This is a genomic window from Reichenbachiella sp. (assembly GCF_039969095.1).
Classification (GTDB): domain Bacteria; phylum Bacteroidota; class Bacteroidia; order Cytophagales; family Cyclobacteriaceae; genus Reichenbachiella.
On sequence record NZ_JBDVOL010000015.1, the window covers coordinates 1 to 57,671 of the forward strand.

Sequence of the window (57,671 nt, forward strand, 5' to 3'; positions counted from 1 at the left end):
ACGAAGCTGATAAGGTTAATTCATCCCCATCGACATCCTCAAAAACATTTTCAGCCAATTCGAAAGTAAAAGGATCATCAACAGTACCTGTTTGATCATCGATGGCGTTGGCCAATGTCGGAGCGTCGTTTACAGGGTTGACTTCGATATCATATTGATGAGTTTCAGAGGTAGATTCCAGATCTGACAATGTAAATTCAAAACCATCGGTTGCACTTTCACTTCCGTCGTTTTGATAGGATATGGTACCAGACCCAACTTCTGATTGGGTAAAGGTATCACCAACGCCAAGTGCATTGGTTTGTTCGTCTCTGTACAGATCGCCAAATTCAGGCACACTAATGAGTGTATAGCTTATTTCACTACTGCTGTTGTCAGGATCAGTTACAGAGAGCGATTCATAAAGACTTTGTGAATCGCCTTCGTCTAACTCCATCCCGTGATTGGCAGTCAGGTCTGGAATGTCGTTTATTGGAGTCACACTGATGTAAAAGGTATTCTCGCTCGTTTCAAAATCTTCGTTAGCTACAGTGAAAGTAAACAAGTCATACGTACCTTCATCTCCGCTATGTTCATAGCTGAGGAAGAACATGTCATCTTCATTGAGCTCTTGATTCAATGTAACCGCATTGCCGTCTAGCTTCAGCGTTCCCTCTGACGGTAACAACGTCACCGTGAGCAGAGGAGATTCATCTCCTCCAGATGGATTATTGATCAGTAGTTCATCAGCCGTAATATCAGCTTCCGCTCCTTCATCTATTGTCAAACCTTCGTTTTCAATAGTAGGCTTGTGCGAGACGAATTGTTTGGCCATCACAGCATAATCGCTACCATCAGTGTACTCAGCTTCCCAGACCACCGTGTAACTACCGTCTGGACTGGAGGCCATTGCACTATTTGAATGATCATTTTGGGTGGTGTCATTCACTAAAAACTCAGGTCCAATTTTCTCCATTTCATCAGACAGCCGCTGCGCCCAGATGCCATCATAATCCCCGCTATCATCTATTTCATCCCTAAAAGTTAGAATAAAATCCCCGTCGTCTACTGCTTCAATATTCACCTCGTTAGGTCTATCTCCAACCTCTATTTTTTTGGCGGTATCATCAAAGGCCGCTCCAGAGGAATATTTTCTTACATAGGAATAAACATAATCACTGCCTTCTGCCCAGGCTACCACAAATTCCCCATCGTCTGTCGAGGTTATGGCCGGTTTGTTCCATTTGATATCACTGCCATTGCTAATCTGCAATTCCTCCACCTGTGATTCAAGAGATTTATTAAATACATTCAAATACAGTTCATATCCATCATAACCGTAAGTATAAGAAACTGCAATATCTCCATCGGAGTTGATGGCAATAGATCCTCTATAATCAGTAACATTGGTCACGTCATCTGTCAAGAAGGTAGTTTCAGCTGATTCAGCGACACCAGTTGGACTGAATTTTTTGGTGGCAATGGCTGAATAATCGTAATCAGAAGAGATGGTGCTGGACCATATCACACGAAAATCTCCGTTTTCGTCGAGTGTTATATCTGGATAGGCTTGTTTTCCATCCGTATCATCTGAATTAATAATAAAATCATCCTCTACTACCTCTCCATCCCATTTGATCACACTGCCCATCACATCTTCGCCTCCAGTTGCTCCATTATAAAACTGCCAAGCCACCATAAAATTACCTTCATCATTCAAAGCCACAGAAGGGTATCTCGAACTTGTGGAATTATCATTATTTACTATTATTTCAACTCCTTGGCGTACGCCTTGATTATTGTATCGCTGCGCTTTTATTTCATTACCTGAATAACCATCTTTCCACACCACCACAAAATCACCACCAGCATTTTGTGCTACATCTGGACTAACTTGATTGTCTGAAGTAATGCTATTAACGATAAATTCATTACCATCACCCACATTTCCAGCCAATGGAGGAGCGATGGTTTTTGTGTATACATTGTAGCCTCCACCATAGTAGGCGCCAATTACACCAATGGCATCACCATCAAGATCTAATGCCACAGCCACGCCGCCTTGACTAGAATAATTCTCTGGGTTTATAGCTTCAAAACCTTCATAGACTAACTCATCATCTTCATTGAACAAGGACATTGCCAGGTAAGGATCTCCGCCTTCAATCTGTCTCCACACTACTGCAAACTCGCCTTGAAGGTTGGCTGATACATCAGGTGCATCACTTGTACTGGCATAGTTGGTCAATTCTTCTTCTTCAAAAACGGCTGTTCCGTCGCTTTTGTATTTGCTGGCCAAAATACTCGAATAGGAAACGGCATATTCGGTAAATGCCACCATAAAGTCTCCAGACGCTTTGTCCATAGCAATGGATTGGCGACGGGTTTGCGTATTATAATTTGAGGAGATTCTTACGTCATCGGCATCTAAGGCTGACGCATTACTGTCAAAGCGTCGAATAAAGGTCTGGTCTTCTCCACCTGAGACCCATGAGCCCCAGGTCACTACAAAACTATCATCATCTTGAATAGCCACATCGGGATAGTTTCTAGCTCCAGAAAATGTGCTGGCGTTTACCATAAACTCATTTCCATCAAATTCATTGGCGCCAGTTACCACTCTGGCATTTATCTCACTTCCACCATCACCTTCCCAGACAATTACTGCATCTCCATCGTGATTAATATCCACTGATGGTTCACTCAAGGAATAGTAGGAGCTAGTTTCTTGATCTACTTGAAACTCTGAACCATCAGGCGAACCATCAGAATTATACATTTGAGCAAAAATGCCTTGTTTGGATGTGCCCGCATATCCACTCCAAGTCACTATAAAATGCCCAGAACCATCTATCGCCACATCTGGAGATGATTGGGTGTTATCTGTGGTTGTATTGATTTGAAATTCAGATCCATTCTTTGTGCCGTCTGCATGGTATTGTTGTCCAATAATACCCGACCCGTCTGTTGCCGATTCTCCTTGCCAAACTACGACAAAGTTGCCATTGATATCAACATCAACGGCAGGTTGATGCTGATAGCCCGTGCTGTAGTCGTTGACTTGACTTTCGTCAACTATACCATAAGGTTCGTTTTCTGGATTACTATATTTTTTAAAATACACACCCATATCATCACAGTCATCACCTTCGTAGCACATGCCACTACTAGCAGCGTACTCATCGTTCCATGCAACGACAAAGTCACCGTTGTCATTCATGCCAACTGCCGGATTTCCTCCTTCGTAACCAGCACTATAAAAAGTAAAATCAGACTCTTGTATGGCATCACCAAAACGGTTGAATCGCTTACCAAGAACATTGTAATCACCTTCTGTAGAGTCTTCATAGACCACGATAAATCCACCGTCCTTGTCTGCAGCAATGTGAAGGTCATTGGCATAAGACAAAGTAGTCACGTCAACCACACCACTTGAGGCTATCCCATCTGTATCAAATATCCGAGCTCTGATATATTCAAAGGATCCTACGAGATCTTCGTATTCCCAAGCCAATACAAAACTGCCATCACCATTGAGGTCTACATCTGGTGATTGTATTTTTTCTTGATCATAATCTGTCCCTTGTATCAAGGAAAATTCATTATCATCGGGTGTATTTTCATAATATTTTCTACCAGAAATGACGCTGTAAGTAGTTTCAGACCCACCTCTATCCAGCCAAGTGACCACGAAATTACCATTTCCATCCATATCAATGGACGGTTGGGTCTGATCATAGTTGTCATTTTGACTTACATCTAATACTCCGTCAGAGACATTTTCACTGGTATAATATCTTGCTTTGATGTCATAGTCGGTACCGTTATACTCTTCCCAAGTGATAACGAAGTTGCCATCGTTATTCATGGCTACCTCTGGATTGTCTATCCACTCTCCACTGACATAGTCCTTGGCGATGTAAGGTCCATCTGAAGTGATATCACCATCTTCGACCTCATACCTCATATATTTGATAGCGAAGTTGCTGTCTGCCCAAGCTACTACAAATTGATCATCGTCATTTATGGCGATGGACGGATTGGCGTTGAAGGTAGATGTACCTCCAGGAATTGAAAAATCTACGCTTTGATCTACGTCACCGCCATAACCTTTGCCTTTGAGTGAGCCATCTTGTTCTTCCCACACGATGGCAAAATTCCCTTCATTGTTGAGCGCAACATCGGGATTTTGCTGAGCATCAGTTTCATCATCATTGGCCAGCGTTTTGTCAATAGTGAGCACTTTTGGTACTCCTAGAACTTGCGCTTCTGCTTCATGACCACTCAGTGCTAAGCCCATAGTAAAAGCCAATGAACCACCAGCAGCAGCCAACTTCAATCGGTTGGTGAGTTGTTCTATTTTTTGCTTGAGTTTCCTAAGCTGCGTAAGGAGTAGGTACCTTTTACGAGCAGTGAGATCTTGAAAAGTGTCTTTGGCGACTCTTTTTTCAAATCTTGTTTGTAATTTTCTGAATTTTCGGATGGCTCTCCGATATTCCAGGTAGAGGTAATTTTGATGGTTCATAGCAATTCTCATCTGAGGTGAAAACCTTAAATATTACGCGCAGTAAAACCTTTCTCTCTAGCAATGTCGGTAAAAACCGAGCATAAATATAAGAAATATCGTTCTCTTTATTGTTAAAACAAATCTGATTTAAATCCAAATGTCAAATGGCGGAGAACTTGGATGTCAAAAAACCTTCTATTTCGTCTATAATGCCTTGTTGTTCAAACAATAAGGAGCATTTCTTTTCATAAGATTGAAAGAAAACAGCTTTGGCTTCCTCGTCGTTTGCCCATTTAACGGCCAACTCTACATATTCTTTTTTGGTCTGTGGAATGAATTGCTCTAGCTCTAAGATTCGATAAATGGCTTCGGTATATTTTCCTCTTTGAAATTCACCAGGAAGGGAAACTACTGGAGTACCCATTTGCAAAGTTTCGTACGTGGTGTTGGCCCCGCTGTAGTGGGGAGGGTCTAGGCAGACGTCTGCAAGTTTGATGAGCTGAAGATATTGTTGATGAGGTATTTTTTTGATTACCCGAATTCGATCCAAATGAGCGCCTAAGGATAAGCGTAGTCTATTCATGAGTTGTTCGACTAGAGCATCTTGTTTGGGAGTGGTCAAACAGATCAAGGCCATTTCATCAGCCTCCAATATACCCAACAGTATTTCATCAAAATCGGGATGAATTTTACTCATACTTTGAACACAAAGATAAATGCGAGAATTCTCCGGTAAATCAAAATCTTTTCTGGTATGAGGAGGAGCAGATTCTCCCGAACGATAATAGTAGGTGGGGAGATTTTCGAAAAGAACTACTTGTTCAGAATAATGATCGGGATAATCATCATTTTCTAACCACTTACTGGACCAGTAATATTGCACCCTGGGGTTGCCAGAGGTAAAGGCACTGCCCCAGCTTGATATTTGAATTCTGGCCAATTGAAAGTAAGGAAGAAAATAGTTGAGCGCATCTGAACCTATTTCCCAGTAATAAAGAAAATCCAGATTAAGCGAAGCTATTTCCTGTACGGCTCGTCCCAGTTGCTTAGAAAAAGATACATAGGTCAAGTCATTGCGATTTACAAAAGATTTGAGACCCTTCAACGCTTCATGTCCGTTGGCTAAAACGACAAGATCAAATTTATCACTGGACAGGTTTTTCAAGATTCCCCCTACATCTTTCATAAAAACACCTTCATGAGATTGTGTTACTAAAAATCCTACTTTTGGTTTTTCATTTTTCGGTCCTAAAGTGACAGGTTGGATTCGTTTCGAATAAAAATTTCCCCAAAGGGACTTAATCTCTTTAACATTCCTTCCCTGATAGGTAAAACTGAAAGGCGGAAAGGCGTAGCATGAATCAATTTTATCTGCTGTCAGAATCGATTGAACCAGTTTGTCAAAATGCTGTATAGTTTTTAGTGTTTTACTTCTATACTCATTTATTTCCTTATTGCTTTGAGCAATATTAGGGCAAAGTGTCTCAATGTGCATTTTGAAAAGGTCATCATCAGCCAAGCGCGAATTGATTTTTGAGTAGACGTCTTTGGCTTTTTCGATTTCACCATTATTCTCATAAGCCAATCCTAGATTGACGAAGGCTGATTGCTGATTAGGGTTAATTTGAGCAGATTTTTTGAGTAATGGAATGGCTTCGTCGAACTGCTGATTTTCTAGTAGTAAGCCTCCTAGATTATTGAGAATCTCTGGGTCTTCTGGAGAAAGGGCCAACGCTTTTTGATATGCGATTTGTGCGTCTTTATTGTTGCCAATATCAGAAAGTAGTTCGGCGAACTGCTTGAGAATTTTTGGGTTTGAAGGGTCTAACTGACGAGCATTATTAAGCGCATCAAAAGCAGGTTTGATTTGATTGTGTTCCTTATGCAGGTTCCCTTTTTCTAACCATTCCAAAGCAGATGCCTGATTTTGACTTAGGAGGGGGTCAATCTTTTCAAATTCATCTAAAAGAAACTTTTCAACAAGACTTACAATTTCTTGCTGCTCGAATAGTCGATGTGAATTCTTTTTGAAAGTGTCTATAAGTTCCTTTTTGAGTTGAGGTTCATTGGCCAATCGCACAGCCAAATCGACATACTCAGTATTATTCTTAGGGATGAATTCGTCTAGACCAACTGTGCGATACACTGCTTCCGTATATTTTCCTCTTTGAAATTCCCCAGGAAGGGAAACCACTGGAGTACCCATTTGCAAAGTTTCATAAGTAGTATTTACTCCAGCGTAATGTGGGGTATCGATACAAACATCCGCGAGAGCAATGCGTTGAGGGTAATCTTCGATGGGTACTTTTTCAACGAACAGAATACGCAGAGACAATGGGCCAATAGTTTGCTCAAACCTTTGCTTCAATCGATTGATTACGGTTTGGTGCTTCGGCATGGTCAGAGCGATCAGTGCCTTGGGGTCTTTCTCTAAAATTCCTTTAAGCAGTATATCAAAGTCAGGGTGAAATTTGTTGAAGGTTTGAATGCAGAGGTACACCTTACGATCTTTAGGAAACCCGAAATCCTCACGAACTTTTATTATTTCAGGAACCTGAATAGGGTAGTAGTAAAATACCATGGGTTCAAAAAGCGTCACTTTTTCAGAATAATGATCAGCGTAATTTTCATTTTCAACCCACTTTGACGACCAATAATGTTGTATTCTGGGATTGCCCGAGGTATAGGGACTACCCCAACTAGAAATTTGAACACGAGCCAATTGAAAAAAAGGCAAAAAGTAATTGAGCGGATCAGAGCCAACCTCCCAGTAGTACAGAAAGTCAAGGTTTAAAGCAGAGATTTCTTGTACTGCTATACTAAGGTCTCTATTAAAATTCTCATAGTGAATATCTTCTCGTGAAATGAAATTTCTAATTTTATTAAGCGCAGCTTCTCCATTCACTAAGACTGTGATTTCAAATTTTTCTACGGATAAATTTTTGATCAAGCCACAGCCACCTTTTATAAATACCTCTTCATGCCCGTGCGTCACCAAAAAGCCTAGTTTTGGCTTAGAATTTTTCGGGCCAAGAGTAACTGGTTTTATTCGTTTGGCATAAAACTCTCCCCAAAGTGAATTGATCTCCTTTGCATTGTACCCGTGGTATGAATGATTGAAAGAGGGGAATGCATAGCCTCTAATAAGAGCGGAAGCGGTCAACTCCTTGGGCATCATTTGATCATAATTAATTAACGCATTCCTCACAGTCTTGCGAAAATTATCGATCTCTTCTTGGTTCATCACCATATTTGGACAAAGCGTCTCAATATGAAGTCTGAACAAATCGTGTTTGGCTAGTTTGTCTTTGATGTGACTATAGGTTGTTTTTGCTGAAGAAATGTCGCTGATTTGCTCGTAGGCCATACCCAGATTTATGAACGAAGAATTCTGGCTGGCGTCAATTTCAATTGATTTCTTTAGGAGTAGAATGGCTTCTTCGAACTGGCGATTTTCCAATAGCAAACCACCTAGATTATTGAGAACCTCTGGATCATTTGGCGCCAATTCTAGTGCCTTCTGATAGATTATAAATGCATCCTGCCTTTTCTCCGTATTAGAAAGAAGTTCTGCGAATCGTTTTAATATTTCAAGGTTAGTAGGATCTAATTGCTGGGCTTTGTAGAGCGCATCACAGGCTTGTTTCAGCTCCTTTTTCTCTTTGTAAATGAGACCTTGTTTTAACCAGTCTTGGGCTGTGTGATTTGGCTCAGTAGATTTTTTTTTTTGGCTTTTTGGAGGCTTAGCCTGAGTTACTTCTTCTATAAAATTTTCTAGCTCTAGAACCGCTTCTTTGTCCTCAAAAAACAAGTGTTTACCATCTGCTATTTTTTGGGACACCAACTTTTTAAAAACGCCATCCGTTGCCACACGAACGGATAACGCTGCAAACTCTTCAATGCTACCAGTTATTAAGTCTTCAAATCCCATTTGCTTGTAAGCGGTGGCAGTATATCGGCCACGATGGAAGTCAGTTGGCATGGTGACCACTGGCTTGTTGAGTGCAAATGCATCTCCGTTGGTATTGGCTCCACCGTTGTAATAGAGCGTATCCAGTACGACATCGGCAAGATTCAAGATATTAAAATAGCCCGGCTTTTCTTGGCGAGGCAATACGACTACTCGATTTAAGTGACTTCCACAATGTGCTTTGATTCTCTGCTCCAAGGCTTCAGTTATTTTAGCGTGTTTGTCTCCCAAAATCGCAACTATTCCTTTTGGATCCTTTTCCAATATGCTACTAACTACTTGATCAAAATCGGGATGAATCTTCTTTACATTCTGAACACACAGATATAGGTGACCATCTTCCTCAATACCAAAATCATTTTTGGTTTTGTCGAGTGTTGGAATTTTTGGCGAATGGTAGTAGGTCGGTAGCCGCTCAAAAAGCACTAGTTTTTCACTATAATATTTTTGATCGATGTCATCATCCAAGCCTTTGCAGGAAATGAAATAATCCATGGTAGGAATGCCTGATGTAGTTGGCCAGCCCCAGGAGGTGGCCTGAACTTTGGCGGGTTTAAAATACGGGATGAAATAGTTGTATGCATCCGTCCCCACCTCCCAATAATGAAGAAAGTCAAAATTTAAGGAAGAGAGTAAATGTACACTTTGCCCTAATGATTTGGGTAGACTGACAAAATTGATGTCAGGGTTTTCTATGGCAGGCTTGACAATTTTTTCACCATTCGGGAAACTACAGACGATCGTGATATTCATTTTATCAGTAGATAACCGATTGATTAGTCCACGCATGCATTTCACAAAAACACCCTCGTGTCCACCAGTCACCACAAACCCCACGTGTGGTTTTAAGTTTTTCTGTGTTGGCAGCTGTGCTTTTGGAATGCTTTTGAAAAGCTCGCCATACGCTTTTTTGATTTCGAGATCATCTAAACCATGATAGATCAATCCTGACGGAGGGTAAATATCCAGTTTAGTCAGTTGGTCCGCGTCTAGGTTTATTTTTTTTGTTTTGATGTCATAGATCTGATCTATCACATGTGTCCTGTATTGATTTATTTGCTTAGTGGACGAAAATACGACTGGTTCTATGAGTTCTGCTTTCCATGAAACTAGAGGGTCATTATTTTTCAAATTGGATAATCGCAACCAATAGGCTTTGGCTTTTTCTGGGTCACCTGTTTTTTCATGAATGAGAGCAAGGTTTCTGATACTGTCTATGTAGTTGGGATCCGTTTCCAAGGCTCTTTCATAGCAATCTATTGCCTCTTCAAATTCTTCCCATTCTTGATAAGCGACAGCTAAATTATTCAGTGCTTTGATGGAATTTGGATTGAGCTTAACGGCTGTATTCAGATATTCTTTGGCGGATTTAAAATTACCAGTTTCTAACATCAAAGTCCCCAATTGAAAGAATGCCGGATAGAATTTGGGTTCCTTTTCAATAATTTGCTTGAACAAATCTGTAGCTTCTTGAAAAGCTCCAGTTTTCTTTAAAACAGTTCCCAGCTTTTGCTGCGCCTCAACAAAACCAGGCTCAATATCCAATGCCTTCCTAAGTAAATGAATAGCGTCCTCATTTTGTTCCACACGCTGCAGAGTCTCTGCAAAATTGACAAGATAAGCTGGATGTTTGGGATGTATGCTCACCGCTTTTTCAAACCAAGGAATCGCTTCCGTATATTGACCTTTTTGAGCATATATGAGCGCCAATCTATGATAGGGTTCTGGCTGCTTACCCATGTCAAAAGTCAGTTGCTTATACAAAGTGACTGCCTTATTCAAATCACCAGACTGATGAGCTGCAGTGGCTTCTTGAAACAACTGGTCATAATAAGCTTTTGCGGAAATCATTCAGCTGTAGGGTTTTCTCCTTCTTCTTGTGGAATAGCCCAAAACCCTTGGTTGGGTAGTGAAAGGCCATTGCGATGATCGTCTGTATTCACTCCTAATATACCTGGTCGTGCCATATTGCTGATGACTTTGATGTCGTAGATTTCCTCCAAGCTATTTTCATATTTGATATGGCCTACGATTTTTCCTGTATTAGCATCTACTACTACTACGCCGGGGAAAACAGATTCTTGGGCGATTGGTAAGTCTTTGAAGGTAGCGCTGGTTTTTCTCATTTTAGAAAGACCAATGAAAAGTAAATTGCCATAGCGGGCCATCCCTCTTACGAACCCTGGAATTTTTGTCACCACATCATATTTTCCGGTTTGTTGATCTACAGAGATCAATTCTCCTGTAGCCGATAGCAAAACAAATAATTTAGTTCCTTCTATTCTAGGAGAGTGAGGCATAGCCAAACCAGATGTAATAATTTCTCCACTGGGCACATGAATAAGCACTCCGCCAGTCGTTTTGTTTGGCCTCCACCCCAAAGCGGAGTCCGAAGAGCCCAAGGCGGTAACATATTCTGGAGACCCATTTTTCATAGCCATGCCATTGAGGTGGCATCGGTCTTCTGGCACTAAATCAGAAATAAATTTTGGCTGCCACTTAGGCTCAAAGCTATACTCATCGTTGATTAGTGATAAGCACGAAAACCGAGTGTTTACACCCCAAAGCCCATCTTGCCCCCAAGCCATATCATGAATATCTACTTCACCAGTAAAATAGAGTGCCCGTGGCATGAAAAGCCCGCTGTAAGTGTTTGGCATTTTAGGATAACCTTTAGCGAGTGAAGGTGTGTTTTTAAGGACCACTACCTCTTCTCTTGTTGCAATAGCCATTTTACCGTTATGGTAGGCCATGCCCATTGCCTTTTTAAAATCACGAGGTAATTGGATTAACCCATTTTCACTATTTGCGCTTATGAAGATGACTTTGCCAGCTTGATAAGTCGTGATGGCAATCGTGAGTTTGTTTTTCCAGAGAATCTCTGGAATATTAGGACTATAGGTACTATAAAATGGAGGCTTCTCTGCAGTGGACATTTTGAAAGGCTTAATATGCTAAATGACTAAAGATAGCAGTTTACCTCGATTTGTCTATGGGGTGAGAAAAAAAAACCTTATTTCAGAAATGCACTGATCTTTTTCTTTAGTTGAAGCTTTTCTTTCCGGATCACAACATTCTTATGTACATGAGGATACATTTCCATAACGGCGCCGAGACCATAGCCTAACTTCATAGCTATTTGTTGACAAAAGAGTACTTCTTCATTATAAATCTCATCGTCGATTTTCATCAATTGGATGATACTATATAAAAACTCAAACTTGTCGTCTTCATCTAGTGTTTTCAAATCCCCCAGATTTCCAGGATCGTCTATGATATTTTGAATCTCAGATTGATCCATTCCATGTGCTTCGCCTATTCGTAGGATCAGTTTGAGCTCTCGCTCATCTATGTCTCCATCACTATTTGCTAGTTGAGCGAGTGCTTTGAGTTGTTCTCTTACCATTGTATGAACATGATGATCTTAAAGTAAGATACGGAATTTTAAATATTGGAGACCCAAATTAATTCATTGTATGATTGAATTGACCAGTTGCTTACTTCGTCAAAAACAAATATACGTCCTCTACCAACTGTAACTTCACTTTGTTTTCTGATAGGTCTAAGATAGAATATGGGATACCATACTTGTCCCCATCATTTGTAAGGTTCAATACGGAATCTGAAGGTAAATCCCAATTGAGTGTATGGATCAAAGTGTCTGTTCCAAAAATGCAGTTTTGATAACCATAGGCATTGATGGTGATTTTGCCATCACCTTTGATGTTCATTTCGCCATTCATGGTGTAGTTGATGGAGTCATTAGCTGGTGCATTTTTGTCTGGGTATGTGATCCATTGTACTTTCCAATCTCCAACTAAAGTTTTCGATACTTCTGATGCATTTTCCTTTGATGAACTGCAGGCATAAATGGCCAAGCCTGTAATCAGTATCAATGCCACTAGTTTTAATTTTTTCATAGCTATTTTTCAATTCAGGGTCAAAATTAACACCATAATAATGGAATCAGCAAATCAAGAATCAAACAGGCATAATAATTTTGCGAGACAATGCCTTCAAACCTTTTTATTACGCCGAATAGCTTCTAGATTTGCGCAATTTTAGAGTATCCATACTATCAAATAAAAAACATCCGCAATGCCAAAGGACAATAGCATCAAATCAATACTCATCATTGGAAGCGGCCCTATCGTAATTGGACAGGCCTGTGAATTCGACTATGCCGGATCACAAGCAGCAAGGTCACTTAGGGAGGAAGGAATCGAAGTGACTTTGATCAATTCGAATCCTGCGACGATCATGACTGATGAAGTGACAGCGGACAACATTTACCTCAAACCCCTTACAAAAAAATCAATTAGAGAAATTCTCGAAAAGCACGACATTGATGCAGTACTTCCTACTATGGGAGGGCAGACAGCATTGAATCTGGCTATGGACTGCGACAAAGCAGGCATCTGGGAAAAACACAATGTGCGTGTGATCGGATCTAATTTCGATGCCATCGAGACCACAGAAGATCGGGAGAAATTCAGATTATTGATGGAAAAGTTAAACGTAGGCACTTGTAAAGGGCGTACGGCGACATCTTTTCTAGAAGGAAAAGAAATTGCACAAGAAATTGGATTTCCTTTAATCATCCGGTCCTCTTATACCCTTGGTGGTGCTGGTGGTGGATTCGTAGAAACGCCTGAAGCTTTCGATAAAGCTTTGAATGACGGCTTACATGCCTCACCTATCCATGAAGTGCTCATCGAGCAAAGTATCATGGGCTGGAAAGAATATGAGTTGGAGATCATGCGCGACGGCATCGGCAACTTCATCGTGATTTGTTCTATCGAGAATTTTGACCCCATGGGCGTTCATACCGGTGATTCTATTACCGTAGCACCAGCCATGACGCTTCCAGATACGGTTTATCAAAACTTGAGAAATCTCGCCATTAAAATGATTTCAGGCATCGGTGAATTCGCTGGTGGATGTAATGTGCAGTTTGCCGTACATCCAGAAACCGATGAGGTCATTGGGATAGAAATCAACCCAAGGGTTTCCCGATCATCGGCTCTTGCTTCCAAAGCGACAGGTTATCCGATTGCAAAAATTGCTGCTAAGCTAGCCATAGGTTACAACCTGGATGAGCTGAATAATCAGATTACAAAAACGACTTCAGCGTTCTTCGAACCTTCGATCGACTATGTGATTGTAAAAGTGCCAAGATGGAATTTTGATAAGTTCAAAGGATCAGATAGGCATCTAGGTTTACAGATGAAATCCGTTGGTGAGGCCATGGGGATTGGCAGAAACTTCCAGGAGGCTTTGCAAAAGGCTTGTCAGTCTTTAGAAATTAAAAGAAATGGATTAGGTGCAGACGGAAGAGAGTTGAAAAGCCATGATGAGTTGCTTTATAGTTTGAAGCATCCAAGCTGGAACAGATTGTTTCATGTGTATGACTCATTCAAATTGGGTATTCCTTTCAAAACTATCTACAACCTCACGAAGATTGACCCTTGGTTCTTAAACCAGATTGAAGAGCTGATTGCACTGGAAAAAGAAATAGAAAAGTATGATTTGGACACTCTTCCTAAGGCTTTATTGCTAACCGCCAAAAAGAAGGGCTATGCGGACAGGCAAATTGGACACCTGATCGATTGTTTAGAAAGTGAAGTTTTTGCCAAAAGGCAAGAAATGGGGATCAAGCGAACCTATAAGCTTGTGGATACCTGTGCTGCTGAGTTTGATGCAAAGACTCCATATTATTATTCTACATTCGAAGAGGAAAACGAATCTATTCCTACAGATAAGAAGAAAATAATAGTGTTGGGCTCAGGCCCGAACCGAATCGGACAAGGGATTGAATTCGATTACTCATGCGTGCACGGCATATTAGCTGCCAAAGAATGTGGTTATGAAACGATCATGATCAATTGTAATCCTGAGACAGTTTCGACTGACTTTGACATTGCGGACAAGCTATATTTTGAACCAGTTTTCTGGGAGCACATTTATGAAATTATCCTTTTGGAAAAACCAGAGGGGGTGATTGTTCAGCTGGGAGGACAAACCGCCTTGAAATTGGCAGAAAAGCTGGAGCGATACGGGATTAAAATTATTGGAACCAGCTTCAAAGCGCTAGATTTAGCAGAAGATAGAGGGTCGTTCTCATCGTTATTGAAAGAGCAAAATATTCCTTATCCTAAGTTTGGGATTATCGAAACGGCAGACGAGGCCTTATCGCTTTCACAAGAATTAGGTTTTCCACTGTTGGTGAGACCATCTTATGTACTTGGTGGACAGGGCATGAAAATCGTGATCAACGAAGAGGAGTTGGAGTCACATGTAGTGGAGCTGTTTAGACAAATCCCAGGCAATAGAGTGATGCTGGATCATTATCTAGATGGTGCCTTGGAAGCAGAAGCAGATGCGATTTGCGACGGGGAGAATGTTTATATTATCGGTATCATGCAACATATAGAGCCAGCGGGGATTCACTCTGGCGATTCGTTTGCTGTATTGCCTCCATTCAACCTTGGAGATTTGGTGATTAGAAAAATCGAAGATTACACCAAAAGAATCGCCACGGCATTGGATACTGTTGGTCTGATCAATATTCAGTTTGCTATTAAAGACGATGAGGTCTATATCATCGAAGCCAACCCAAGGGCTTCGCGCACGGTTCCATTTATTTGTAAAGCTTATCAAGAACCTTATGTGAACTATGCAGTGAAGGTAATGCTGGGGGACAAGAAAGTGACGGATTTTAAATTCAACCCGAAGAAAAATGGGTATGCGATCAAAGAACCAGTGTTTTCATTCCATAAATTTCCGAATGTCAACAAAGAACTCGGCCCTGAGATGAAATCTACTGGAGAGTCGATCTACTTTATCGATGATTTAATGGACGATTATTTTATGGAATTGTATGCTGAACGAAACCTATATCTCAGTCGATAAGTAAAAGAAACTATGTTTAAGTTTTTACTCCTTTTATTTGTATTTATTTGGGTCATTGCCAAAGTGGGTGGTTTCATCCTCCGCACTTTGTTCTCTGGCTTCTCTTCACAGGCACGTCAACAGACCTACCAATCTCAAGGGCAGCGAGCTCAGCAGCGTCAGCCAAGGGATGGCAACGTGAGTATTGATTTTAACCCCAGAGACAGACAACAGTCTAAAGATGGCGGCAACTTCAAGGGTGGTGATTATGTGAATTATGAGGAGGTAGACTGACTTCAAGAGCATAAAAAAAGAGGCAATCATTTGATTGCCTCTTTTTTTATCTACCTAACAACCAATTGACTCTTAAACAATTGATCTTGGGTTTTAATCAGTAAAACATACAGTCCTGATTTTATTCCGTCCAAACTCACTTCCGAAAGATTGGTGTATAGCTCCTCTCTCATCAATACCTGACCAGAAGTTGTTATCAATTCTAACTTTCCAGACTTTATCTCATCTCCAAACTGCACCTTAATTGTTCCAAAGCTTGGATTGGGGTAAACAGAGAATGGTTTCACTAGAAGAGTTTCCTTATCCATTGATTGAGCTATTCTAGCAGAACCAGATGTAGTACTTACAGAAATAGTAAATGCAGCGTCAAACACACCATATGAAATAGTATTGTACCAAAAATTTCCTCCACTATAAGTATTTGAATATGCATATCTAATAGATGAATTTGTGATCACAAAAGTGTAAACCTGTCCATTGTCTATATTGAATGGCGTACTAAGGGATATGGTTTGCCATCCACTTCCTACACTAATACCTGTCTGCTCATAGGCAGCAGTTCCTGATACAGTATTTCCTTCAAATATTTTTAATGAAGATCCAGAAATGCTGTAAACAAGTTTTACATCAATTTCAATTACTTGTCCATCAGCAGTCGCGGTAAAAGATTGACCCATGGTGTTGCTATTTGAATAACTCAAAATGCCGTTTCCTGATGTGCTGCCCAGGGTCACGATGGTCGCTTCCCCGTCAGTTGTTGCGCTGCCCGAATTGCTATAATTAGAGTCTCCTACACTGTTAGAGGCTTTTACTCGATAATAGTAGGTCGAAGAAGTATTCAATCCTGTATCGGCATAACTTTCTGTGTTTGAAGAAAGCGTAGCGATAAGGGAATAGTTATTTTCATTTCCAGCGGATCGTTCTAAAATGAAAGCATTTTCATTGTTGGAATTGTCCTGCCAACTGACTTGAATCGAAGTAGAGCCTGTAGTACTTGCGCTTAAAGCTGAAGGAGCTGATGGTGGAGTGGATGTGCCTCCTTGTTGCGTGGTCGCACTTGCTACTGTACTAGTTGCGCTGGTGCTTGCATCTGAGACAGTGATTTTATAATAATAAGTTGTCGCAGGTGACAAAGAACCATCGTTATAGCTCGTGGCATTGGCAGATAGGTTGGCGATCGTGCTAAAACTACCTCCACTGGACAAAGATCGTTCTACGTGATAGGCAGTTTCGGACGCTTCATTGTCTGTCCAGGTCAAGTTTATGTTTGTAGACGAACTTGCCGTTGCGCTTACATTCGTAGGGGGATTCAAACTCGGCGTTGTGGTTTCGAGTAGCCCAAAAAATTCTGCAGCCCAATAGGAAGAGAAAAAATCAACATCATTCGTATACGAACCCGTATTTCCTCCTTGCGTTTCACCGCTTCCTGGATCGATGGCAATGGTGTGACCCATACCGTTGACCGAATAGGTGACTACTTGAACATTTCCATTGGCATCTTCATATTGACTCTTTGTAATAGATGAATTGCCCATAAAGGAATTCTCAACAAGGTCGGCATTTTGATCTGTGCCATGCACATTCGTCCACTGCTCCATGATTTCATTTTGATTCATGTAGTAAACCGTATAATCGGATGTGCCATGAAATGAAACAACTCTTGGCCAGGGGCCATTGTGACTAGAAGCTCCACGAACACTATTGCCCAGTTGGGCAGGGGTTTGATTCACATTGCCAAACATGGCCATAAATGCGGCATTGGTTGTGGTTGCCACTTTGTAGGGAAGGCCAGACATTACTGCTCCTCCACTGAATATATCAGGATAGGTGGCAAGCATCACTGTGGTCATTGCACCTCCTCCAGAAAATCCTGTCACGAACACTTTGCCATCATCAAAGGAGTAGTTGTTTTTCATGTAGTCAGTCATATTTTTGAGGGAAGCAGCTTCACCATATCCTCGATTAATATCTCCTGTTTCGAACCAATTGAAACATTCAGAAGAATTGTTGGCGCTTTTTTGTTGAGCATGAATCACATAAAATTTATAAGTGTCTGCTAGTGAATTCCAATCACTTTCATTCGAGTATGAACTCGCACTTTGAGTACAACCGTGCATCACCAAAACTAATGGTGCATCACTAGGCATATTGCCTGGAGTATGGATGTACATCGACAAATTCCCAGGGTTAGAACCGAAATTGGGAATGCTCGTTAGCTGACCATGAGTGAAGCTCGTGATCAGGCAAAAAATGAATAAGTTTAGTAGTTTTTTCATAGGGGCCTTTTTTTGTATCATACCTATGAATTTCATTGATTATAGATGTGTTTAGTATTTTTTAATAAAAAAATCAGGGTGGACTTAATAGTCAATATTTTAAAAAAATTGCGATTATCACCATTTTAACGTCTATTTTGTCTCAAAATCAAAATGCTGACTATTTTTGTATTTTGTTATTTTATTTATTGTATGGCACTTATAAATCTCTTATGAAGACTAAAGTATTAATGATATTCAGCGTAGTATATCTTGTGGTACAAGGCTTGATACTTACCTTTTTGCCACAAGAGGTTCATGCTTATTTCAATATTAGTGTCAACGGGATTGGTATTTTGATTTCACAAACGCTTGGCGCAGCGCTTTTAGCATTTGCCTTGCTCAATTGGATGACTCGGAGTAATATTCTTGGAGGTATTTACGGCAAGCCACTGATGATGGCGAACTTCCTCTTTTTCTTTGCTTCCGGCATGAGTTATTTGAAAGCGGCTGATGGCTACTTCATTTGGGTTATGGCTGGCCTATCCATGGCTTTTGGTTTCTCTTTTGGCTATGTGGCTTTTACTCATCCTTTTAAAAATTCTTAATACTTATAGGAAAGACCATGCAGATTGTCCTTCGTTCTTCCAGAATTGATTAATTTCAATTCGAAATAAAACCTCTTGTTTATGACACCTGAAGATTTAATGCCTAAAATTCTTGATTTAATTTTTGCTTATGGGCCAAAACTGGTCGGAGCGATACTGGTTCTTATTGTTGGGTTCTGGGTGGTGAAGGCACTTTCTAGAGGGTTCAAAAAGTTGCTCAATGCTCGAGACATAGATGCATCACTTAAGCCGTTTTTAGTGAGCTTGGTATCCATGCTACTCAAGGTAGTGTTGGTGATATCGGTGTTAACGACACTAGGTATTGAGATGACCTCGTTGGTGGCTATTTTAGGGGCAGCTGGGTTGGCCATAGGCATGGCTTTGTCTGGGACCTTGCAGAATTTTGCTGGAGGCGTAATGATCTTATTGTTTAAACCATTCAAAGTGGGTGATGTGCTGGAAGCACAAGGATATTTAGGGTCTGTACATGCCATCCATATCTTTAATACCATTATTAAAACAGGAGATAACAAAACCATTATTATTCCTAATGGAAACCTATCAAATAGTAGTATGACCAATTATACTACTGAATCAAAACGAAGGGTGGATTGGACTTTTGGCATCGGATATGGTGACGATGTGGACAAGGCCAGAAGTGTAATCAAACGATTGGCTGATGAAGATGATCGCATTCATAAAGAGCCTGAAATATTTATTGCAGTCTCAGCACTAGCAGATAGCTCAGTAAACTTTGCCGTTCGGGCTTGGGTAGACACAGCTAATTACTGGCCCGTACATTTCGATATGAATGAGAAAATTTATAAGACTTTCGCCAAAGAAGGCCTCAACATTCCTTTCCCACAAATGGATGTACATGTGCATAAGGATTGAATAGAGAAATGATGATAAATCCATTTCATTGTGCTTTTAAAGTGAAAGACATTGCTTCTACCCGTGAGTTTTATGTTGATATCTTGGGATGTGAAGAAGGGCGTTCTACAGAAACATGGATTGATTTCAATTTTTTTGGGCATCAGTTGTCAGCACACATCAGTGATGATATTCCTCCTCTCGATTATTGTGGCAAGGTAGATGGAATCAATGTTCCTATTCCCCATTTTGGCTGCCTGATTGACCAGTCGGACTTTCAAGTCGTTCAAAATAAACTAGAAGAGCGAAACATAGAGTTTCTAGTAAAACCTCAGAGGCGATACGAAGGACAAACTGGAGAGCAGCTCACTATGTTTGTGTTTGACTTTAGCGGAAATCCTTTAGAGTTCAAATCATTTACAGATAACCAAGCTGTTTTTCTGAAATAGCACACCATATTCCAACGCCTAATAATTGACTAGTCATGCTAAAATATGTTATTATCTTCCTTTTGATTGGCGGATGTACGACAAAAGAAATTTCGAAAATCTATCATTCCGAATCGCTAATCATCAAACAACTGTCAGATCACTCTTACCAGCATATTAGTTATTTACAGACTGACGACTATGGCAAAGTAGCCTGCAATGGCATGATAGTGGTTGATAATCACGAAGCCATCATTTTTGATACGCCTGCTGAAAACGAAGTTTCAGAAGAGTTGATCACTTGGGTAGAGTATGAATTAACAAGTAAGGTTGTGGCAATTGTACCCACTCATTTCCACAGTGATTGCTTGGGTGGATTGGCTACTTTTCACGAACGACAAATCCAATCAATAGCTCATAACAAAACAATCCAATTACTAGATTCAACAGCTGTGATTCCATGGCAGGGTTTCGATGATTTTATAAATCTTACTGTTGGTCAACAAGAGGTTATTGTTGACTTCGTCGGAAAAGGCCACACAACTGACAATGTCATAGCTTATTTTCCATCAGAACAAATCTTGTTTGGAGGCTGTCTGATCAAATCACTGAAGGCAGGAAAAGGCTATTTGGGAGATGCCAATTTAGAAGAATGGTCCGATACAGTAGAAAAAATAAAATCGAAATACCTTGAAATCAAAACAGTTATCCCAGGTCATGGAGAAGCTGGTGGAACCGAATTGCTCAACAAGACCATTGAAATGTTCCAGTCTGAGAACCAATAAGTCAGGTAGCTTTCCTAAATTGTAGATGAAACAGATACCTATGCGTTTACTTCTTAGAATTACTTCGATTTTCTCCATTTTTGCATTGATTTTGCTTTGCTCTTGTAGAGAACTTGAACCTGAAAATGGCCCTGGAAGTGTGAAATGGGGAGATCGAACGGTGAAATCAGCAACGTTAGATTCTCTGATGTCAGGTGAAACCTATTTGTCTGTTTATTCACAAATCTACAGTTCGAAAGAAAAAAGGACACATAATTTGACTGCCACTGTAAGTGTCAGGAATACGAACAATTTGGATTCAGTATACATCGAAAAAGTAGAATATTATAATACAGCAGGAAAGTTGATTAAATCATTTATCAACCAGCCTGTATTTATTTCTCCTATGGAAACGATAGAAATTGTGTTGAGTGAAGATGTCTTAAAGGGAGGAACAGGAGCTAATTTTCTGTTTTATTGGAAGAAAAAAGATCGAACACCAGAGCCTTTTTTCGAGGCGTTGATGATTTCCACTTCAGGTCAACAAGGCATTTCGTTTACTACACAGGGTAGGCAAATTAAGTAGAGTAAGGATTGACCAAGTTAGGTTATACTCTATCCACTTCAGTATTTAGCAGTTTCAAGCGTTTACGATAATCAGTTGGTGTCTCGCCTGTTCTTTTTTTAAATGCTGAGTTGAAAACAGATTTAGAACTATAGCCTATTTTGAAGTATACTTCTTTTATGGTCTGATCGCTAGAGTGGAGTAAATCCTGAGCTAGATTTATTCTGAGGTCGTTGATCCAGTCATTGAATTTCATTTTAAAATGAGAATTAACAACCTCTGAAATACGCTGTGGAGACAATCCAATTTGCTTAGTCAGCTTAGCTCTGGTAAGATCTGATTCAAGGAACATTTTTCGACGGACAACATATTCTGTCAACAGTTCAATTTCAGAATCGAGTGGTTCGGCCGCTGTACCAGTATTGCATTCTGCTTTTGTAAATAGCTTCGGGTGATGTATGGTTTGATACAAAAAGGCAATACACAGTACAATAACAAGAATAAAATTAATGAGCACAATGTAGCTTCCGAAATACTGTAATACCCAAATCAAATTTATTGCTAGAGCTACCCCTTCTACGACTAGCATCACCACTTTGGAGCCCACACCTAATAGAAAAATAATTACCCAAGCCTTGTTGTATTGATCTGATGATGTATTTAGAAATGCATGAATGGACAAAGCAAAATACCCAATTGTTGGAGTCAAATAGAGTAAAATAAAAGCCAGTTGAGGGACACGGTATACTTCAAAATACAGTAATGTTAAGAGTAAACCATACACCACCTGCCAAGTGAAATAATGAAGAAGTGGAGAGTCTGTTGAGTTTCCAAAATACTTGTTTAGATAAAGGTAATGAGTGGGCGGATATAGCAGAATCAATGAAATAGTAACTCTACCAAATTGTTGGAGATTCAATACTTCAAACAATTGCAACTGGATGAAGAGCTGGTGAAGAAGGCAAATCGTGAAATAAATAACCAAATACAGATTATTCTCCTTTCCTCGTCGGAATAGTAAGACAAGAACATAAATAATCAAGACGTTCGAAAAGATCGCCAAATAACCTAAAGGGTCAAGTAAATACTGCATCAATGGATAACATATGAAAGTGAAATTACCCTAGCAGTTTGGTGCGAATAGATCATTTCGCACCTTTTGGTGTCTTTCAACCTATTTATTTGGGCATCAATTAAAAAAACATCTAATGTACAAATATTTACTAATCGGCATCTGCTTGATATTGGCATGCAATGATGAAACCGAAACGCCTATTTTACCTATTGAAAATTTTAAAATTATTGACCATGGAAATACGGGAACTACAAAAGATTTAATGCTCAAGTTTAGTCAGGTTGATCAAGAAATTCAACCTACTGAATATCAGCTTATTTATTCCAAAAAGTCGTTGACAGAAAATGAAGAAATGGTCAAAAACTTAGAGGAAGGCCAAAAATTTGTGATTAAATCTGGAGATATTAATTATCAGAAAGCTGTAACCAAAGAATTTCTTGATGTCGAAGGTCATTCGATTGAAGAAGGTGTTGCCTACAATTTTTACATCGTTTCTTATAATCAAAATACTGGACAAGTCAAGCTTTCGGAAAGCACAGTTATAGCCATCCAAGACACACCTTATTATGAGGTGCAAACTTTGGGCAATATCAGTGGTACAGAAGCCTTGTCTCTTAGCAATGATGCTAAGTATGTTTACTCTCCAAACAACAACGGTGTCTCTCGAATGTCCATAGCTGATGGATCTGTGGAACGGGTGGCGGATGATATTATTTTTCCACTGGGAGGAACTTTTGACAAATCTGGCAATTTCTATATCTCGAGCTATTCGACAGGAGATATATATAAAATTGATCCATCTGGTAATAAAGAGGTTTATTCTAGTGGACATGTCGGACCCGCAGGTTTGGTTTTTGATTCTGAAGGAAACCTTTTTGTGGCGAACTATGATGGAAGTTCGATAGATAAGGTCGACACAGATGGAAACCGCACATTGTTTTGTAGTAGCTCTCTACTGAACGGCCCTGATGGAGTGATTTTCGCTGATGGTGAAATGGTAGTGATTAATTTCAATGATAGTAGAATTATGAAAATTAACGACCAAGGAAAGGCAACCTTTTTTGCCAGTCTTCCGGGTCAGATTACAGGTTATATCACTTATACACATGGCTCGTTTTATGCGGCTTCTATATCACTTTCTAAAGTGTTTCGAATCGATCAATCCAGAAAAGTTAGTGAAATAGTAGGGAGCGGTGCTGTTGTCACTTTAGATGGGCCTGGGTCTTGGGCGAGTCTGGAGAAACCTAACGGAATAGTAGCGTCAGTTACAGGAGATACCCTCTATGTTGGGAATTCTTCGAGTATTCGAATGATAATAATCCACGATTGACGAATTTCTAAATGGAACTTAAAAACAGAAGCAGGTGACCAATTTCTTGATTACCTGCTTTTATTACTAATCCATATTATTCTAGCGTCTTGTGTCGTTCGGCAATAGATATTGCTCTTGGGATGCCTTTTCTAATGGCATTATATTGGGCCAGTTCCGTTTCGTTTTTCTTATCTAATTCTAAGAAATCAACACCAAACATTTCCTGCGCACGTTCTTGATAGATTTGATTGAAACCTTCCATGATGTAGATTAGATTTCTTAAATACATGTCATAGGTGTCGTACTCCTCGAATTTGGCACTTACGACATAATTGGAAGAGCCTATTTCAATATGCTTTCTGACCAGTGCACCTACCAATTTTTGATTTTCTATACCAGCGTCATCACCAAGGTTGATTTTAAGTACATCAATGCCAGTCCTTGCAATGTATTCGTCATCGATTTTTGGCATTTGTGGAACTCCAGGCCTGTTATCACCAGGAAGTGGTGGCAACAAAATGGTCGTTTCTATGAGCTTACCAGATTCGCCTTCGCTGACGTATAGAATCTTTCGTCTATCTAATCTTCTCAACTCATCCTGGACTTTTCTTACGAAGCCCATCGTTTGGGTATTTTCAATTCCTAACAGTATAATATCATCAGAGGTGATATTAGCTTTTTCTAAAGCCGCTTCAATCTCGCTGATAGGCGTAAGTGTACCCTTTTGATAAACTTTACTATTAGTAATGTTGAACGGAATGATGTTATAGCCCTTACCCAAATATTTGGTGTACGCTACATCTTGAACTTTTGGTAGCTTAAAGCTACTGGCCAATCCTGTATTGTCAGCTTCGGCTTCATCAGCTGCCGAGTTGCACTGAATCATTACCGTACTGAAGATTAATGTGACTACTAAGGCGAGGGCTACTTTTACTTTGCCCAATGCGCCCGATTTTTTATTTTTCATCATGGTTATTCGCTTTTTTATAAATGATAAATTGAAATTGTGTACCAACCCGTAGGAGTTGTTGCTGATCAATTGTCTCAAAAGCAAGGTCTGATACTCAACTAAGGAATAACCCTCGTTTAAAATATGGTTGTCTGCTATATATTCATGTGTTGTTTTTAGGGATTTAATCAGCCGCCAGATCACCGGATTGAACCAGAAAAAAGCAGCCAAAAGTTGAACAAAAATTAAGTCTAAAGAGTGTCGCTGTCGCACATGGGTACGCTCGTGAGCCAAAATGTGATCAAACTCAGCAGAACCTATCATTTGAACATGTATAAAGACATAATTCAAAAATGAAAAGGGTGCGAGCTGGTTTTTCACCTTCACCACCGTCACGCCGTTATGCTTTTCCAGCGGGTGTCTGCGGATCAAACTAAAGATCCACTGCATGGTCCACGCCGTGCGCGACAAACAAACCACCACGCCAATTGAATAAACACCAGCCAATGCCCACAGCAAAATTTGAGTCCAATTCAAGTCACTAAACCAATGGGATGTATCCTGAGTGGGCGTGGTAAATGCTTGGGTGTGGACATACGTCCAATCAGCAAATGCGTCGTAATAATTCATTCGTGCTTTGCTGAATTCCTGTATGGGCAGCTGGGCCACAGGTGCCGGATTAAAATCAAAACTCAAAAGTGGAAACACCAGACTAAAAAGCACAATGCCGATCAAATAGAATCTATTGAGCGAAAAGAAAGTCTCCTTACGCAAAATCAACACATAGAGTGCATAGAGGCAGGCCAGCATCACGCTGGACTCCATCAAATACCAAATGAGCTTATCCATTTTTCTGGTTTTTAAGTGCTTCGAGCATTTTCATGGCTTCATCCAATTCCTTTTCCGAAAGCTCTTTACTTTCAGAAAAGAAGTTGACCACTTTGGAGAGTGAATTGCTGTAATAGTCCTTCACCAACCGTGACATTTGTCCTTCACTGTATTCGTCCTTGCTGATGAGCGGGTGATACTGGTGCGATTTGCCGTAGGCCGTGTAGCCCACGATTTCCTTCTGCACCAATACCCGCACAATTGTAGAGACCGAATTGTAGGGAGGTTTTGGGTCGGGGTACTGATCGATGATATCCTTGATAAAACCTTTTTCGATACCCCAGAGAATCTTCATTATCTTCTCCTCTGCCTTAGTTAAAGTGACCATACGATTGAGTTTAATTTTAATCAGCTAGACAATAGTACAACTTAATTATAAGTTTACAAACTTATTGATAAGTTATTTAACTTAAAGTTAAGTTCATTATCCTTGTCGGCCCCGTGCCGACATCTCTTTCGGATACTTATAAAGCACATCAGAGCAAGCGGTTTATGATTTGAAAAAGGCGTGGATTAACCCAGCTTTTGATTAATTTGTCAAAAGAAATAGTTAGCACTTTAGTGTTTGATATTTCTGATATTAGCAGATATCAAACACTGAAGTGTTGATATAACTATGTTAGTAGCAATGGAAGAATTGTGAATTATTAAAAATGAACATCGAAGAAAATCACATTTTCAAATTTGCGCCCATAACTGCATTTACTTTTAAAAACTTATTAATTAGTCAACTTTGGTTCGGCCCTCCTGAATCTATGAATGACCTGTTGGAAGGTCTTATAAAAATTAAGAACACAGATTTCAAACCAAGTAAATTGGCTTTGAGTCATTTTATTAAATCGAATGAACTTGATCAATATTACTGGAATCCCGAACATGAAATTAAGGAACATGGATTTATAAAATTCTTCATAGATAACTGGTATCATATACAGCGCAATCAATACGGTATCTCTTGCTTCTCACGCACACCAAATGAGCCACTTATGTGGTCACATTATGCAGATAAACATAAGGGCATATGCCTAATTTACGATAAGGAGGAACTTTTGAATAGTTTGAATGATTCTTCATTCAACTTTGAATACTCTCCTGTTAACTATAAAAAGAGGCCTCTGCTAGAAATTTTTGAAGACGAAGGAAAGGTCACATTCAAATCTAGCGAGCCAGTTTTGATTTCGAAAGATTCCAAATGGCAATACGAAAAAGAGATTCGATTCATGGCCAAATTCGAAAACAAAAAGAATTTCACAGGCCGTTCATTCACAACTTATCATTCTGCTTTGAAAGGAGTTATTTATGGGGCTAACATAGATCCTGATGATCTCGATTCGATTTCATTTATACTACGAAATGACCCATTGTACATCAATGTAAAAGAATACATGTCAGAAATTGATTTCGAAAAAGGTACAATTAACTTTTATGAAGACTAAAAAAAGCTACTAACATTCTGTGATCAAATCATGGCGGTTCAGAGGTGAAAGAAAGTTCTCTGCATTCTGGAAGCTCCGCCATATCTCAGATTAACACTATGGAATTAAAAAGGGATAGCGCAAATCAGAGATTTGGCTATCTTGTAAACGAAACTTAAACTAAACCATACGCCACGATTGATACAGTGGCGTTACCATCAATTAAAGCTATCAAGAACCCTATCTATTTTCCCAGCTGGCGTGCATCTAAGATGTGTGACCAACCAGATAAATTTTTTATATATTGACCTCAACAAATTCATAGGGCTTCATTGAAAGGAAAATTAAAAACGAATACGGTAGATAAATACCTCCGACCCATACGAGAGCAAATATGTAATTTGGTGTCTCTGGATGCTGAGGTGCTTGAAGTAGGCTGCGGCAATGGAGACTTGCTTTTCAAATTGTCTTCCAAAATAAAAAATGGCTTGGGTACTGACATTGATAAAGTGCTAATCAGTTATGCCAATGAGCGAAAAGAAAAAGAAGGTGCTCAAAATCTGAATTTTAAGGTCGCCGATGCTGTTAATGAAGACATGTCTGCAAAAACCTATGATTATGCTATTGTCAGTTTGGTGTTTCATGTGCTAAAGCCTGAAGAGGCACATGTGCTGCTTCATCGATTAATGAGCTGTGCAGATCAAATCATCATCTGTGCATTTTGTGAACCCACCAGCCGATGGCAACGGTTGCTGCTTTGGTTGGATCAGCGGTTTTCAGGGCACTTCGTCAATTTCAAAAGCTATGCTGAAAATGGATATATGCAAGGTATGTTGATAGATCAAAAGCACAGAGCGATTGAAGTGTACGATACATTCGATCCAGTGATCAAAGTGTATAGCATGAAAAAGTCGATTGAGTAATTTGTTTAAATTGATTTCCTCTTGTACACCTATATAAGTTGTGCCTCATCATATGACCAAATCCATAATCACACTTTCCATCATTGTCATTTCTCAGTTTTGTTGCACCTCGCTATGGTTTGCTGGCAATGGCGTGATGAGCGACTTGATGGTCAGTTTTCAATTGGGCGACAAGGCGCTAGGCCACCTGACTTCTTCAGTACAATTTGGTTTTATATTGGGTACACTTTCGTTTGCTATATTGATGATAGCGGATCGTTTTTCTCCTTCGAAGGTGTTTCTGATCTGTGCTTTGCTTGGAGCTCTTGTTAATGCTGGCATCATTTGGGAAGGCAATAGCTTGGAAAGTATTCTTGCCTTTCGGTTGCTAACTGGATTCTTTCTAGCTGGCATCTACCCCGTAGGGATGAAAATAGCCGCAGATCATTTTGAAAAGGGATTGGGCCAATCGCTCAGCTTTCTGGTTGGCGCTTTGGTCATAGGCACAGCCTTTCCTCATTTGCTGAAAGACATGACGGATACCTTTCCATGGCAATTCGTATTGCTCACAACTTCTTTGCTGGCACTGATAGGCGGGGGCCTGATGTTAACTTTTGTTCCAGATGGCCCCTATCGGAAACCCATTCAACAACTTGACTTATCAGTCTTTTTTAGTGTTTTCAAAAACCGCAATTTTCGGTCTGCTGCCTTTGGCTACTTTGGTCACATGTGGGAGCTGTATGCCTTTTGGGCATTTGTGCCTGTCATGCTTATGAGCTTCGATACAACGCATCCAGGCGCAACAACTAATATTTCGTTATGGTCATTTTTGATTATTGGTTTAGGAGGGTTGGCATGTGTCATAGGTGGTTACCTGGCACGCTCATTTGGTACAGGCAAAATAGCTTTTCTGGCACTTTTACTTTCGTGCAGTTGTTGCTTACTCTATCCGTGGCTTTTTATGATTGATTCCCAATATCTATTCATAGGTTTTTTGCTTTTTTGGGGTATGGTAGTGATCGCCGACTCGCCGTTGTTTTCCACCCTGATAGCACAAAATGCTCCCGCTGAGCAGAAGGGTACGGCACTGACTATCGTGAATTGTATCGGGTTTGCCATTACCATTGTCAGCATTCAGTTGGTCAATTGGCTGCAAGTGAATTATGATCCTAGATCTGCTTACGCCTGGTTGGCAATTGGCCCGATACTCGGGCTCATTGCGCTATACAAAAAACCAAGCTGAATCCTTAAAATTTCTTTGATCTGCCTACTGGTAGGGTATCAACTGCTCTTCTCGTTTTTATATTGAATTTGAATTCAACCTCATTTTATTTCGAATGTTGAATTAGAAAGAAATACAGAATCGCATGATAGTCTGTATTCGATGTTAGGTACCGTGAGTATCTGTATATACAGACGTAAACCGAAATATTTTTATCAATAAAGAGTTTGAAGGCATAGCTTTTTATAAAAATACCTTTTCAAGTAGACCCCGCAGGAAATTGGCAGAAGGCCATACCTGCGGGTTTTTTTGTTTTACCTTTTTAGATCTATTTTGAATTCAAATCAATAAACTTGTGATCAAAACTGAACCTTGGTTTACATGAAAAACAACACTTTTCTATTCTTAATTAATCTCATATTTCCTTTTATTCTTAATGCTCAACCCAAGCAAGTTTGCCTTTCTGTAGATGACCTCACGGTGGTGAATTATGGAATTACAGACACCGCGTTTACCTATAGTATTACTAGGAGCCTGATTGAAACCTTTGATAAATATCAGATTCCTGCCATTGGGTTTGTCAATGAAAGCAAGGTGTATACAAACGACACCGTGGATGTTGCTAAAATGAAACATCTCGAAATATGGGCTAGCAATGGCTATGATCTCGGCAATCATACTTTTGCCCATTTGAGTTACCACAAAACGCCTTTTGCCGAGTATACGGCAGGGATTCTAAAAGGAGAGTTGGTCACTAGGCCGCTTCTAAAAAAGTATGGAAAGGAGCTCAAATATTTTAGACATCCCTACTTACAAGTGGGATTGACGCAGTCCGCCTATGATTCATTGAACCAGTTTTTATTTGATCAAAATTATATAGTAGCGCCAATCAGTATTGACAATTCTGACTGGAGATTTGCTCACGCTTATAGCAATGCCTATAAGAAAGGCGACACCCTCTTGATGAAAAAAATTGGAAATGCTTATGTGGATTATATGGAAGAAGTCTTGCTGTACTATGAGAAGCAATCTGTGGATCTATTCGGTCGTGTCATATCTCAGACACTGCTTACTCATGCCAGCTATCTCAATGCACAGTATCTGGGTGATGTCATGCAAAAATATGTGGAGCATGGCTATACTTTTATTTCTCAAGAGGAGGCTTTGAAAGATCCTGCTTACCAAACCAAAGTCACTTATTTTGATAACTGGGGTATATCATGGATTGACCGTTGGAATCTGAGTCAGGGAAAATCAAGAGACATTTTCAAAGCTGAACCAAAGGTGCCTGACTTTATTAAATAGCATATCTTCTGGATTCAACATTCTAAGACCAAATAAAATTTACCGTTCATAACATCATATTTGGAGATCGTTTGGGAAAGAGGCATTTTTATAGGAACCAAAATTCTCAACAATGTTTCTAAAAATTACTTCTCTTGGCTCATTCATTTTGTGTCTCACACTAAACTTGCATGCTTATAACTTCCAATCGGATACGATAAAATCTGACACAGTAAAAAAAGCTACCAAGCAACTACCGCTGGAGCCCACTCGACAAATAGAGTTTACTACAGATCAAGGCACATGGATCTCACTTGATGTAAGTCCAGATGGTAAAACCATAGTATTTGATATGCTAGGCGATTTGTATCTGTTGCCAATAGCCGGAGGAAAAGCGGACACATTGACTTCTGGCATGCCGTACGATACGCACCCAAGATTCAGTCCTGATGGAAAGTCCGTCGCATTTATATCAGACAAAAGTGGAGCAGAGAATCTTTGGCGAATCAATCTAGAATCTAGAGAACAGAAACAAATAACTAAAGGCAATAGCAGCAGTATGCAATCTGCAGACTGGACGCCTGATGGCAATTACTTAGTGGTTTCGAAGGGAGGAGCCTTAGCCTTGCGACAAACCAAATTGTGGCTGTACCATAAAGATGGAGGTGGCGGAGCTCAGATTTTAGATGAGCCCAAGGAAATGAAAACAGTTGAGCCAGCTATAACACCGGATGGAAGATACATTTGGTACTCACAAAGGCACAGAGGATGGCATTACAATGCTCAGTTGCCACAGTATCAGCTGGTTGTTTATGATCGTGAGACGGGTGAATCGGAGACGATTACAGACAGATATGGTTCAGCTTTTACTCCTACTATTTCTCCTAATGGAAAATGGTTAGTCTATGGTACTCGTTTTGAAACAAAAACAGGCCTTATTCTTAGGGACTTGAAAAGCGGAGAAGAACGATGGTTAGCATATCCAGTACAAAGAGATGAACAGGAGTCCATTGCCACCATGGATGTTTTACCGGGTATGTCGTTTACACCAGACAATCAATATCTGGTAACTTCCTATGGAGGGAAAATATATAAAGTGCCAATATCTGGCGGAGACGCTATTGAAATCCCTTTTTCAGTGGATGTCCAATTAGATTTAGGTCCTGAGTTGGATTTTGATTATCCAGTTTCTGATGATCCGCAATTTGTAGCCAGACAAATAAGAGATGCCAAACTATCTCCCGATGCATCAAAATTGGCATTTACTGTTTTGGACAAGTTGTATGTCATGGATTACCCGTCGGGGACGCCGAAAAGACTAACAACTTCAACAGATTCGGAAGGTTATCCTGCTTGGTCCCCAGATAGCAAATGGGTGGCTTATACCGTCTGGAAAAAAGGGGGTGGAAGCGTGAACAAGGTAAACGTACAGGGCAAACCCAAACCAGTAAAACTGACTACAACTCCTGGCGTATATATGGAGCCAGCTTGGTCTAAATCCAATCGAATAGTTTTCATTCAAGGGCCAGCTCAGAAGTTTGACGATGCCTATAGTCCTTTCCATAGAGGGATAGATGCTGAGATTGCCTGGGTGCCTGCCGACGGTGGGAAAACTACTGTTATTGATCGGACTAAAGATCGATTCACTCCGCATTTTACTACTGTCAATGACCGGATTTATTTCACTAATTATGAAAAAGGTTTGGTTTCCATCCGTTGGGATGGCACCGATGCCAAAGAGCATCTGATGGTAAAAGGAATTACCACTTTTGGAGCCAAGGATCCATCTAAGGCAGAAATGATTCGATTGTCACCAAATGGAGAAGAAGCTTTAGTACAAATCAACAATGATATTTATGTAGTGACGGTTCCCTTCAAAGGAGGAAAGACGATAGAAATATCTGTGGCAAAACCATCTGATGCCGAATTTCCTGCACGACAAGTCACCAGTATGGGTGGTCATTTTGCGACTTGGAATGCGAATGGGAAGAATGTCCATTTCACCTTAGGTAATGCTTTTTTCAACTATGATATTCCACAAGCAATCATATTTTCAGATAGTTTGAAAGCAGCAAAAAAAGCTGAAGCGGAAGAAAAGAAAAAGAAGAAAGAAGAAGGAGACGAAGAAGAGAAGGATAAAGAAGAAAAGAAAGAAGATGAAGACAAAGAGGAACCTATGTATGAAGCTTCAGAAATTCGAGTAGAGGTTCTGATCGATAGGGATATACCTAAAGGATCCGTATTGTTACAAAATGCAAGAATCATTACTATGAAAGGGGATGAGATCATCGAAAAAGGAGATATTTTAATAACCAATAATCGCATTAAATCAATCGGAGTCTCTGGTTCTCTTTCTGTTCCGTCAGGTACGAAAACTATGGATCTCTCCGGGAAAACGATTGCACCTGGATTTGTAGATACGCATGCTCATATGTGGCCTGAGTGGGGCATTCATAAAGCGCAAGTTTGGATGTATGCCGCAAATTTGGCCTATGGTGTCACTACTACTAGAGACCCTCAAACGGGTTCGGATGATGTACTTACCTATGCCGATCACGTAAGAGCCAACAATATGGTAGGCCCGCGAATTTATTCTACTGGACCTGGAGTTGGCTTTTGGGCTAATAATATTCAAAGCCTGGCGCATGCTAGGAAAGTATTAAAACAATACAGCGAATATTACGATACCAAAACGATTAAAATGTATATCACAGGTAATCGTCAACAAAGACAGTGGATCATACAGGCTGCCAAAGAGCAAAAACTGATGCCAACCACCGAAGGTGCTTTAGATATGAAACTCGACTTGACACAAATAACGGATGGGTTTCCTGGGCATGAGCATAGCTTTCCTATCTATCCTTTGTACAATGATGTGATCCAATTTGTGGCTAAAGCTGGTACAACTTATACGCCAACCTTGTTGGTTGCTTATGGTGGACCCTGGGGAGAGGAATATTTCTATGCCACAGAAGACGTATATAATGATGAGAAGCTGCTAAGATTTAGCGCGCGTGAAGAGATAGATCAAAAAACAAGAAGAAGGGGCGCATGGTTTATCAAGGAAGAACACATATTCGAACGTCATGCGGAATTTGTAAAAGACCTGGATGCCGCAGGCGGACATCCAGCTGTTGGTAGCCATGGGCAACTACAGGGACTAGGCTATCACTGGGAATTGTGGGCCATGCAGAGCGGAGGAATATCCATACATGATGCACTAAAAGCTGCTACTATTCAGGGAGCCAGAGGGATCGGACTTGATAATGATCTTGGATCTTTGGAACCAGGTAAATTGGCAGATTTGGTGATTTTCGATAAGAACCCACTGGATAATATTAGAAATACCAATACGATTTATCAAGTCATGAAAAATGGAAGGCTGTATACTGGAGATGAACTCAATGAAGTTTATCCTGATACTAAAAAGCTTGATAGATCCATTTGGGAAATAGAAAAGCCTACCAACGTACCGGGAATGAAATAGAAGTTTGACTTTGCGTAAGAGGTTAGAACTATTTCTTACGCAATGTCAAATGAAGTTTTTCGTAACTCGTCAATGTTCTCCATTCTGGTACTTTGTTGGAAGTTCCAAACGAATTAGAGAGTTTCAAATTTTGATTGGTATTTAGCGCATTCATCTCATTTTCTTTTAAGGTAATAAAAAGAGTATGAAGCTATCTCAACGTGATTAGTGACGAAACGGTTTCATTGCTTATATCCGAGTTGAAGATTTTGGGGCGTAGGCCAATTGTTAAAACTATATTAATGCAACATTGTTGCGTTTGTATCGTATCATTGTGAAAGTCAAAATCAACGCAATGGACAAATCTTTTGAAGTCATCATTATTGGAGGAAGCTATGCAGGTCTATCGGCTGCATTGGCATTGGGACGGTCTTTACGAAAAGTGCTCGTGATAGATGCTGGAAAACCATGTAATACGCCGACCCCTCACTCTCACAATTTTCTTACACAGGACGGAGTGGTTCCTAGCGAAATAGCCAAAATAGGGAGGAATCAAGTAGAAAAGTATGATACCGTACAGTTTCATGACGGTTTGGCCATTGAAGGAACTAAAACATTTGAGGGTTTTACCATTACTACAGAGGAAGGAATCCTTTTCTCATCAAAAAAATTAATTTTCGCTACAGGATTAAAGGATCTGATGCCAGGCGTAGATGGCTTTGCCGAATGCTGGGGCAAATCGGTCATACACTGTCCATACTGCCATGGTTATGAAGTGAAGCACCAGAAAACAGGCATTATTGCCAATGGAGAGAAAGCCAATCATTATGCTTCACTCATCTCCAATTGGACCAAAGAACTTACTTTATTCACCAACGGGCCATCCGAATTGTCGAAAGACCAAACAACAAAAATTTTACAAAATGGTATTTCTATAGTTGAGACTCCAATTGAAAAATTGTTACATCAAAATGGTAAAGTCCAAGAAGTTGTATTGACTGATGGTAAAGCTTTACCCATCCAGGCTATTTATTCTTCACCTGATTTTGTGCAGCATAGTAGCATTCCAGAGGAACTGGGTTGCCAGTTGAACGAACAAGGATTGATTAATGTAGATGGTTTTCAGATGACAGATGTGTCTGGGGTATATGCTTGTGGGGATAATTCAACGATGAGATCCGTGGCAATGGCAGTCTCATCCGGACATATAGCTGGTGTCGTAGTAAACAAAGATCTAATTGCTGAAGTATTTTAGTAATTACCTATTCCTTTTCCAGCATTCATATCATTTGATTTCCAATTCCTAATTCAAATCGTATCTGTCATTGCTCGGATTTTCCCTTCAATAGACTGCGAATAATTAGGTAGGCAGTAAAAAGTAGAGCTGTTTTATCATTTTGAAAAAATAAAAGAAGAAAACGGGTGTTTCCAATTTATGACGAAGATCATTTCTTGTCAGGAAGCTCGTCTGTTTTCTCCTATGAGATCTTCTTTAAATTGAAATATTGAGCAAGTTCCCTACTGGGTATACTTGAGACTCTTCATTTAACTCAATATTATGATTGATCAGAAGAAACGAACAAGCTTCATTAGGCATTTGTTGTCAGATATCAATGCCCTAGAGTGGATGATTGCTAATAACAAGATTGAAAATGATGTTGTGCGTATTGGTGCAGAGCAAGAATTTTGTTTGGTAACAGATAGTTGGCGACCTTCTAAGTCTTCTCAAGAAATACTCAAGGTCATAGATGATAATCACTTCACAACAGAACTTGCTAAGTATAATTTGGAGATTAATCTCGATCCAGAGGAGCTCAAAGGAAACTGCTTTACTACCGTACAAAATCAATTGACGGAATTATTGACCAAAGCCGAGCATGCAGCCAAAAAATACAACAATAATGTAATACTGACTGGAATATTACCAACCATAGGCAAGAATGAATTAGGAATGGATTATTTAACGCCTAGATCCAGATATCAGAATATTAATTCAATTACTAAAGAATTAAGGGGAGGTGATTTTGAGTTGCACTTGAGCGGTGTAGATGAACTATCCATACAACATGACTCGGTACTATTCGAAGCTTGTAATACTAGTTTTCAGATGCACTTGCAGATACCGTCCACTGACTTTATATCTAGCTACAATTGGGCACAGGCTATTTCTGGCCCCGTTCTAAGTGTTTGTACCAATTCACCCTTGCTACTGGGTCGAGAGCTTTGGAGTGAAACCAGAATTGCTTTGTTTCAGCAAAGCCTTGATACCAGAGGATCATCCAGAGCACTCAAAGAAAGACAACCCAGGGTAACGATTGGAAACCATTGGTCTTCGGGTACTGCAGCGGATATTTTTAAAAATGATGTAGCGCTATATGAAGTATTGCTGACTAAAGAGATTACAAATAACGCTATGGAAGAGTTGGCTGCTGGTCGTATCCCGAAACTGCAGGCACTAAGCTTGCATAACGGAACCATATATAGATGGAACAGAGCCTGCTATGGTGTGGGCAATGGAAAACCCCACTTGAGAATTGAAAATCGCTATATACCAGCAGGCCCGTCAGTCATTGATCAAATGGCCAATTTTGCTTTTTGGGTTGGTTTGATGAAAGGCAGGCCAAAAGCATTTGATGATATGTCCAGTCAAATGGATTTTCGTGATGCGCGAGCCAATTTTATCAATGCTGCAAGGACTGGTAAGGATTCTGCGTTGCATTGGAATGGAAGGCAAGTGCCAGTTCCTGAGCTGATTACGAACGAGCTGCTTCCAATGGCTTATTCAGGATTAGAAAAATCTGGTGTAGATAAACAGGACATTGAAAAACTTTTAGGAATTGTAGAGCGAAGAACAAATGGTCAAACAGGCACCAAATGGATTATAAAGAATTATAGAAACTTACGAAAATCATTAAAAACTGATGACGCCTTAATAACAATAGCTGGAAACATAAATGCCAATCAGGAAAACAAAAACTTTCCAGTGCATCAATGGCCAATGATAGATCATGGGGATGAAAAAAAAGAAACAGCTCATCTGGTCAGTCATATCATGTCTACGCGTTTGTATATCATCAATGAAAACGATCTGGCCGAACTAGCGACCAACGTGATGGAATGGAAAGACATACATCATATGCCAGTCGAAAATAGTAGTGGCGAACTGCGTGGGTTGCTCACTTGGACACATATGGAGAGATACAAAAATTTGGAGGCCCAAGACGAAAGCCTCTTGGTCTCTCAGATTATGACTAAAAATGTAATCACAGTTCAGCATGACACAGAAATTAAACAAGCCATCCAGTTGATGAAAAAATTGGAATATGGTTGTTTGCCAGTCATGCAGGATGGTCATTTGATTGGTATTATAACTATCAAGGATGTAATTCCTTTTGATCATGACTAAAGTTTATCACACCAGCATGGATCGGACTATTGAAGTAGGTCGGATAATAGATTCAATAATAGGAGACCCCGACGGCCCTACGGTTATATTCATAGGTGGGATTCATGGAAACGAAAGTTCAGGTGTTTTTGCTTTGTTCGATGTGTTCAAACAATTAAGAGAAAAACCAATTCCATTTGGAGGGAATATATATGGTATAGCAGGAAACTTACCTGCTTTAGAAGCAGGGAAAAGATACTTTACCGAAGATTTGAATAGGCTTTGGACAAGTGAATACATGAATGTCTTGGATGAGCGTACTTTTCCTAAAACACATATCGAGAAAAGGGAACAGGTATACATTTTCAGAACCCTGCAAGAAATAATGAAATCGCACCAAGGCCCATTTTATTTCATGGATATGCATTCTACTTCCAGTGAGTCAATTCCTTTTTTGGTGGTCAATGATAGTCTGTTGAATCGAAAGTTTACCGAGCAGTTTCCGTTGCCGATGATCTTAGGTATTGAGGAGTATTTAGAAGGGCCGATTTTGAGTTATATCAATGAACTGGGCTATGTATCCTTCGGGTTTGAAGCGGGCCAACATGATGACTTGGCCTCTTATCAAAATCAAATCGCTTTTATCTATTTATGCTTGGTTTACACCAATTGTGTTGACCGTGAAGACGTTGAATATTATCATTATTATGAACAATTGGCAAAAAATTCTATAAGAGCCAAAGACATCTATGAAATCAGGCATCGTCTCCAATTAAATGATAAGGATGCGTTTGAGATGAAACCCGGCTTTGTCAATTTTCAGCGAGTGACTAAAGGGCAATTATTGGCAAAGAAAAATGGAGAGAAAATAAAAGCCTCTTCTACAGGACGAATTTTTATGCCACTGTATCAAAACCAAGGAGGAGAGGGTTTTTTTGAGATTAGCGGTGTTCATCCTTTTTTTCTAAAACTGTCTGCTATACTTCGCAAGACTAATTTTGCTCACATTCTACCTTTCTTGCCTGGTATTCGGTGGAGATCCGCTAAGCACGATGCATTAGTTCTAAACCTTAAAATAGCCAGATTTTTCACTAAGCCGTTTTTGCACCTCTTGGGATATAGAAGTAGACAAATGGACCAAACACACTTGGTTGTGAAAAATAGAGAAGCAGCCTCTAAAAAGGAAGATTATTCAGCCAGCTGGAATCGCAACACATGATTGATCATAGCACCTAAGGAATGAATTTAGAGTTAGCCGTTGGCTTGATTACTTATATAAAGTTTAGAGTGGAATGATATATCTTTTCATAATGGAATAAACTAAAAACTTCTATTATGAACCTTCCATCCATTAATTATCTGCTCAGTTCTGCCAAAGAATCTCTGCTGAGATTTCCTCTCACCCTATTAAGTGCTTTTTGTGGGGTCTGTCTCGCCATCTACATGGTTGAGTTTGAAGACGATATTACCAATTATTTTCCTTACATCAACAGCATGATCACCTTGGCTTTGGGTATCCCGTTGTTTTTCTGTGTGACCATTATCAGCTCAAAAAAGGGCATTGGCAGTTCGGCAAGTATTGGCTCTCATGTGATTGCGGTTCTGGTGTTGTTGGCCATATTTATGTCGTTGCCAGACTCCGAACACACTCACAACACTTCCATTCCTTACATCAGATATGGGATTTTCAATATCATCGTTCACTTGCTGGTTTCATTTAGTCCCTATTTCTGGGGTCAACAACTGAATGGGTTTTGGAATTTTAACAAAACACTTTTCATTCGAATATTGACGTCCATTTTATATTCTGGCTTTTTGTATGTTGGTTTAGTCTTAGCATTGACTGCGCTAAAGCTGCTCTTCGATATGGAGATTCAGGATAAATTGTATTTTGAATTATTCATTGTCATTGTGGGGATTTTCAACACTTGGTTCTTTTTAGCTGGTATTCCGGATGACTTGGAAGAACTGGACGATCAAAGGGATTATCCCAAAGGGCTCAAAGTGTTTGCGCAGTATGTGCTACTTCCTTTGCTCGTTCTCTATCTGCTGATCCTATACGCTTATGGGACAAAAATCATCCTCTTTTGGGATTGGCCGAAAGGCATCGTATCGTATTTGATTTCGTGTGTTTCAGTCTTGGGCATTCTGACTGTTCTTTTGTTTTACCCTTACGGGGAACTGAAGGAGAATGCCTGGATCAAGAAATCCTCGAAAGTGTTTTATTCGCTATTATATCCATTAATCATTTTGCTCTTTTTCGCTATTGCTATGCGCATAGCAGATTATGGACTGACCATCAATCGATATGTGATTGTATTGCTGGGCATTTGGCTGACACTTGTAGCCACTTATTTTACCATAGGACGAACCAATATCAAATTTATTCCCATGTCTCTGGCTATCACTTTAGGCTTGATGTCTTTTGGTCCTTGGGGTATGTTCACCATGAGCGAAAAAAGCCAGGTCAACCGACTGAATACTATTTTGAAGGATCATGATTTAATCAAAAACGGAAAAATAGAAAATGAAGTGATTTGGGAGACAGACAGTTTGCCAGATTGGTTCTATGCCCAACAAGAGGATACCAACGAAGGCGTATTGTCAGACTCTTTGCACAACGAGGTGTACTCCATTGTAAACTACTTAGACGACTACCATGGCTTAGCGAGTATTCGCCCCATTTTCCAACAGCAGTTGGATTCTCTTATTGTGCTCTCGCTCGATTCCAACAAATACCGCAACGAAGCGGAAATTTATATGAGGTCCATGGGGTTTACTTATACTTATAAGTACATCAATAGTTCGGATGCTTACTTTGGCTTTTCAACTGAGCCCAACAGAGTGATTCCATTGGATCAGTTTGATTACCTGACAAGAATTTATCTATACGACTATCAAGGAGAGTCTGCAAAACACATTTTTGAAATTGAAGGGAGTTCTTATCAGCTACTCTTCAATAAGGGAGATACTTTGGGTCTTTCGTTTGTCGGTAAAGGGGATACAACTGACCTATTCTTAGGCAAGAAGATAAATGAGTTGATCGCATCAAATGGAAAAGAATACGCATCAAACCTTGACCCATCTGACATGATATTAGAAGGCGTTTCGAATGACTTTGAACTCAGGTTTATTATCACAGATCTACAACTTCAAGAAGTCAACGATACGCTGAAAGCGACTTCTTTAAATGGCGATCTACTGTTGAAATTAAGGAGTGTGCAGCACTAAACATTAAAGAGGTTACTTGAATTAACCTCTTTAATCAAAAACCCAATTGTCCTTGTTCTTTAGATTTTCTATCTTACTCTCTAAGGTTTTTCAGCAGAGCCTTCCCGCCGCAGTTTGAGAGAAATTCGTAAACTTAAAAAAACACACTTATAGTTAATTCTATAATAGAAGTAACTAGTTACAGTTACATAAATGTTAGCGAAAACGGCTTTTATTTACTTTTTTATATCTTTGAGTATGGATATTCAAACGTCTAAAATAGAACTTGCGAAGTTGATTCTGAATCTTGACAACCCAACAATTCTTGGAAAGATTAAAGCATTGATTGTTGGTCAACAAGACGATTTTGGTAGTTCTCTAACGGTAGCTGAAAAAGAAGAGATTGAAATTGCTTTAACCCAACTAAGCGAGGGTAAAAGAACTTCATTTGATTCTTTTCTAGCCAAGATTTCATGAACAAACATAAAGTCTACCTCTCTCCCGTAGCTGAATTTAAACTTGAATCTCTAGTAAAATATTTAAATTCCGAGTGGGGAGAGAAATCAAAGCGTAAATTTCTAAAAGAACTGAAACAATCAATTTCTAAAATTGAGAGTTTTCCTGAATCTTGTCCGAAATCCGAATCCTTTTCTGGCATTTATAAGTGCGTAGTTTCAAAACTAACATCCTTCTACTATCGAATCCATGCCAACGAGATAGAAATACTGACCATAACGGACAACAGACAAAATCCAAATGACCTGCTAGAAGAAATTAGAAAGTTTCACTAATATTAGGTGTTCATGGTTTTTCGCAGCGAAATCCATCTCACGAGCTTGAATTTAGGAAAGGCTTTTTGGAGTCGATTCGCTATTTCTTTAACCAATCCTTAGTAATGCTATTGAGTGTGCGCACTTTGAAGTCGAAGTTGCCATGCAGCTTTTCACGGATTTTGCTCATGTTTTGTAGTACTTCGTCGATTGATTCCGGGATGGATTCGTTTAAATATTCTTTGATGCGCTTGGCTACGGTAGGAGACTTTCCGTTGGTAGAAATGGCGATTTTGAGGTCGCCTTTTTTCACCACAGAACCCAGATAGAAGTCACACAGCTCTGGTTTGTCAGCCACGTTGACCAAGAGGCCTCTGACTTTAGCCATATCTCTGATGAGCTCACTAGTTCGCGTATCGTCGATGCCTACGATCACTAGTTCGATATCTTCCAGATCATAAGGCCTGAATTCTCTTTCGATCAGTTTTACATTTGGGTGATCTTTTACAAAGTCACGTACTTCGTCACTGATTTCTTTAGCGACCAATCGAATGCTGGTGGATGGACTGTTTGTCAATACAGCCGTGAGTTTTTCTAACCCCACATGACCGCCACCTACTATAAGCAATTGCAATTGCTCCAGTTTGAAAAATACTGGAAATAGATTGTTACCGTTTTTGAGCGATTTCATGGTTTTGGGGAGTTTATTTGGATAAAACGATTTTATCCAAAGCGATGTTTAGTTTTTCTTTACCTAAAGCTACAGTTTCTCCAATGACTATTATAGCAGGAGAGCCAATATTATTTTTTAATGCCAGTTCCTGTAGGTTGCTGACATTTCCAATCACAATTTTTTCGTCTGGCCTAGAGCCATTCTGGATGATTGCGGCTGGAGTTTCTGCCTTACCACTAGCGGAATAAATCGCTAGAATTTCTGGCAATTTTTTCACACCCATCAGGATCACACTGGTAGCACTTGACTTTGCCGCATGCTCGATGTCGGAAGACAACTGACCACTTCTAGTGGTACCTGTCATCACCCAAAAACTTTCATTGATTCCCCTTCGGGTCAGCGGAATTTGGTTGAGTGCGGGAACAGAGATAGCACTAGTTACACCCGGTACTAAGTCCACGATCAGGCCATGCTTCTCTGCATATTCCAGCTCTTCATGCCCTCTGCCAAACACATAAGGATCACCACCTTTTAGTCTTACCACATGTCCAGATTGGATCGCATGATCAACAATCATCTGATTGATCACATGTTGCTGGTAGTGGTGCAGACCAGCACGCTTGCCCACGAATACCTTTTTGGTATCTGGAGAACAAAAATCCAAAAGCTCTTCATTAGCCAAAGCGTCGTATAAGACAACGTCAGCAGCTTTCAAAGCTTTGATTCCTTTGAGGGTGATCAAATCCGGATCACCCGGACCTGCACCCACCAAGGTTAATTTAGGAGCTTTTAGATTTTTCATTCGTTTTTTTCTACTTACGCTGGCTCTTCCACCAACAGATCTTTTTGTACTTCTTTTACTCTTTCTAAGAATCTGGCTGCATCCTCTCTGTAGGCATTAGCAAATGCTTCTGATGGTTCATTTTGATTGATTTTCAAAACAAAGTCTTTGAATGACCCGCCTGTAAGGCTATCAAAACTCTCACCAAATTCGTCCTGAAACGATTTCATCACCGTCACTTGATTGTTTACCGTGATGCCTTTGTCAATCAATAGCGCTTTAGCCGCATTGATAAACACATTGTAGGTATGGTAGATAGAATCAGCGATGCTGCCACCGTCAAACGCTTCCTGCGCCCACACGAATTTTTCTTCTGCATCGTGCATCAAAGTTGAAAATAAGTCGATAATTACGCCGGCACATTCTCCAACTTCTGTTTCTACTTCAAACTGTGCTTCTTTACCCCAGTCGATATAATCGGTTGGTTTGAGTGTTTCTAAGTCAGCCAAAAACTTCAACAACTGGTAGAAATAATCTTTGCCTTGTCTTCGGAAGTAGTCGTAATAGTACTCACCTTCGTTTGAATTTTCTTCGTAGTCGTTGAACAAAACACGAAGTACATCTGGCGTACGCTTACTTGGTACTTTAATCACTTTCTCCGCGATGAATCCATCTCCATTTTTGCCCAATCCACCACCAAGCAACACTTGCACAGCAGGGACCGTTTTCTTATTCACTTTGTTTCTCAAAGACGAACCGTGAAACCCGATTGATGCAATGGCATGCTGACCACAAGAGTTAGGACATCCACTGATTTTGATGTGGAGGGCATTGTTTTTGATCAACTCAGGATACTCCTGTTCTATTACGTTTTCCAGCTCCAGAGCCACTCTTGTACTGTTTGAAATACCTAAGTTACAAGTATCTGTACCTGCACAAGCAATGATGTCTGCTGTACTGTTGAATCCAGGATCTGCGAGGTTCAAAGCTTCCAATTCTGCATATAGCGACTTCAAGCTTTCTTCTTTTACAAATCTTAAGATATAACCTTGATTCACGGTCACGCGAATATCATCAGCCGCATATTTTAATACTACATCACCAAAGGCATGTGCTTTTTCCCAGTTCATATCGCCGTTTGGCAATTTGATGGATACCGCATAAAAACCTTCTTGTTTTTGTTCCCACACGTTGGTACTTCTCCACGCTTCGTATTTTTCCAGGTCTTTGATAGACTTATCTGAAAAAACTAATTTCTCAGGTAATCTGGGTTGTCCCAAAAGATTTTTCACTACGTATGATTGCGTACTCAAGGCTTTTCTTTCTTCCTCTACCAATCGCATCACTTCGTCAATTCCGATTTCTGTTATCAAGAATTTGAAACGAGCTTTCATTCTTCTTTTTCTTTCGCCATAGCGATCGAAAACTCGAAGCAAAGCTTCAGCGAAAGGAATGATTTGATCTTCTGGCAAGAAATCAAATGCCTTTTGAGCAGGTACTGGCTGAGCTCCTAGCCCGCCACCAATCATGACTTTAAATCCTCGGATTTCTTTACCTCCTTCTTTTTTCACCTTTGGGATAAAACCAATGTCGTGAATGAAAGAGATACCCGTATCTTTTTCACTGGATGAAAAGGAGATTTTGAACTTACGTCCCATTTCCTGACATACAGGGTTTCTCAAAAAGTACTTAAAGAGTGAATGTGCATAAGGAGAAACATCAAAAGGTTCGTCCTTATCAATGCCGGCCACTGGCGAAGCCGTAACATTTCTAAGTGTGTTTCCACAAGCTTCGCGAACGGTAATATCGTCTTGCTCCAGCTTGGCCCAAAGTTCTGGTGTGCGATCTAAGCTCACATAGTGAATCTGAATGTCCTGACGAGTGGTAGCATGTAGATTGCCTCCTCCAAATTCATTGGAGATGTCCGCAATTCTTCTCAACTGCTTCACGGTCATTTTACCGAATGGTATCTTGATACGAACCATCTGGTTGCCAGGCTGGCGTTGACCGTAAACCCCACGAGCGAGTCTGAGACTTCTGAATTTGTCTGGATCAATTTTACCTTCACGGAAAATTTGAATTTTGTCTGCCAGGGCAATGATGTCTTTTTGGACAACTGGATTTTCTAGATTTTCAAGTTCTGATCTAAAACTTTGCATGGTATATTCTGATTTTAGTCCAATAAAAAAGCCTCTCCTGATTTCTCGGGAGAGGCTTTTTAATGTCTTATTGTTATGTTGATTAACTAGTCTTCTTCAATAATTCATTAAATGTATATCTCCCGCTATATGAAAGCATACAGCAACAACACATCCAACAGATGTTCATTATTGAGATATTATTTAATGTTGTTTTGTTCATTTCGTTCTGTCCGGAAGTGATTCCTTCAACGAGGATTAATTATTCAGGGTTCAAAGATAATTGGGAAAATTGGTTTGATGTCTTTTTTTGTCAAAAAGAAAAAGAAGTAGTTAATAAATTAACAAAATGGCAACAGAACGTGAGAATTATTACGGATTGAATAAAAAAGGTTTCTCCATTAGTGACAGGGTAAGTAGGGTTGTATCGTTTTGTCTCGTTGTATCTATGTAAGTTTATTTATTTTGCCAGTCAGCCATGAGGAGAAAAGTTTGTATTACCATTCTAATTTTGAATGTCTTAGTAGGTGTTGATTCAGTCAAAGCACATGAGTTGAATTTTGGTTTGTTTGAATTGTTTGAGCAAGACCAGGCCTATTTTATGGAAATTCGATTAGACAAGGCCAATCTGGTAGAGGCAGTCGGCAATAACGCAGGAAAATCCAAAGAAGACTGGAATTGTGCACTGTCTCAATATCTAAATGCTCACATGAGTCTATCGATTAACGAAGCTATTGCTTCGTTCGACTACCAAGCGTTTACTTTTCTAGATGATATCATAGTAGTGACGGCAAAACTAGATGTGCCCCTTCAGGAAATCTCTACTATTAAAGTTGACAATACGGTATTATTAGAAACTATAGAGAATCAAACGAATATTATTAAAGCTGCTTTTCACAGTAAAAAGAGATCTTTTCGACTAGATAAGGATCGGGTCTCAACCATCATAAAATACTAGTTATGAGAAAAATCACGAATCAAATTAAATCAATTATAGTAGCGATGCTGCTGCTGAATTTTATTTGGGCTTGTACAGAAGATGAGCCCGAACAAGACGAAAACAATGCACCTACTATCGAAGATGATATTCCAGATTTGGCGCTGACATCCGGTTTTGGCACGCAGACAGTGGCTCTTGCAGATGTTTTTACGGATGCCGATGGGGATGATTTGACTTTAACTGCCACATCGAGTGATGAGGATGTGGCCACTGTTGGCATATCTGGAACTACCCTTACATTGACTGAAGTAGGCAACGGCTCAACAAATGTCACGGTAAAAGCTGTGGACGAAGAAGGAGAGAGCGTATCGGACTCCTTTACCTTAAAAATTTCTGAAGAGGGAGATACGAATAATGCACCGACTGTTAAGAATCAAATTTCTGACCAAACTTTTACTGAAGGATTTAGCGCAGCAACAGTCGAACTAGCCAATGTTTTTGAGGATGCGGATGTAGACGAATTGACATTAACAGCCACCAGTGAGGATGAGACAGTGGTCACAGTTAGCATTTCTGGAACTACCCTGACCATCACAGAAGTAGGAATTGGAACTGCTGATGTGACAGTAACTGCGGAAGATCCGAGCGACGCTTCCGTTTCTGATACTTTTAGCGTGACAATAAATGAAAGTTCAGAGACCACCATAGCCGACTTTACTTTTAGTAATCAGGATGGCAATGGGTTGACCATTGACTCTTGGACGGAGATAAATGGTGTAGACGGGTATGCGATTTTAATCAATACCGAAGACAGTTTTACCGAATTGACTGATGGTGATGATGATGACGGAAGTACGTCTTATCAGGGAGTAGGGCAGCAGTTGATCTATAATGGAACTTCTGTAAGTTCATTAGATATTTCTATTTTGGAATCGGATATGTCTTATTATTTTAAACTGATTCCCTATACTGGAAATCACGTGTATGACCATCAGTATGATGCTGAAGATGGTTCTACGACTTCCTGTGAAACAACAAGTACGACAGTTAGTCAAGTGTGTTTTTCTATCGATGGAGATGTCAGAACGATTTCTTCTAACCAATATCCAAGTCATGATGTAGAGAATTTTCCAAATGCTGAGCCGACAGCTATTGAAGATTCTCACGATTTTGATTTGACACCGGAAGATGCGGGAAGTATCACGTATGTGTATGATGAGACTGGTGGCCCAACTCCTTCAAATCAAAATTTCTGGCAATTCGGGACAGCAGTAAATGGCGTAGAATTTCACCCGATGGGATTGAAACCATGGGAGAACCCAGATACTGGAGAGGAAAATTGGGAGTGGCAAGCAAAAGTGACAGAGGAAGACGAAACAGGCCTTGATAAATATGGCGCACATGTTACCAGTGCTGGCAACTATCACTATCATGGAGACATTGTAGCCTTGGCAGATGAGGAGGATGGAAGCCGTCATTCTTTGATTTATGGTTTTGCTGCAGATGGATTCCCTATTTATTATAAGTATGGATATATCGATGCCGATGATCCAGAGAGCGGTATTAAGGAGCTAAAATCTAGCTATAAGATCAAGGATGGAGACAGACCAGGCGATGGAACCACAGCTCCTGATGGTGCATATGACGGTTATTATATTCAAGATTATGAGTATGATTCAAGCATAGGTGATCTTGATGAATGCAATGGTCGAAATGGTGTTACTCCAGAATATCCAGATGGGACGTATTATTATGTAATTACTGCAGAATTTCCTGTGACGCCTAATTGCTTCGTCGGTACACCTGACGAATCATTCTTAATAGGTCAATAATATTAGACTTTAAAAGAGAAATTAGCCGAGCCACTGTTTAAAAGCAGTGGCTTTTTCGCTACTTACAATAATTTGCTCTTCGTGCACAAAGGTTGTTTCCACTAATAGTTTGCTCTTTCCAAACTTATGAACCGCATCAATGGCCGCGTAATTCAATATGTACTGTCTATTGGCTCTGTAGTACTTTTCAGGGTCAAGTTCTTTACAAATGTCATCCAAAGTTTGATCCATCAGGTATTTTTTCCCGCCTTTTGTGAGCAGATAGACCAGACCAGAGTTGGCGTAAAAACACAAAATATCTTCTGTTTCAACCGACATCATTTTCTCACCCATTTTTACTAAAAACCTTGACTTGAACTTTCGGTCGTCTAATCGGATGTTTTTTATGAGCTCCTGAATCGACGGCGGTTGAACGTTAGCAAATTGAGATTTCAGCATTCGATACTTATCTAAACTTCGCTGTAATTCATCCTTGTTGATTGGTTTGAGTAGGTAGTCGATGCTATTTACTTTAAAAGCCTTCAGCATATATTCATCAAACGCGGTTGTGAAAATGACTGGCTTTTTGATTTCGGCCTGTTCGAAAATTTCAAAGCTGAGCCCATCGCTCAGCTGAATGTCCATAAAAATAAGATCTGGACACTGATGATGATTGAGCCATTTCACAGTTTCTTTTACACCGTCAAAAACCTCAACAATCTCGATCGTTGTATCTATCTCCTCTAGCAATTTTTGTAGTCTGCGAAAAGCGGGCGCCTCGTCTTCAATGATCAAAACCTTCATAGGCTGTTTTCTTTAGCAAATTCTAATTCGGTTAACATTTCAATCAAAGGTACAGCTACCATATAATTTTTCTGAGAGGTGATCACATCTATATTGCGTTGACCAAGATACTCATATCGTTTTCTGATATTAGCCAATCCAGTCTTGGTTGACTTTTCTAAAGTATTCTTTGGTTTAAGGTTATTCTTCACCACCAGTACTTCTCCTTTTTCAACATAGATATCAATTTGCAAGGGGTCTAATTTTGAAATCACATTGTGCTTGATGGCATTTTCGATAAGCATTTGTAGTGTGAGCGGAGCGATATATCGATCCTCATATTTGATGTCTATCGAAAAGTTGACCTTCAAATTTTCTGGATAGCGCATTTGTAATAGATAAACATATGATTTTGAAAAGGCCAGTTCTTCCTTTAGCTCCACTAGCTCCCTCTCTTTATTTTGAAGTATGTATCTATAAACTTCCGACAAGGTCTGAGTAAAGTCAATGGCAGTTTTTTGGTTTTCTGCGATGAGTGTGGTCAGGGTATTCAGGCTGTTGAACAAAAAATGGGGGCTCATCTGATTTTGTAACACCTCAAATTGAGTTCTGATTTGTTGATTTTTTAATTTCTCGGCTAGGGCAAAGGACTCTTTCCATTTGCCAAAGAAGTAAGCTCCTTCATATATCGAGGAGACCATGAATGCCGCCACCATATTAATTTCGGAATTCATAAAGATGTTTCTAAGATCATTCAATTCTTCCAGTTCAACAATGCCCAGAGCAAGACGAATCACATTTGGACAGATCACCAAGAACAGACCAACTGATAAAATGGTTAGCAACAGCCTTTTTGCTGTCAAATCGATTTGAGGATACTTTATTCTGAACCCAAAAATAATCAGCACGGCTCCATTCCAAAGCGTAACAGTAAAAAGGAGGGAGATCAAAAAATTTTCAAGGAAACTGTTCTTCTCATGTTCATGATCTTTGATAATGAAGGACATTAAGAGCGCCACGACAGGAATTCCAATCCATCTAATCACTTTTTCATTCGGCCATTTCATACTACAATATTATTAGGTTTTTAGTCATATCAGATCATGTAATCCAGTGAAGCGGGAATTTCCAAAGCCGAAACCGTACAAATAGTATTTGAGATCATTGGCTCAGATCGAAAATTTCATCCATTGATTTCCCCGCTTCATCCAGAAATTTTCCCAACTCAGTCATTTAAAGTACTTCGGATGTAAACCTCGGCTCTAATTTCGGGTCTGTAATAAAAACTCAATACCAGAAACCATGAACAAAAAATTGATAATTGCAATTGGCTTGTTGGTCGCTTTGATTAGCCTCAAGGCCAAAGCTCAGACCCAGACGGTGAAAGGGCAAATACTCGATGCTCAAGCAGAATACCCCCTCTTTGGTGCTACAGTGGGTTTGATAGGGTCAGATCCCTATCTAGGAACGGTAGCAGATATGGATGGCTATTTCAAATTAGAGAATGTGCCCATTGGCAGACAAACACTGATGGTACAATACTTAGGCTATAAAAATCAGACAATTCCCAACGTACTCGTAACAACAGGTAAGGAAGTAGTGCTACAGATTAAATTAGAGGAATCTGTAGAGAAAATGGAAGAAATCGTGATTACCGCAAATTCAAATAAAGATTTACCTATCAATGAATTGGCCAAAGTCAGCGCTAGAACATTTAGTTTAGAAGAAGTCACTCGTTTTTCTGGTGGTCGAAATGATGTCGCAAGAATGGCGGCTTCATTTGCTGGAGTAAGTGCTCCAGACGATTCCAGAAATGATATTGTGGTGAGAGGGAATTCACCAAGCGGTTTACTTTGGCGTATAGAAGGATTGCCTGTTTCTACAGTGAATCATTACAATACATTGGGGTCTACTGGCGGACCAGTGAGTGCCTTGAATACCAATTTGTTGAGAAATTCAGATTTTATGACTGGCGCATTTCCCGCAGAATACGGTAATGCCAATGCAGCAGTTTTTGATGTGAATTTCAGAAATGGAAATACAGATAAGTATGAGTTTACAGGACAGTTAGCTGCTTTTTCAGGATTGGAATTTATGGCCGAAGGCCCAATAAACCGTGAGAATAATTCATCTTTTGTAGCCTCTTATCGCTACGGTATTGCGCGTTTTGCAGCACCAGGAACGAGCGCCATTCCTATTTATCATGATTTTTCATTCAAAGCCAATCTAGGTGATACCAAGATTGGTCGGTTTGAAATTTTTGGATTGGGAGGGTTGAGTAGTATTGATTTCTTTGGAGACGAGATTGATGAAACTGATCTTTTTGCTAACCCAAATGAAGATGCGTATATAGACAATTCTTTGGGGATAATTGGATTGTCACATTTATTGAGATTGAATAAAACTACATATTTGAAAACCATTCTTGGTGTTTCGTCTACTTATGGTACTTATGAGCAAGACAACCTAATCAAAGATGGTGAAGGTTCTACCATTCAAAAATACCGTGCAACAAATGTGAAAAATACGGAGAATAGATATACCCTCAGTTCTACTTTTAACAAGAAATTCAATGCCAGCTGGTCGTTAAGGGCTGGAATCGTAGCTGAGTTGTACGATGCTAATTTCTTTGCTGAAGATCGCGACAACCAGGCGGGAATTCCTGATAATAATGGAGATGGTATCCCAGATGATTTTGTACTCATACGAGATTTTAAAGATCAATACACTGTCACTCAGGGATTTGCTCAGGCCGAATATAATATTACAGATGAAGTGAGTGTAACGGCAGGCTTACATACTCAATATCATGGCTATAATGGAGCTTTTGCATTAGAGCCACGTGCGGCTGTAAGCTGGCAATTTGACCCGATACAGCGACTAAGCCTTGCTTATGGACTGCATGCTCAAGCCGTACCAAGCCCAATTCTTTTTTATGAAGAGGCTGTTAGCCCAGGCATTTATGAAATGACCAACGACCATTTAGGTTTTACTAAAAGTCATCATGTAGTACTGGGCTATGATCGCAATCTGGGCCCCAGCTGGAGACTTAAGGCAGAGACTTATTTTCAATACCTCTTTGACGTTCCAGTGGAACAAACACCAAGTAGTTATTCAATCATAAATGAAGGAGCAGATTTTGTGTATGAGGAAAAAGGGTCGTTGGTTAATGAAGGAACAGGCACAAATTATGGAGCTGAAATTACACTCGAAAAATTCTTCAGCAATAGTTATTACTTGCTTATGACTACTTCAGTATTCGACTCAAAATACAAAGGAAGTGATGGAATTGAACGAAATACTGCATTCAACAATCATTTCGTGTACAATGTACTATTTGGCAAGGAATGGAAATTTGGCAAAGGCAACAAAAATGCTTGGACTTTTGACACCAAGCTGACGACTTCAGGAGGCAAACCATACACGCCCATAGACTTAGATGGCACACGTGATAATGCAGGAGAAGAAGTAAGATTTGAAGACGAGGCCTATACGATGAGGTATGGAAATTATTTCAGATGGGATGTGAAGTTTGGCGTAAGAATCAACAGTGCTAAAAAGAACGTCTCACATCAGTTTTTCGTGGATCTTCAGAACGTAACCAACAGAAAAAATGAGTTTGTGAAGAGATACAATGAAGTAACCGATGAGATCAATATCGTAGAGCAAATCGGATTCTTCCCAGATATTTTATACAGAATACAGTTTTGATACATTAGGTTTATGGATTGGAGTCCCGAGGAAATCGGGACTTTTTTTATACTTTCTGATCAGTAGGGATATTGGACTCTTGTCCTTTTATATATTTGAAGAAGAATAGGTAACAAACCCTGGGTTCATGAAAGCATTAGTGCTTTTCCTTTTATTGACTTTTATCCAAAATTTTGGAATCGCCCAAGATAGCTTGGTGCTAAAAACTGGTGAGCGCATACCATTTACCCGTATGAGTATGCTGTTAGATCACGTAGAGATCAAGCATGAGAATACCAAAGAATTCCATACTTATTCTTTTGATGAAGTCTATGGATACAGCGAAGGGATGAAAGAAAGAACCTATTTCTTTAAACAAAATCCTGAGGCAGAAAACGAGAATGATTATTTGGTGCTTAAACGACTAACTGTTGGAAATCTGTCCTTATTTGAAGGAACAGGTAATAATCAAAGCCTTTATATTGAAAAAGAAGATCGCTTTGAAAAAGTCTTTCAGGTGACAGACTCCAAAGCGAAAAAGTATGAGCGAGTAGAAGTTTTAAAATCCTTTGTTGATGATGATGAGGAGTCCACGGCTTACATTTCTGCTCCTAGTTTTAAGTTGAAATGGAAGGAAATTGAAACGGTTGTAGCCTATTACAATAAGCGGAATTTTGATGAGGTAGAGCCTGAAGAGGATGATATTTTTGGGTTGGTCTTTTTATACAGAACGCAATTTCAAAAGACAAAAGATCGTATTGTAATCGAGATGTATGATCATGATCACGACCTGTACCTAGAAGATTACATCATATTAGAAATGCCTATTGATTATGCTAGTAAACTTAGCTTGAGAGACTCTGAAATCAAGAGTTCTCATATCATGTCTGGTGAACTACGGGAGCAATATTATGAAGTCTTATACGACTCAAAATCCAATACCTTTAGATTCGATGAAAAATCTGGTACGGAGCTTCAGTTCGAATTTTATAAAATCAGAGACTTAGTACAGAAGAAGATCACGCACTAATAATTGTCATTTAATAATTGTAAAATGATCCAATCAGAGAAAATCACTTATCAAGATTCAAAATCAAATCAAATTTTTGAAGGCGTGATTTGTTGGGATGATGCCATGGCTGAAAAAAAACCTGGGGTTTTAGTAGCACACACATTCAAAGGCCAATCTGATTTTGAAGTTGACAAAGCTCAAGAATTGGCCAAGTTGGGATATGTAGGATTTGCGCTGGACATGTATGGTCAGGGCAATCGAGCTACTACTCCAGAGGAAGCAGATGCTTTGATGCAACCATTTTTGGATGATCGTGCACTCCTTCTCAACAATATTCTTTTGGCATTTGATACTTTAAAGAAACACGCCGAGGTAGACGAGACCAGATGTGGAGGTATTGGCTTTTGTTTTGGAGGCAAGTGCATGTTAGATCTAGCCAGATCTAGTGCAGATATTAATGGTGTAGTTAGTTTTCATGGTATTTATGATCAGCCAGGATTGAACCATGAAGGGGATATCAAAGCATCAGTTCTGGTATTACATGGCTGGGAAGATCCATTGGCTAAGCCAGACAGCACAGTTGCTTTGGGTCATGAACTCACAGAAAGAAATGCGGATTGGCAGATATTGGCTTTTGGTCATACAGGCCATTCATTCACTAACCCAAAGGCCAATTTTCACGATCGTGGCATGTTTTACCAAGAGGCTTCTAACCGTAGAGCCTGGCAGGCCATGACCAATTTTTTTGAAGAGATTTTTGAATAGTGTAAGAACACCTTTTCCAAAGTTTTGAACTTTGGAAAAGGTTGAGTGATTTTAGGCAAGAAGAATTAATCCTCTACCTTCTCAGTTACAATCTCTTTGATATCCATTATCAATTTCTTAGCCATGGCATCAGCTGTATTTCTGGAATCGGACTCAGCATAGATTCTGATAATCGGTTCTGTATTTGATTTTCTCAAATGCACCCATTCCTTATCAAATTCTATTTTTACACCATCTTCCGTGTTGATAGGCTGCTTTGCGTATTTATTTTTCACTTCTTCCAGCACTAAGTCCACATCAATTTCAGGAGTCAAATCAATCTTGTTTTTAGAGATGTGATAATTAGGATACATGGCTCTTAACAAAGAAGCAGATTTCCCAAATTTGGCTAAATGAGTCAAGAAAAGAGCAATCCCGACCAAAGCATCACGACCGTAGTGTAATTCTGGCAATATGATTCCTCCATTACCTTCTCCTCCAATAATAGCGTTGGTTGCTTTCATTTTGTTGACCACATTCACTTCTCCTACAGCAGATGCTTCATAGGAACCACCCGCTTTTTCTGTAACATCTCTTAAAGCACGGGTCGAAGACATATTAGAAACAGTATTGCCCGGCTTGTTTTTTACCACATAGTCAGCAATGGTCACCAATGTATATTCTTCACCATAAGGCTCTCCGTTGTCACCGACAAAAGCCAATCGGTCCACATCAGGATCAACTACGATTCCTAAATCTAAGTGACCGCTTTCTACTTCATTACAGATATGTGTAATGTTTTCTGGAAGAGGTTCTGGATTGTGAGGAAACAAACCATTGGGCTCACCAAAAAAGATTTTATAATCAGTTACTCCTAGTTTATCTAATAACTTCGGAATAGCAATACCGCCGGTAGAGTTGACTGCATCCACCCCGATTTTAAATTTCCTTTTTTTGATCGCCTCTACATCTACCAAATCCAATTCAAGAATTTTGTCGATGTGATAATCTATGTAAGAATCATTTTGCTCATAAGAGCCAAGGTCCTTGGACAATGCAAATTCGATTTCACCAGAATCCGCTAACTCCAAAATCTTTTCGCCTTCTGCAGCAGAAATAAATTCCCCTTTGGAGTTGAGGAGCTTTAAAGCATTCCACCCATTGGGATTGTGACTGGCTGTGATGATAATACCACCACCTGCATTTTCTGCAGGCACTGCCATTTCTACAGTAGGAGTTGTGGATAGACCGAGGTCTACCACATCTATGCCTAACCCTTGCAAAGTGCCAGAGGCTATTTTTGTAATCAGCTCACCAGAAGGTCGAGCATCTCTTCCAATTACTACTTTATTGATTCCGGAATTTTCCTTGACCCAGTGTCCGAATGCTGCAGCATATTTTACTACGTCATTGGGTGTAAGGGATTCTCCTTCTTTGCCACCAATGGTGCCTCTAATCCCGGATATTGATTTAATAAGTGTCATCTAGTTGATGTATAAGATTTTTTGGGTGCGCAAAAGTAGACAAACCATTGATAATCGGAAAAGTCTCCTGATTAATTGCCTAGGCTCCCTGTAATACGTTTTTAAATACTTTTTTTAGAAATGCTGGTTGTCGTTATTATCGACAGTTGTTAAAATTTACTCATGACTTTATCTACTTCGTTATCTGGATTGCCACAGGCATCCCCTGCTGCCACTGTTTTACCACAATAGCCACATGCCTCCCCTTCTTTATTCAGATATGGGTTTTGTGAGGCACAAGTGCCTTTAAATTCCCCATTTTTCAAAAAAATGAGCCTTACGCTCATGAAAATGAAGAATATTGCCACAAATCCAATGCCTAATAATATCGTAGTCATATTTTCAAAAGTTGAATGCAAATTTATACATTAAAGCCAATAGCTTTACCAAAAGTTCCACATTAATGACAAAGATCATTTTTCATGTCCACCCCAAAAAGTAAGCCAGATCATAACCGTCCCGCCAAATTGGCCGCATTTGACAGACTCCTGACTGTCATGGATGAGCTCAGAGAAAATTGTCCATGGGACAAGAAGCAAACACTGGAATCCATAAGGCATCTGACCATTGAAGAAACTTATGAGCTTTCTGATGCCATTTTAGAGAATGATCTTCAAGAAGTAAAAAAGGAAATCGGTGATATCATGCTGCACATGGTATTCTACTCGAGAATTGCTTCTGAGACCAACGAATTTGATGTCTCTGATGTACTCAATAGTATTTGCGATAAGTTAGTCCATCGTCATCCACATATTTATGGTGATGTAGAAGTGAAGGATGAAAAACAGGTGAAAGAAAATTGGGAAAAGCTCAAGCTAAAAGAAAAGGGGAATGTGTCTGTATTAGGTGGAGTGCCTAAGTCCTTGCCAGCTATGGTAAAGGCGATGCGCATTCAAGAAAAAGCCCGTGGTGTAGGTTTTGATTGGGACAACCAAAACCAAGTTTGGGACAAGGTGCATGAAGAGTTAGAGGAATTCAAAGCTGAAGTAGAAAAGAAAGATCAGGAAAAAGCCAGAGATGAGTTTGGCGATTTGTTGTTCTCTTTAGTGAACTATTCCAGATTTGTAAACATAGATCCCGAAGAAGCTTTAGAACGCACCAACAAAAAATTTATTAAGAGATTTCAATTCCTTGAATCAGAGAGCAAGAAGGATGGGAAGAAAATGGGTGAAATGACACTTTCGGAAATGGATGAATACTGGGAAAAAGCAAAGACTATAAAATCATGAAACCAAACATAAGAGTAGGCTACGGATATGATGTACACCAACTGGCAGAGGGAAAACCTTTCTGGCTGGGGGGAATAGAAGTCCCACATACTCATGGAGCTGTAGGGCATTCTGATGCGGATGTATTGATCCATGTGATTTGTGATGCGCTTCTGGGCGCTGCCAATATGCGTGATATTGGTTTTCATTTTGCTGATACAGATCCTAAGTACAAAGGCATTGATAGTAAAATATTGTTAGCGGATGTCATGAAATTAATTCGAGTCGCTAACTATGAAATAGGGAATATAGATTGTACAATCTGTCTTCAAAGGCCTAAAATTAACCCTCATATTCCTGAGATGAAGAAGGTCTTGGCTAGCGTGATGAACATTGAAGAAAACGATGTTTCTATCAAAGCGACAACCACTGAGAAATTGGGCTTTGTAGGTAAAGAAGAAGGAGTTGCTGCACATGCGGTGGTATTAATTTACAATAATGTCTGACATCAAAATCATCGAAACAAGAGATGGTTCGTCTTCTTTGCTCATTCCTGAAATGAATGAGACTTACCATTCTACACATGGAGCAATTACCGAATCTGAATATGTTTTTTTGAAAATGGGCTTAGATCACTTTCGTGAAAAATTCCCAGAGCAAAAGGAGATCAGTATTTTAGAAATTGGGTTTGGCACTGGATTGAATGTCTGGCTGACAGCTTTAGCGGTAGAGAATAAGGATCTAGGAATCAATTTTTCTACTATTGAAAAATTTCCATTGAAGGCTGAATTGGTCGAACAACTCAATTATAAAAACAAAAAAGAATCTGAGGGTTCCAAAAAACTGTTTGCAAAAATCCACGAAGTGGAGTGGGAAGAACAGCAGGAAATTTCGCAAACTTTTAGTTTAACTAAATTCCAGACTGATATCGTAGAGTTCAACCCTCAACCTGAAAGCTATAATCTCATTTATTTTGATGCTTTTGCACCTTCCAAACAGCCTGAAATGTGGTCTCAGGACGTATTGAGAAAAATGCATGAACTATTAAAACCAAATGGTATTTTCGTAACTTATTGTGCCCAAGGACAATTTAAAAGGGACTTGAAAGCAGTAGGTTTTGCGACAGAAGAACTGGATGGACCTCCAGGTAAAAAGGAAATGACACGAGGCACAAAATTAACAGCGAGTTAAATACTCGTCGAAATTCTATCAACTAAATGCTGGATTCGTTTCACAACATGAGGGTTTTTTTATATTTGCTAACACCAACCGGTAAAGGGATAAGCCAGATATGAGGATTATAATAGCAGGTGCAGGGGATGTTGGGTTTCATTTGGCCAAATTATTGGCATTCGA

Annotated in this window: 44 protein-coding genes (1 of these 44 running past the window's edge); 28 read left to right on the forward strand and 16 right to left on the reverse strand. The window is 39.7% G+C overall.

Annotation, left to right across the window (positions count from 1 at the left end):
* The 5 genes from ABJH98_RS15415 to ABJH98_RS15435 all read right to left on the reverse strand — a co-directional run.
* The coding region (locus ABJH98_RS15415) for a cadherin-like domain-containing protein (RefSeq protein ID WP_348308593.1) at positions 1 to 4,504 on the reverse strand (4,504 nt) is incomplete at its 3' end.
* A 142-nt stretch (positions 4,505 to 4,646) separates the two neighbouring features.
* Positions 4,647 to 10,307, reverse strand: a complete 5,661-nt coding sequence (locus ABJH98_RS15420) for a tetratricopeptide repeat protein (protein WP_348308594.1) — start codon at positions 10,305 to 10,307, stop codon at positions 4,647 to 4,649.
* Positions 10,304 to 11,392: a TIGR03032 family protein gene (locus ABJH98_RS15425; RefSeq protein WP_348308595.1), complete on the reverse strand. Its 1,089-nt coding sequence runs from the start codon at positions 11,390 to 11,392 to the stop codon at positions 10,304 to 10,306. The genes ABJH98_RS15420 and ABJH98_RS15425 overlap by 4 nt, the downstream gene beginning before the upstream one ends.
* A 77-nt stretch (positions 11,393 to 11,469) precedes the next feature.
* Positions 11,470 to 11,862 (reverse strand): TerB family tellurite resistance protein, encoded by a 393-nt coding sequence (locus tag ABJH98_RS15430; protein WP_348308596.1) that lies wholly within the window; start codon positions 11,860 to 11,862, stop codon positions 11,470 to 11,472.
* Positions 11,863 to 11,953: 91 nt separating this feature from the next.
* Entirely contained in the window at positions 11,954 to 12,376 is a 423-nt protein-coding gene (locus ABJH98_RS15435; protein ID WP_348308597.1) for a hypothetical protein, read from the reverse strand.
* 178 nt (positions 12,377 to 12,554) lie between these two features.
* Between ABJH98_RS15435 and carB the strand changes: the two genes are divergently transcribed.
* Positions 12,555 to 15,368, forward strand: a complete 2,814-nt coding sequence (gene carB / locus ABJH98_RS15440) for a carbamoyl-phosphate synthase large subunit (protein WP_348308598.1) — start codon at positions 12,555 to 12,557, stop codon at positions 15,366 to 15,368.
* A 12-nt stretch (positions 15,369 to 15,380) separates the two neighbouring features.
* Positions 15,381 to 15,641, forward strand: coding sequence for a DUF4834 family protein (locus ABJH98_RS15445; RefSeq protein ID WP_348308599.1), 261 nt, complete (start codon positions 15,381 to 15,383; stop codon positions 15,639 to 15,641).
* A 50-nt stretch (positions 15,642 to 15,691) separates the two neighbouring features.
* Here ABJH98_RS15445 and ABJH98_RS15450 read toward each other — a convergent pair whose 3' ends face one another.
* Positions 15,692 to 17,917, reverse strand: a complete 2,226-nt coding sequence (locus ABJH98_RS15450; RefSeq protein ID WP_348308600.1) for a PHB depolymerase family esterase — start codon at positions 17,915 to 17,917, stop codon at positions 15,692 to 15,694.
* 212 nt (positions 17,918 to 18,129) lie between these two features.
* Here ABJH98_RS15450 and ABJH98_RS15455 point away from each other — a divergent pair, with 212 nt between their 5' ends.
* The 5 genes from ABJH98_RS15455 to ABJH98_RS15475 all read left to right on the forward strand — a co-directional run bounded on the left by ABJH98_RS15455 (position 18,130) and on the right by ABJH98_RS15475 (position 21,155).
* Positions 18,130 to 18,504 (forward strand): hypothetical protein, encoded by a 375-nt coding sequence (locus ABJH98_RS15455; protein WP_348308601.1) that lies wholly within the window; start codon positions 18,130 to 18,132, stop codon positions 18,502 to 18,504.
* 81 nt (positions 18,505 to 18,585) lie between these two features.
* Positions 18,586 to 19,398, forward strand: a complete 813-nt coding sequence (locus tag ABJH98_RS15460; protein WP_348308602.1) for a mechanosensitive ion channel domain-containing protein — start codon at positions 18,586 to 18,588, stop codon at positions 19,396 to 19,398.
* Between the two features lie 8 nt (positions 19,399 to 19,406).
* Positions 19,407 to 19,826: a VOC family protein gene (locus ABJH98_RS15465; RefSeq protein WP_348308603.1), complete on the forward strand. Its 420-nt coding sequence runs from the start codon at positions 19,407 to 19,409 to the stop codon at positions 19,824 to 19,826.
* A 35-nt stretch (positions 19,827 to 19,861) separates the two neighbouring features.
* Entirely contained in the window at positions 19,862 to 20,590 is a 729-nt protein-coding gene (bla, locus tag ABJH98_RS15470; RefSeq protein WP_348308604.1) for a subclass B1 metallo-beta-lactamase, read from the forward strand.
* A 40-nt stretch (positions 20,591 to 20,630) separates the two neighbouring features.
* The gene (locus tag ABJH98_RS15475) at positions 20,631 to 21,155 is read left to right on the forward strand and encodes a DUF3124 domain-containing protein (protein ID WP_348308605.1); all 525 of its coding nucleotides are present in this window, start codon (positions 20,631 to 20,633) and stop codon (positions 21,153 to 21,155) included.
* Between the two features lie 22 nt (positions 21,156 to 21,177).
* Here ABJH98_RS15475 and ABJH98_RS15480 read toward each other — a convergent pair whose 3' ends face one another.
* Complete coding sequence (locus ABJH98_RS15480; RefSeq protein ID WP_348308606.1) at positions 21,178 to 22,227, reverse strand: AraC family transcriptional regulator; 1,050 nt, start codon at positions 22,225 to 22,227, stop codon at positions 21,178 to 21,180.
* Positions 22,228 to 22,342: 115 nt separating this feature from the next.
* Between ABJH98_RS15480 and ABJH98_RS15485 the strand changes: the two genes are divergently transcribed.
* Positions 22,343 to 23,539 (forward strand): hypothetical protein, encoded by a 1,197-nt coding sequence (locus ABJH98_RS15485; RefSeq protein ID WP_348308607.1) that lies wholly within the window; start codon positions 22,343 to 22,345, stop codon positions 23,537 to 23,539.
* Positions 23,540 to 23,615: 76 nt separating this feature from the next.
* On the opposite strand, the gene ABJH98_RS15490 is transcribed toward ABJH98_RS15485, so the two are convergent.
* Both ABJH98_RS15490 and ABJH98_RS15495 read right to left on the reverse strand, forming a co-directional pair.
* Positions 23,616 to 25,319: a M56 family metallopeptidase gene (locus ABJH98_RS15490; protein ID WP_348308608.1), complete on the reverse strand. Its 1,704-nt coding sequence runs from the start codon at positions 25,317 to 25,319 to the stop codon at positions 23,616 to 23,618.
* The gene (locus ABJH98_RS15495; protein ID WP_348308609.1) at positions 25,312 to 25,686 is read right to left on the reverse strand and encodes a BlaI/MecI/CopY family transcriptional regulator; all 375 of its coding nucleotides are present in this window, start codon (positions 25,684 to 25,686) and stop codon (positions 25,312 to 25,314) included. Before ABJH98_RS15495 ends, ABJH98_RS15490 begins: the two co-directional genes overlap by 8 nt.
* Positions 25,687 to 26,011: 325 nt before the next feature.
* Here ABJH98_RS15495 and ABJH98_RS15500 point away from each other — a divergent pair, with 325 nt between their 5' ends.
* The 11 genes from ABJH98_RS15500 to ABJH98_RS15550 all read left to right on the forward strand — a co-directional run bounded on the left by ABJH98_RS15500 (position 26,012) and on the right by ABJH98_RS15550 (position 41,033).
* Positions 26,012 to 26,794, forward strand: coding sequence for a DUF2971 domain-containing protein (locus ABJH98_RS15500; RefSeq protein ID WP_348308610.1), 783 nt, complete (start codon positions 26,012 to 26,014; stop codon positions 26,792 to 26,794).
* Between the two features lie 311 nt (positions 26,795 to 27,105).
* A complete protein-coding gene (locus ABJH98_RS15505) occupies positions 27,106 to 27,696 on the forward strand; it encodes a class I SAM-dependent methyltransferase (RefSeq protein WP_348308611.1) in 591 nt (196 codons plus the stop codon).
* A 52-nt stretch (positions 27,697 to 27,748) separates the two neighbouring features.
* Complete coding sequence (locus tag ABJH98_RS15510) at positions 27,749 to 28,918, forward strand: MFS transporter (RefSeq protein ID WP_348308612.1); 1,170 nt, start codon at positions 27,749 to 27,751, stop codon at positions 28,916 to 28,918.
* 360 nt (positions 28,919 to 29,278) lie between these two features.
* On the forward strand, positions 29,279 to 30,202 hold the full coding sequence (locus ABJH98_RS15515) for a polysaccharide deacetylase family protein (protein WP_348308613.1): 924 nt from the start codon (positions 29,279 to 29,281) through the stop codon (positions 30,200 to 30,202).
* A gap of 112 nt (positions 30,203 to 30,314) precedes the next feature.
* Complete coding sequence (locus tag ABJH98_RS15520) at positions 30,315 to 33,668, forward strand: amidohydrolase family protein (protein ID WP_348308614.1); 3,354 nt, start codon at positions 30,315 to 30,317, stop codon at positions 33,666 to 33,668.
* 334 nt (positions 33,669 to 34,002) lie between these two features.
* Entirely contained in the window at positions 34,003 to 34,902 is a 900-nt protein-coding gene (locus ABJH98_RS15525) for an NAD(P)/FAD-dependent oxidoreductase (protein ID WP_348308615.1), read from the forward strand.
* Positions 34,903 to 35,205: 303 nt separating this feature from the next.
* A complete protein-coding gene (locus ABJH98_RS15530) occupies positions 35,206 to 37,053 on the forward strand; it encodes a CBS domain-containing protein (RefSeq protein WP_348308616.1) in 1,848 nt (615 codons plus the stop codon).
* Complete coding sequence (locus tag ABJH98_RS15535; RefSeq protein WP_348308617.1) at positions 37,046 to 38,251, forward strand: succinylglutamate desuccinylase/aspartoacylase family protein; 1,206 nt, start codon at positions 37,046 to 37,048, stop codon at positions 38,249 to 38,251. The genes ABJH98_RS15530 and ABJH98_RS15535 overlap by 8 nt, the downstream gene beginning before the upstream one ends.
* 116 nt (positions 38,252 to 38,367) lie before the next feature.
* Positions 38,368 to 40,263 carry a DUF4153 domain-containing protein gene (locus tag ABJH98_RS15540; protein WP_348308618.1) on the forward strand — a complete coding sequence of 632 codons (1,896 nt, stop codon included), beginning with the start codon at positions 38,368 to 38,370 and terminating at the stop codon, positions 40,261 to 40,263.
* Positions 40,264 to 40,500: 237 nt separating this feature from the next.
* Positions 40,501 to 40,719, forward strand: coding sequence for a hypothetical protein (locus ABJH98_RS15545; RefSeq protein WP_348308619.1), 219 nt, complete (start codon positions 40,501 to 40,503; stop codon positions 40,717 to 40,719).
* Entirely contained in the window at positions 40,716 to 41,033 is a 318-nt protein-coding gene (locus ABJH98_RS15550; protein ID WP_348308620.1) for a type II toxin-antitoxin system RelE/ParE family toxin, read from the forward strand. The genes ABJH98_RS15545 and ABJH98_RS15550 overlap by 4 nt, the downstream gene beginning before the upstream one ends.
* A 79-nt stretch (positions 41,034 to 41,112) precedes the next feature.
* Here ABJH98_RS15550 and ABJH98_RS15555 read toward each other — a convergent pair whose 3' ends face one another.
* Genes ABJH98_RS15555 through ABJH98_RS15565 form a run of 3 tightly spaced genes read right to left on the reverse strand, consistent with a single transcriptional unit; the run spans position 41,113 to position 44,625 of the window.
* The gene (locus tag ABJH98_RS15555; RefSeq protein ID WP_348308621.1) at positions 41,113 to 41,703 is read right to left on the reverse strand and encodes a bifunctional precorrin-2 dehydrogenase/sirohydrochlorin ferrochelatase; all 591 of its coding nucleotides are present in this window, start codon (positions 41,701 to 41,703) and stop codon (positions 41,113 to 41,115) included.
* 13 nt (positions 41,704 to 41,716) lie between these two features.
* Positions 41,717 to 42,487 (reverse strand): uroporphyrinogen-III C-methyltransferase, encoded by a 771-nt coding sequence (cobA, locus tag ABJH98_RS15560; protein ID WP_348308622.1) that lies wholly within the window; start codon positions 42,485 to 42,487, stop codon positions 41,717 to 41,719.
* Between the two features lie 14 nt (positions 42,488 to 42,501).
* Positions 42,502 to 44,625 carry a nitrite/sulfite reductase gene (locus tag ABJH98_RS15565; protein WP_348308623.1) on the reverse strand — a complete coding sequence of 708 codons (2,124 nt, stop codon included), beginning with the start codon at positions 44,623 to 44,625 and terminating at the stop codon, positions 42,502 to 42,504.
* Positions 44,626 to 45,082: 457 nt separating this feature from the next.
* Here ABJH98_RS15565 and ABJH98_RS15570 point away from each other — a divergent pair, with 457 nt between their 5' ends.
* Both ABJH98_RS15570 and ABJH98_RS15575 read left to right on the forward strand, forming a co-directional pair.
* Positions 45,083 to 45,562, forward strand: coding sequence for a DUF6702 family protein (locus tag ABJH98_RS15570; RefSeq protein ID WP_348308624.1), 480 nt, complete (start codon positions 45,083 to 45,085; stop codon positions 45,560 to 45,562).
* Between the two features lie 2 nt (positions 45,563 to 45,564).
* Positions 45,565 to 47,376 carry a YHYH protein gene (locus ABJH98_RS15575; RefSeq protein WP_348308625.1) on the forward strand — a complete coding sequence of 604 codons (1,812 nt, stop codon included), beginning with the start codon at positions 45,565 to 45,567 and terminating at the stop codon, positions 47,374 to 47,376.
* A 21-nt stretch (positions 47,377 to 47,397) separates the two neighbouring features.
* Here the strand turns inward: ABJH98_RS15575 and ABJH98_RS15580 are convergent, their stop codons facing one another.
* Positions 47,398 to 48,159, reverse strand: a complete 762-nt coding sequence (locus ABJH98_RS15580) for a LytTR family DNA-binding domain-containing protein (protein WP_348308626.1) — start codon at positions 48,157 to 48,159, stop codon at positions 47,398 to 47,400.
* Entirely contained in the window at positions 48,156 to 49,205 is a 1,050-nt protein-coding gene (locus ABJH98_RS15585; protein ID WP_348308627.1) for a histidine kinase, read from the reverse strand. Before ABJH98_RS15585 ends, ABJH98_RS15580 begins: the two co-directional genes overlap by 4 nt.
* Before the next feature lie 235 nt (positions 49,206 to 49,440).
* Between ABJH98_RS15585 and ABJH98_RS15590 the strand changes: the two genes are divergently transcribed.
* The 3 genes from ABJH98_RS15590 to ABJH98_RS15600 all read left to right on the forward strand — a co-directional run bounded on the left by ABJH98_RS15590 (position 49,441) and on the right by ABJH98_RS15600 (position 53,605).
* The gene (locus ABJH98_RS15590) at positions 49,441 to 51,849 is read left to right on the forward strand and encodes a TonB-dependent receptor (protein ID WP_348308628.1); all 2,409 of its coding nucleotides are present in this window, start codon (positions 49,441 to 49,443) and stop codon (positions 51,847 to 51,849) included.
* A gap of 127 nt (positions 51,850 to 51,976) precedes the next feature.
* Complete coding sequence (locus ABJH98_RS15595) at positions 51,977 to 52,858, forward strand: hypothetical protein (RefSeq protein ID WP_348308629.1); 882 nt, start codon at positions 51,977 to 51,979, stop codon at positions 52,856 to 52,858.
* Between the two features lie 24 nt (positions 52,859 to 52,882).
* Entirely contained in the window at positions 52,883 to 53,605 is a 723-nt protein-coding gene (locus tag ABJH98_RS15600) for a dienelactone hydrolase family protein (protein WP_348308630.1), read from the forward strand.
* Positions 53,606 to 53,670: 65 nt separating this feature from the next.
* On the opposite strand, the gene glmM is transcribed toward ABJH98_RS15600, so the two are convergent.
* Both glmM and ABJH98_RS15610 read right to left on the reverse strand, forming a co-directional pair.
* Positions 53,671 to 55,068, reverse strand: a complete 1,398-nt coding sequence (gene glmM / locus ABJH98_RS15605; protein WP_348308631.1) for a phosphoglucosamine mutase — start codon at positions 55,066 to 55,068, stop codon at positions 53,671 to 53,673.
* A 149-nt stretch (positions 55,069 to 55,217) separates the two neighbouring features.
* On the reverse strand, positions 55,218 to 55,445 hold the full coding sequence (locus ABJH98_RS15610) for a hypothetical protein (RefSeq protein ID WP_348308632.1): 228 nt from the start codon (positions 55,443 to 55,445) through the stop codon (positions 55,218 to 55,220).
* An 84-nt stretch (positions 55,446 to 55,529) separates the two neighbouring features.
* Between ABJH98_RS15610 and mazG the strand changes: the two genes are divergently transcribed.
* The 4 genes from mazG to trkA form a co-directional block, all read left to right on the forward strand.
* Positions 55,530 to 56,336, forward strand: coding sequence for a nucleoside triphosphate pyrophosphohydrolase (gene mazG / locus ABJH98_RS15615; protein ID WP_348308633.1), 807 nt, complete (start codon positions 55,530 to 55,532; stop codon positions 56,334 to 56,336).
* Positions 56,333 to 56,821, forward strand: a complete 489-nt coding sequence (gene ispF, locus ABJH98_RS15620; protein WP_348308634.1) for a 2-C-methyl-D-erythritol 2,4-cyclodiphosphate synthase — start codon at positions 56,333 to 56,335, stop codon at positions 56,819 to 56,821. Before mazG ends, ispF begins: the two co-directional genes overlap by 4 nt.
* Positions 56,814 to 57,506, forward strand: coding sequence for a tRNA (5-methylaminomethyl-2-thiouridine)(34)-methyltransferase MnmD (gene mnmD, locus ABJH98_RS15625; RefSeq protein WP_348308635.1), 693 nt, complete (start codon positions 56,814 to 56,816; stop codon positions 57,504 to 57,506). Before ispF ends, mnmD begins: the two co-directional genes overlap by 8 nt.
* Positions 57,507 to 57,606: 100 nt before the next feature.
* Positions 57,607 to 57,671, forward strand: partial view of a Trk system potassium transporter TrkA gene (trkA, locus tag ABJH98_RS15630; RefSeq protein WP_348308636.1) — the 5' portion only. It continues 1,276 nt past the right edge of the window; the window shows 65 of its 1,341 coding nt (coding positions 1-65); its start codon is at positions 57,607 to 57,609; the stop codon falls past the right edge of the window.

Excerpts from the sequence above, each read along its gene's own strand:
- ABJH98_RS15420 (WP_348308594.1), bottom strand. The coding sequence starts at position 10,307 with ATGATTTCCGCAAAAGCTTATTATGACCAGTTGTTTCAAGAAGCCACT.
- ABJH98_RS15425 (WP_348308595.1), bottom strand. The coding sequence starts at position 11,392 with ATGTCCACTGCAGAGAAGCCTCCATTTTATAGTACCTATAGTCCTAAT.
- ABJH98_RS15430 (WP_348308596.1), bottom strand. The coding sequence starts at position 11,862 with ATGGTAAGAGAACAACTCAAAGCACTCGCTCAACTAGCAAATAGTGAT.
- ABJH98_RS15435 (WP_348308597.1), bottom strand. The coding sequence starts at position 12,376 with ATGAAAAAATTAAAACTAGTGGCATTGATACTGATTACAGGCTTGGCC.
- carB (WP_348308598.1), top strand. The coding sequence starts at position 12,555 with ATGCCAAAGGACAATAGCATCAAATCAATACTCATCATTGGAAGCGGC.
- ABJH98_RS15445 (WP_348308599.1), top strand. The coding sequence starts at position 15,381 with ATGTTTAAGTTTTTACTCCTTTTATTTGTATTTATTTGGGTCATTGCC.
- ABJH98_RS15450 (WP_348308600.1), bottom strand. The coding sequence starts at position 17,917 with ATGAAAAAACTACTAAACTTATTCATTTTTTGCCTGATCACGAGCTTC.
- ABJH98_RS15455 (WP_348308601.1), top strand. The coding sequence starts at position 18,130 with ATGAAGACTAAAGTATTAATGATATTCAGCGTAGTATATCTTGTGGTA.
- ABJH98_RS15460 (WP_348308602.1), top strand. The coding sequence starts at position 18,586 with ATGACACCTGAAGATTTAATGCCTAAAATTCTTGATTTAATTTTTGCT.
- ABJH98_RS15465 (WP_348308603.1), top strand. The coding sequence starts at position 19,407 with ATGATGATAAATCCATTTCATTGTGCTTTTAAAGTGAAAGACATTGCT.
- bla (WP_348308604.1), top strand. The coding sequence starts at position 19,862 with ATGCTAAAATATGTTATTATCTTCCTTTTGATTGGCGGATGTACGACA.
- ABJH98_RS15475 (WP_348308605.1), top strand. The coding sequence starts at position 20,631 with ATGCGTTTACTTCTTAGAATTACTTCGATTTTCTCCATTTTTGCATTG.
- ABJH98_RS15480 (WP_348308606.1), bottom strand. The coding sequence starts at position 22,227 with ATGCAGTATTTACTTGACCCTTTAGGTTATTTGGCGATCTTTTCGAAC.
- ABJH98_RS15485 (WP_348308607.1), top strand. The coding sequence starts at position 22,343 with ATGTACAAATATTTACTAATCGGCATCTGCTTGATATTGGCATGCAAT.
- ABJH98_RS15490 (WP_348308608.1), bottom strand. The coding sequence starts at position 25,319 with ATGGATAAGCTCATTTGGTATTTGATGGAGTCCAGCGTGATGCTGGCC.
- ABJH98_RS15495 (WP_348308609.1), bottom strand. The coding sequence starts at position 25,686 with ATGGTCACTTTAACTAAGGCAGAGGAGAAGATAATGAAGATTCTCTGG.
- ABJH98_RS15500 (WP_348308610.1), top strand. The coding sequence starts at position 26,012 with ATGAACATCGAAGAAAATCACATTTTCAAATTTGCGCCCATAACTGCA.
- ABJH98_RS15510 (WP_348308612.1), top strand. The coding sequence starts at position 27,749 with ATGACCAAATCCATAATCACACTTTCCATCATTGTCATTTCTCAGTTT.
- ABJH98_RS15515 (WP_348308613.1), top strand. The coding sequence starts at position 29,279 with ATGAAAAACAACACTTTTCTATTCTTAATTAATCTCATATTTCCTTTT.
- ABJH98_RS15520 (WP_348308614.1), top strand. The coding sequence starts at position 30,315 with ATGTTTCTAAAAATTACTTCTCTTGGCTCATTCATTTTGTGTCTCACA.
- ABJH98_RS15525 (WP_348308615.1), top strand. The coding sequence starts at position 34,003 with ATGGACAAATCTTTTGAAGTCATCATTATTGGAGGAAGCTATGCAGGT.
- ABJH98_RS15530 (WP_348308616.1), top strand. The coding sequence starts at position 35,206 with ATGATTGATCAGAAGAAACGAACAAGCTTCATTAGGCATTTGTTGTCA.
- ABJH98_RS15535 (WP_348308617.1), top strand. The coding sequence starts at position 37,046 with ATGACTAAAGTTTATCACACCAGCATGGATCGGACTATTGAAGTAGGT.
- ABJH98_RS15540 (WP_348308618.1), top strand. The coding sequence starts at position 38,368 with ATGAACCTTCCATCCATTAATTATCTGCTCAGTTCTGCCAAAGAATCT.
- ABJH98_RS15545 (WP_348308619.1), top strand. The coding sequence starts at position 40,501 with ATGGATATTCAAACGTCTAAAATAGAACTTGCGAAGTTGATTCTGAAT.
- ABJH98_RS15550 (WP_348308620.1), top strand. The coding sequence starts at position 40,716 with ATGAACAAACATAAAGTCTACCTCTCTCCCGTAGCTGAATTTAAACTT.
- ABJH98_RS15555 (WP_348308621.1), bottom strand. The coding sequence starts at position 41,703 with ATGAAATCGCTCAAAAACGGTAACAATCTATTTCCAGTATTTTTCAAA.
- cobA (WP_348308622.1), bottom strand. The coding sequence starts at position 42,487 with ATGAAAAATCTAAAAGCTCCTAAATTAACCTTGGTGGGTGCAGGTCCG.
- ABJH98_RS15565 (WP_348308623.1), bottom strand. The coding sequence starts at position 44,625 with ATGCAAAGTTTTAGATCAGAACTTGAAAATCTAGAAAATCCAGTTGTC.
- ABJH98_RS15570 (WP_348308624.1), top strand. The coding sequence starts at position 45,083 with ATGAGGAGAAAAGTTTGTATTACCATTCTAATTTTGAATGTCTTAGTA.
- ABJH98_RS15575 (WP_348308625.1), top strand. The coding sequence starts at position 45,565 with ATGAGAAAAATCACGAATCAAATTAAATCAATTATAGTAGCGATGCTG.
- ABJH98_RS15580 (WP_348308626.1), bottom strand. The coding sequence starts at position 48,159 with ATGAAGGTTTTGATCATTGAAGACGAGGCGCCCGCTTTTCGCAGACTA.
- ABJH98_RS15585 (WP_348308627.1), bottom strand. The coding sequence starts at position 49,205 with ATGAAATGGCCGAATGAAAAAGTGATTAGATGGATTGGAATTCCTGTC.
- ABJH98_RS15590 (WP_348308628.1), top strand. The coding sequence starts at position 49,441 with ATGAACAAAAAATTGATAATTGCAATTGGCTTGTTGGTCGCTTTGATT.
- ABJH98_RS15595 (WP_348308629.1), top strand. The coding sequence starts at position 51,977 with ATGAAAGCATTAGTGCTTTTCCTTTTATTGACTTTTATCCAAAATTTT.
- ABJH98_RS15600 (WP_348308630.1), top strand. The coding sequence starts at position 52,883 with ATGATCCAATCAGAGAAAATCACTTATCAAGATTCAAAATCAAATCAA.
- glmM (WP_348308631.1), bottom strand. The coding sequence starts at position 55,068 with ATGACACTTATTAAATCAATATCCGGGATTAGAGGCACCATTGGTGGC.
- ABJH98_RS15610 (WP_348308632.1), bottom strand. The coding sequence starts at position 55,445 with ATGACTACGATATTATTAGGCATTGGATTTGTGGCAATATTCTTCATT.
- mazG (WP_348308633.1), top strand. The coding sequence starts at position 55,530 with ATGTCCACCCCAAAAAGTAAGCCAGATCATAACCGTCCCGCCAAATTG.
- ispF (WP_348308634.1), top strand. The coding sequence starts at position 56,333 with ATGAAACCAAACATAAGAGTAGGCTACGGATATGATGTACACCAACTG.
- mnmD (WP_348308635.1), top strand. The coding sequence starts at position 56,814 with ATGTCTGACATCAAAATCATCGAAACAAGAGATGGTTCGTCTTCTTTG.